44 protein-coding genes and 1 other RNA gene (2 of these 45 running past the window's edge) are annotated in these 57,671 nt (G+C 43.4%); 15 read left to right on the forward strand and 30 right to left on the reverse strand.

All coding sequences use genetic code 11. The annotated features are described in order from the left end of the window. A protein-coding gene (locus QGN29_RS00340; RefSeq protein ID WP_310798648.1) for a hypothetical protein crosses the window boundary here: on the forward strand, positions 1 to 107 show its 3' end. The gene continues 1,105 nt to the left of window position 1, outside the view; only the last 107 of its 1,212 coding nucleotides appear in the window; its start codon lies off the left edge, out of view; its stop codon occupies positions 105 to 107. 51 nt (positions 108 to 158) lie between these two features. On the opposite strand, the gene QGN29_RS00345 is transcribed toward QGN29_RS00340, so the two are convergent. Continuing rightward, a complete protein-coding gene (locus QGN29_RS00345) occupies positions 159 to 1,634 on the reverse strand; it encodes a S41 family peptidase (RefSeq protein ID WP_310798649.1) in 1,476 nt (491 codons plus the stop codon). A 146-nt stretch (positions 1,635 to 1,780) separates the two neighbouring features. Between QGN29_RS00345 and QGN29_RS00350 the strand changes: the two genes are divergently transcribed. Further along, positions 1,781 to 3,013, forward strand: coding sequence for a winged helix-turn-helix domain-containing protein (locus tag QGN29_RS00350; protein ID WP_310798650.1), 1,233 nt, complete (start codon positions 1,781 to 1,783; stop codon positions 3,011 to 3,013). A 112-nt stretch (positions 3,014 to 3,125) separates the two neighbouring features. On the opposite strand, the gene QGN29_RS00355 is transcribed toward QGN29_RS00350, so the two are convergent. The 5 genes from QGN29_RS00355 to QGN29_RS00375 all read right to left on the reverse strand — a co-directional run bounded on the left by QGN29_RS00355 (position 3,126) and on the right by QGN29_RS00375 (position 7,816). After that, on the reverse strand, positions 3,126 to 4,100 hold the full coding sequence (locus QGN29_RS00355; RefSeq protein ID WP_310798651.1) for a hypothetical protein: 975 nt from the start codon (positions 4,098 to 4,100) through the stop codon (positions 3,126 to 3,128). Between the two features lie 4 nt (positions 4,101 to 4,104). Beyond that, positions 4,105 to 4,977, reverse strand: a complete 873-nt coding sequence (locus QGN29_RS00360) for an ABC transporter ATP-binding protein (protein WP_310798652.1) — start codon at positions 4,975 to 4,977, stop codon at positions 4,105 to 4,107. Then, positions 4,977 to 5,345 carry a GntR family transcriptional regulator gene (locus QGN29_RS00365; RefSeq protein WP_310798653.1) on the reverse strand — a complete coding sequence of 123 codons (369 nt, stop codon included), beginning with the start codon at positions 5,343 to 5,345 and terminating at the stop codon, positions 4,977 to 4,979. The genes QGN29_RS00360 and QGN29_RS00365 overlap by 1 nt, the downstream gene beginning before the upstream one ends. Before the next feature lie 16 nt (positions 5,346 to 5,361). Beyond that, positions 5,362 to 5,484: a hypothetical protein gene (locus QGN29_RS00370; protein ID WP_310798654.1), complete on the reverse strand. Its 123-nt coding sequence runs from the start codon at positions 5,482 to 5,484 to the stop codon at positions 5,362 to 5,364. Between the two features lie 739 nt (positions 5,485 to 6,223). Next, on the reverse strand, positions 6,224 to 7,816 hold the full coding sequence (locus QGN29_RS00375) for a M20/M25/M40 family metallo-hydrolase (RefSeq protein WP_310798655.1): 1,593 nt from the start codon (positions 7,814 to 7,816) through the stop codon (positions 6,224 to 6,226). A gap of 202 nt (positions 7,817 to 8,018) precedes the next feature. On the opposite strand from QGN29_RS00375, the gene QGN29_RS00380 reads away from it, so the two are divergent. Beyond that, entirely contained in the window at positions 8,019 to 11,246 is a 3,228-nt protein-coding gene (locus QGN29_RS00380) for an amidohydrolase family protein (RefSeq protein ID WP_310798656.1), read from the forward strand. 37 nt (positions 11,247 to 11,283) lie between these two features. On the opposite strand, the gene QGN29_RS00385 is transcribed toward QGN29_RS00380, so the two are convergent. The 6 genes from QGN29_RS00385 to hflK form a co-directional block, all read right to left on the reverse strand. Beyond that, a complete protein-coding gene (locus tag QGN29_RS00385) occupies positions 11,284 to 12,360 on the reverse strand; it encodes a hypothetical protein (RefSeq protein ID WP_310798657.1) in 1,077 nt (358 codons plus the stop codon). 53 nt (positions 12,361 to 12,413) lie between these two features. Beyond that, positions 12,414 to 13,697 (reverse strand): DNA recombination protein RmuC, encoded by a 1,284-nt coding sequence (locus QGN29_RS00390; protein ID WP_310798658.1) that lies wholly within the window; start codon positions 13,695 to 13,697, stop codon positions 12,414 to 12,416. A gap of 122 nt (positions 13,698 to 13,819) precedes the next feature. Continuing rightward, positions 13,820 to 15,343 carry a Do family serine endopeptidase gene (locus QGN29_RS00395; protein ID WP_310798659.1) on the reverse strand — a complete coding sequence of 508 codons (1,524 nt, stop codon included), beginning with the start codon at positions 15,341 to 15,343 and terminating at the stop codon, positions 13,820 to 13,822. Between the two features lie 73 nt (positions 15,344 to 15,416). Continuing rightward, complete coding sequence (locus QGN29_RS14465) at positions 15,417 to 15,551, reverse strand: hypothetical protein (protein ID WP_375164721.1); 135 nt, start codon at positions 15,549 to 15,551, stop codon at positions 15,417 to 15,419. 66 nt (positions 15,552 to 15,617) lie between these two features. Beyond that, a complete protein-coding gene (gene hflC, locus QGN29_RS00400; RefSeq protein ID WP_310798660.1) occupies positions 15,618 to 16,490 on the reverse strand; it encodes a protease modulator HflC in 873 nt (290 codons plus the stop codon). A gap of 1 nt (position 16,491) precedes the next feature. After that, on the reverse strand, positions 16,492 to 17,574 hold the full coding sequence (hflK, locus tag QGN29_RS00405; protein ID WP_310798661.1) for an FtsH protease activity modulator HflK: 1,083 nt from the start codon (positions 17,572 to 17,574) through the stop codon (positions 16,492 to 16,494). A gap of 167 nt (positions 17,575 to 17,741) precedes the next feature. Between hflK and QGN29_RS00410 the strand changes: the two genes are divergently transcribed. Then, positions 17,742 to 18,848, forward strand: coding sequence for an Mrp/NBP35 family ATP-binding protein (locus QGN29_RS00410; RefSeq protein WP_310798662.1), 1,107 nt, complete (start codon positions 17,742 to 17,744; stop codon positions 18,846 to 18,848). A gap of 1 nt (position 18,849) precedes the next feature. Here QGN29_RS00410 and QGN29_RS00415 read toward each other — a convergent pair whose 3' ends face one another. From QGN29_RS00415 to QGN29_RS00425, 3 genes are read right to left on the reverse strand one after another with little or no spacing between them, the layout of a single operon-like run. Beyond that, on the reverse strand, positions 18,850 to 19,335 hold the full coding sequence (locus QGN29_RS00415; RefSeq protein WP_310798663.1) for a dihydrofolate reductase: 486 nt from the start codon (positions 19,333 to 19,335) through the stop codon (positions 18,850 to 18,852). A gap of 18 nt (positions 19,336 to 19,353) precedes the next feature. After that, positions 19,354 to 21,210, reverse strand: coding sequence for a sensor histidine kinase (locus tag QGN29_RS00420; protein WP_310798664.1), 1,857 nt, complete (start codon positions 21,208 to 21,210; stop codon positions 19,354 to 19,356). 53 nt (positions 21,211 to 21,263) lie between these two features. Further along, a complete protein-coding gene (locus tag QGN29_RS00425; protein WP_310798665.1) occupies positions 21,264 to 22,058 on the reverse strand; it encodes a thymidylate synthase in 795 nt (264 codons plus the stop codon). Between the two features lie 134 nt (positions 22,059 to 22,192). Here QGN29_RS00425 and ssrA point away from each other — a divergent pair. Further along, positions 22,193 to 22,557: a transfer-messenger RNA gene (ssrA, locus tag QGN29_RS00430) on the forward strand. A gap of 6 nt (positions 22,558 to 22,563) precedes the next feature. Here ssrA and QGN29_RS00435 read toward each other — a convergent pair. Next, positions 22,564 to 24,648 (reverse strand): hybrid sensor histidine kinase/response regulator, encoded by a 2,085-nt coding sequence (locus QGN29_RS00435; protein ID WP_310798666.1) that lies wholly within the window; start codon positions 24,646 to 24,648, stop codon positions 22,564 to 22,566. A gap of 141 nt (positions 24,649 to 24,789) precedes the next feature. Between QGN29_RS00435 and QGN29_RS00440 the strand changes: the two genes are divergently transcribed. Next, entirely contained in the window at positions 24,790 to 25,545 is a 756-nt protein-coding gene (locus QGN29_RS00440) for a transporter substrate-binding domain-containing protein (RefSeq protein ID WP_310798667.1), read from the forward strand. On the opposite strand, the gene QGN29_RS00445 is transcribed toward QGN29_RS00440, so the two are convergent. Continuing rightward, positions 25,528 to 26,313, reverse strand: coding sequence for a phytanoyl-CoA dioxygenase family protein (locus QGN29_RS00445; protein ID WP_375164617.1), 786 nt, complete (start codon positions 26,311 to 26,313; stop codon positions 25,528 to 25,530). The genes QGN29_RS00440 and QGN29_RS00445 overlap by 18 nt on opposite strands. A gap of 261 nt (positions 26,314 to 26,574) precedes the next feature. Between QGN29_RS00445 and QGN29_RS00450 the strand changes: the two genes are divergently transcribed. Together QGN29_RS00450 and QGN29_RS00455 are read left to right on the forward strand one after the other, a co-directional pair. Continuing rightward, the gene (locus QGN29_RS00450) at positions 26,575 to 27,096 is read left to right on the forward strand and encodes an SspB family protein (RefSeq protein WP_310798669.1); all 522 of its coding nucleotides are present in this window, start codon (positions 26,575 to 26,577) and stop codon (positions 27,094 to 27,096) included. Between the two features lie 76 nt (positions 27,097 to 27,172). Continuing rightward, a complete protein-coding gene (locus QGN29_RS00455; RefSeq protein ID WP_310798670.1) occupies positions 27,173 to 28,783 on the forward strand; it encodes a fumarate hydratase in 1,611 nt (536 codons plus the stop codon). 71 nt (positions 28,784 to 28,854) lie between these two features. On the opposite strand, the gene QGN29_RS00460 is transcribed toward QGN29_RS00455, so the two are convergent. Together QGN29_RS00460 and QGN29_RS00465 are read right to left on the reverse strand one after the other, a co-directional pair. Then, on the reverse strand, positions 28,855 to 32,499 hold the full coding sequence (locus QGN29_RS00460) for a M10 family metallopeptidase C-terminal domain-containing protein (RefSeq protein ID WP_310798671.1): 3,645 nt from the start codon (positions 32,497 to 32,499) through the stop codon (positions 28,855 to 28,857). A 55-nt stretch (positions 32,500 to 32,554) separates the two neighbouring features. Then, positions 32,555 to 33,457: an aldo/keto reductase gene (locus tag QGN29_RS00465; protein ID WP_310798672.1), complete on the reverse strand. Its 903-nt coding sequence runs from the start codon at positions 33,455 to 33,457 to the stop codon at positions 32,555 to 32,557. 189 nt (positions 33,458 to 33,646) lie between these two features. Between QGN29_RS00465 and QGN29_RS00470 the strand changes: the two genes are divergently transcribed. Beyond that, positions 33,647 to 33,844 carry a ribbon-helix-helix domain-containing protein gene (locus QGN29_RS00470; protein WP_310798673.1) on the forward strand — a complete coding sequence of 66 codons (198 nt, stop codon included), beginning with the start codon at positions 33,647 to 33,649 and terminating at the stop codon, positions 33,842 to 33,844. On the opposite strand, the gene QGN29_RS00475 is transcribed toward QGN29_RS00470, so the two are convergent. Then, complete coding sequence (locus tag QGN29_RS00475; RefSeq protein ID WP_310798674.1) at positions 33,841 to 37,269, reverse strand: AsmA family protein; 3,429 nt, start codon at positions 37,267 to 37,269, stop codon at positions 33,841 to 33,843. The two genes, QGN29_RS00470 and QGN29_RS00475, sit on opposite strands and share 4 nt — an antisense overlap. Positions 37,270 to 37,419: 150 nt before the next feature. On the opposite strand from QGN29_RS00475, the gene QGN29_RS00480 reads away from it, so the two are divergent. From QGN29_RS00480 to QGN29_RS00490, 3 genes are read left to right on the forward strand one after another with little or no spacing between them, the layout of a single operon-like run. Continuing rightward, a complete protein-coding gene (locus QGN29_RS00480) occupies positions 37,420 to 39,195 on the forward strand; it encodes a chloride channel protein (protein WP_310798675.1) in 1,776 nt (591 codons plus the stop codon). Positions 39,196 to 39,227: 32 nt separating this feature from the next. Beyond that, complete coding sequence (locus QGN29_RS00485) at positions 39,228 to 41,651, forward strand: ATP-dependent helicase (protein WP_310798676.1); 2,424 nt, start codon at positions 39,228 to 39,230, stop codon at positions 41,649 to 41,651. A gap of 18 nt (positions 41,652 to 41,669) precedes the next feature. Then, positions 41,670 to 42,590 carry a 50S ribosomal protein L11 methyltransferase gene (locus QGN29_RS00490; RefSeq protein ID WP_310798677.1) on the forward strand — a complete coding sequence of 307 codons (921 nt, stop codon included), beginning with the start codon at positions 41,670 to 41,672 and terminating at the stop codon, positions 42,588 to 42,590. Between the two features lie 76 nt (positions 42,591 to 42,666). On the opposite strand, the gene QGN29_RS00495 is transcribed toward QGN29_RS00490, so the two are convergent. From QGN29_RS00495 to QGN29_RS00510, 4 genes are all read right to left on the reverse strand, one after another. Continuing rightward, the gene (locus QGN29_RS00495) at positions 42,667 to 42,858 is read right to left on the reverse strand and encodes a hypothetical protein (protein WP_310798678.1); all 192 of its coding nucleotides are present in this window, start codon (positions 42,856 to 42,858) and stop codon (positions 42,667 to 42,669) included. A 234-nt stretch (positions 42,859 to 43,092) separates the two neighbouring features. After that, positions 43,093 to 45,198 (reverse strand): NAD-dependent DNA ligase LigA, encoded by a 2,106-nt coding sequence (gene ligA, locus QGN29_RS00500; protein WP_310798679.1) that lies wholly within the window; start codon positions 45,196 to 45,198, stop codon positions 43,093 to 43,095. Positions 45,199 to 45,217: 19 nt separating this feature from the next. Then, a complete protein-coding gene (recN, locus tag QGN29_RS00505; RefSeq protein WP_310798680.1) occupies positions 45,218 to 46,900 on the reverse strand; it encodes a DNA repair protein RecN in 1,683 nt (560 codons plus the stop codon). A gap of 30 nt (positions 46,901 to 46,930) precedes the next feature. Beyond that, positions 46,931 to 47,740 carry an outer membrane protein assembly factor BamD gene (locus QGN29_RS00510; protein WP_310798681.1) on the reverse strand — a complete coding sequence of 270 codons (810 nt, stop codon included), beginning with the start codon at positions 47,738 to 47,740 and terminating at the stop codon, positions 46,931 to 46,933. A 266-nt stretch (positions 47,741 to 48,006) separates the two neighbouring features. On the opposite strand from QGN29_RS00510, the gene QGN29_RS00515 reads away from it, so the two are divergent. Then, positions 48,007 to 48,393, forward strand: coding sequence for a helix-turn-helix domain-containing protein (locus QGN29_RS00515; RefSeq protein WP_310798682.1), 387 nt, complete (start codon positions 48,007 to 48,009; stop codon positions 48,391 to 48,393). A gap of 78 nt (positions 48,394 to 48,471) precedes the next feature. On the opposite strand, the gene QGN29_RS00520 is transcribed toward QGN29_RS00515, so the two are convergent. Further along, positions 48,472 to 49,344, reverse strand: a complete 873-nt coding sequence (locus tag QGN29_RS00520) for a branched-chain amino acid aminotransferase (protein ID WP_310798683.1) — start codon at positions 49,342 to 49,344, stop codon at positions 48,472 to 48,474. 172 nt (positions 49,345 to 49,516) lie between these two features. Here QGN29_RS00520 and QGN29_RS00525 point away from each other — a divergent pair, with 172 nt between their 5' ends. Both QGN29_RS00525 and QGN29_RS00530 read left to right on the forward strand, forming a co-directional pair. Continuing rightward, positions 49,517 to 50,011 (forward strand): MarR family winged helix-turn-helix transcriptional regulator, encoded by a 495-nt coding sequence (locus QGN29_RS00525; RefSeq protein WP_310798684.1) that lies wholly within the window; start codon positions 49,517 to 49,519, stop codon positions 50,009 to 50,011. Positions 50,012 to 50,069: 58 nt separating this feature from the next. Beyond that, the gene (locus tag QGN29_RS00530; protein WP_310798685.1) at positions 50,070 to 50,543 is read left to right on the forward strand and encodes a metal-independent carbonic anhydrase family protein; all 474 of its coding nucleotides are present in this window, start codon (positions 50,070 to 50,072) and stop codon (positions 50,541 to 50,543) included. Here the strand turns inward: QGN29_RS00530 and QGN29_RS00535 are convergent. From QGN29_RS00535 to putA, 5 genes are all read right to left on the reverse strand, one after another. After that, entirely contained in the window at positions 50,540 to 50,977 is a 438-nt protein-coding gene (locus QGN29_RS00535; protein WP_310798686.1) for a PaaI family thioesterase, read from the reverse strand. The genes QGN29_RS00530 and QGN29_RS00535 overlap by 4 nt on opposite strands. Positions 50,978 to 50,997: 20 nt before the next feature. Continuing rightward, positions 50,998 to 51,510 (reverse strand): DUF6702 family protein, encoded by a 513-nt coding sequence (locus tag QGN29_RS00540; protein ID WP_310798687.1) that lies wholly within the window; start codon positions 51,508 to 51,510, stop codon positions 50,998 to 51,000. A gap of 11 nt (positions 51,511 to 51,521) precedes the next feature. Then, complete coding sequence (locus QGN29_RS00545) at positions 51,522 to 53,942, reverse strand: M1 family metallopeptidase (RefSeq protein WP_310798688.1); 2,421 nt, start codon at positions 53,940 to 53,942, stop codon at positions 51,522 to 51,524. A 105-nt stretch (positions 53,943 to 54,047) separates the two neighbouring features. After that, complete coding sequence (locus QGN29_RS00550; RefSeq protein ID WP_310798689.1) at positions 54,048 to 54,476, reverse strand: DUF1801 domain-containing protein; 429 nt, start codon at positions 54,474 to 54,476, stop codon at positions 54,048 to 54,050. A gap of 42 nt (positions 54,477 to 54,518) precedes the next feature. Further along, on the reverse strand, positions 54,519 to 57,671 hold the 3' portion of the coding sequence (gene putA / locus QGN29_RS00555; protein WP_310798690.1) for a bifunctional proline dehydrogenase/L-glutamate gamma-semialdehyde dehydrogenase PutA. It continues 507 nt past the right edge of the window; only the last 3,153 of its 3,660 coding nucleotides appear in the window; its start codon lies off the right edge, out of view; the stop codon is at positions 54,519 to 54,521.

Raw genomic sequence — 57,671 nt, forward strand, 5'->3', positions numbered from 1 at the left:
ATATAAATTTTGCCGCAAAAAGATCTCTTCTGGCCACTGAACGCGCTTTATCCCCTCAGCCATGGACCTATGGGTTTACACTTCGGTATGAATTGAGACCTCGATGAAAAAAAACCACCGGCAAGCCGGTGGTTTTTATTTTTGGCACAATCTGCAGGCTAATTGTTGCTTTGTTTAGTTTTTTCAACAATCATCCCTAGTAATTTATTCAACACAACATCCTCTTGAGTTTGAACGATTGGAGATGTAATCGTCCAGTCAGGTTTAACACCGTCATTTTTTAGCTCACCTGATGGTCTGACAATATGTGCTTTCGGGAAGCCAACAGAAATTTTTGTTTCTGGAAGGGTAAAGGTTTCCATAGCCCCATATGTAGTAGCCATATCAGATGTCTTTTCCCCAACTATTATACCAAACTTATAATCTTGAACTATTGATGCAAACGTGACGGCATTCGAAAATGAGTGTCTATTGACTAAAACATATACTTCACCCTTGTATAAGTCCCCCTCTCTGGGTTTCACGTTCGAAAAATCTAGGTTAAAAAAATCTCCATAGGGCGTTTTATTATAATGCTTAGCGTATCGATAGGAGATGCTATTTTTATCAACAGGTCTACCATCAAGTCTCTTTTGATTTGCTATGTCGGCTTCATGACTTGATTTAACTTTAAACGAGGAGTTGAACTTGAAAGACCTATCTGCAAACCAAGCAATAATCGGATCGCTAAAAGAAACATCCCCACCAGGGTTTAAGCGTAAATCTATGATAAGTTTTTTAGCCTTTTTCGTGAAAGTATTTTCAAACGCTTTATCTAAAAACTCTATGAAGTATTTAGAATTCCAAAGTTGAGATGGGTTTTCTGCATTATAAAACGGTCCAGGTCGAAAATATCCAACGCTATCAGTCAGCATCTTCACGACACGGTCTGTCGGGCTTAAAGTGAAAAAGCTACGATTCTCTGGGGTATCTAATTTTGCTAAGCTTTTTATAGAGGCTTTATAAATGTGGCCTGTTTGTGATTTTAGTATTAAATCAAAGCTATTAATTTCACCGTATTCCAACCAAAGATATTTAGGAAAAGAGAATTCCAAAATAGAGTCGGCAATATATTGAGTATCCGCAGAAATGTGTTTTGATAACTTTGCTAAATAAGATGATATAGCTTTGCTGTTTACGGATAGAATTTCGTCACCAATTTTTATATATTTGTTTTCTGAATAATTTTCAGAAACATAAGTTTTACCTTCTATTATTCGGGGAAATATAGGAAATATTTTGCCTCCTGCTTGACGATATTCTTGATATTCCACTTCTGGAAAATCAATTCTCGCATGAGCAACTTTCCCAAAAGCTACAAATTTCTGAAACAACACCTTAGCCTCAAGCCTACTCATGGGCTTATTTAAATCAGACTTAATACTGCTAAAAAAATTGTCATATGCGGTTTTATTTGTGTGAGCATATAAATCGATATGGGCGTTTTTAAGCCTTTGATACAATGCATCAAAATCAGATTGTAACTGTGTAACTGTTAACATCTGATGAGAAGGATTCTCATCAGCATGAGTATGTTTTGTTGTAATTATAAATAGTATTATTAAGCATAGACATGTATTTTTTATAAATTGCATTTTGTTGTTCCTTCGCTGTATTTTAAGGCTATCCTTTAAACAATTTTATATTTTACAACCATGTTCTTAACTTCCTATATTCCTGACAAAATCCTGACAGGAATAAAGGCTTGTTATTGAATACCTTTTTTAGGTACCTTGTTTCTATGTCGGATAGTAAAACAGATATTTTTTATAATCATCATTCATTCGTACTGGGAAAATGGACCATTTTTCCAACCACAGGCCATATGCAATCACCAGAGAGCTCAGTAACTGTTGAACCCAAAGTTATGGGACTGTTACTGCTGTTAATTGAATCAGAAGGAGCTGTATTGTCGCGCACAGAAATAGAGCAAACTTTATGGCCTGATGTCATTGTAAATGAAGATACTGTAGCAAGAACAGTATCTCGTTTGCGCCGTGCCCTTGATGATGATGCTAAAAACCCTATCTATATCGAAACGTTGCCCAAAAGGGGTTATAGGATAATATCTTCTGTAGAGATACCAGTATCAGCTAAAAGTCCTTGGCTGAATAATTCTCTGAAACTGGCTATCGTAAGTTTCAGCATCGTCTTGGTTATCTCCATGATTTATATTTCAGGCGGCTCTGGTGAAGCCCCACTTGAAGACAAGACAGCGATACAAAGAATGGCTTTGAGGGCAGATGATTTGTATATGCGATTTACCCAGCAAGAGAATGAAGCAGCTATTGCTCTTTATGAAAAAATATTAGCGATGGATAGTGAACATATAATGGCCCGTGCAGGGCTTGCTAATGCTTTGGTTCAACGTGTCATAAGGTGGCCAAATGGTCTAAAAGGCGCCAACAGTGTTCAAGAATCCCTCGATCGTAATTTCTATCAAACTTCTGAGGCTATTGTCACTTTGAAACGAGCAGAAGCTCTAGCAAAGAGGGCTGTGCGCCTTGACCCCAATAATGCTGATGCCCTAAAATCACTAGGACTTACTTATTCAACAATGAATCGATTGGTAGAAGCTAAAAATATGTATGCTCGTGCAATAAAAATTGATGATAAAGCTTGGGAAGCAATGATAAACCTGAGCGAAATTCATGACATACAAGGTAATAATACTGCAAGCCTAGAGATGTTAGAGCGAGCATTTAAAACAATGGATGATGTGTATGATATCGAACCGCAACGAGTTGGGCCTTGGCAAGCTGCATTAGGAATTTTAATTGGTCATAAAAAAGAAAAGACTGGTGCTGTTCATGAAGCTGAGATTTGGTATCGACGTACGCTCCAAATTTCGCCCTTTGAACCAGAAGCGACAAAACGCCTAGCAGCTATTCTGAGAAATTCTGGGGATCGTGAGCAGGCTAATCAATTATGTACTGTTTTGAAGCAAAAAATTACAGGCATTACTGAGTGTTAGATATTAATAAAATCCCAATGTTGATAGAAAAAAACCACCGGCAAGCCGGTGGTTTTTTTTTGGTCCCATCATATTAGTCAGGGAGGAAAGACAGGACCGTCGTTATGGCTCTTTAAGCCGCGCGCTTTCTGAACTCAATTGCGCCGTAGATGAACCCGCCGGAGATCAAAAGACCGACCCAGAATTTCACCTGAGAGAAAGCATAAGCATACATATTTGATACTTTGAAGCTATCGATCGAGGCAAGCATTGCAGCTGCACTTTCTTCGTTATCAATATCCAAGTGGATGCTTCCATTTTCAGCATGCATAATCTGTGCTGTATACTCGACCCCTTCAGCAAACCCTACGGCGACATGCTGAGCGAAAGCTTCGATAAACTGTGTGCTTTCAAACATTGTCGCTTCAAGAATAGCAAGGACAACGATAGGCACGACTGCATACATGAAAGGCATCCGGTTGGAAAAAGATGATACAAAGATCAACCATCCAAAAATCGGCGCTGTCCACAAGAATACCAACAGTAGACTTGGGATTACCACAAACCAACTCTCAATGATCTGTCCCACAGGCCAGAATACTGAGATAGGAGCCCCTTGAATTCCAAAGAAGATTGTTAAAACAATTGCGGTAAACAACTGCAAGACAATTGCAGCGGCGAAAAAGATACCCATAGCCATCAACGTAGAGGTAAAGAACTTGACCAAAACTTCTGTGGCGTCTGAGACAGGCATCGACTTCCAGAATAAGATAGACTTATCACGACGATCTTCATACAGAGTCCCAAGAAGAGAGAAGAACATCACAAATGGAAGAGCAATCCAAAGGGCTGCAGAGGAAATAAGGAACATGAAAGAAAGGATATATCCTATTGCTTCCTTGCCATTCTCTCCAAGATTGTCCCACTTTTCACTGGCTTCACCCATGGTGAACTCATCAAATCTAATAGGTTCGTTCCCTAAAATAAGGGAGATAAGCGATGTGCCTGCAATGATGGCTATAATCACAAGAGGCGTATATAAATAGCCCCCTTTACCATCTAGGAATTCGCGCTTAATAAGGGCTGATATTTTTTGTGTTGTTGTCATTACCCTACTCCTTTCCAACTGTTTGACTGTCGCCAACTGTCGCGACAAAGATATCTGCAAGTCCCAGGCGGCGTGTTTCGCCTAATGCGTTGAGAGCTTCACGGTCTGCCCCTTTGTATATAAAGGTTTTCTTTCCGAATGTGGCACCGCGACTCACGGGCTTCATACTCTCAGCATCCGCTTCCTTGCCTTTATCAACCATCAACTCAATATAGCTACTAGAGAGTGTATCCATCTCTTCATTCAAAACGATTTGACCGTCTCTGATGAAAATTACATCTGAGAGAATATGCTCAATCTCTTCCACATTATGTGTTGTGATTAAAATTGTTCTTTCCTCGTCAAAATATTCTTCCAGAAGGTCACTATAAAAATTCTTTCTGAAGATGATATCAAGGCCAAGTGTGGGTTCATCTAAAACCAAGACTTTTGCATCAATGCTCATGACAACAGCCAAATGCACCTGGACAGTCATCCCTTTAGACAAAGCCTTTATCTTGCGGTCCATTGGCACTGTTGTGCGTTTCAGATAGTCTTCAGCTTTGGAGCGATCGAATTTAGGATGTACGCCTTCAACATATTCTAAGACTTCGCTCACTTTCATCCATTTCGGGAGTGTGGCAACGTCCGCTATGAAGCAAACATCCTGCATTAAGGCATCTCTATCTTTCTTTGGATCTAGGCCAAGAACTGACAATTCACCTTCACAAGCAGAGAGGCCCAAAATTGCATTCAGCAACGTTGTCTTACCAGCGCCATTAGCACCGATAACGCCGACAATGCGGCCCTCAGGCACATCAAAGCTTACCCCTTTTAAGGCATGGAAAGAACCAAAGCTTTTTGACAAATTTCTAGCTGTAATTACTGGTTGTGTCATTAGTGCCCCCTCTTCGCATTTGCACCATCAAGAAGAACTTTCACATCAAGGCCTAGACGTGAAATTGTCTCTACGATGCGCGGCCACTCTTCTTTAATAAATTTTTCTTGTTCGTTGACCAATAGTTTTTCACGAGCACCATCGACAACATACATGCCGAGACCGCGTTTCTTTTCAATAAGACCTTCCATAACCAACTCCTGATAAGCTTTCGATGCTGTAATTGGGTTAATCTGCATTTCTACTGCAATATTTCTAACTGAGGGTAGGTTTTCACCTTCACCGATAGCGCCTTCCACGATAGCAGCCGCGACTTTATCGCGGAGCTGTCGGTAGATGGGCTGATCATCTGTCCATTCCGGCTTCATGTGTTTCTCCCTTAGGTTATGATACTGTTACTAGGAAAGCAGACTGGTTCGCAGAAGAGCGCACTGCAGGGGTTCTTTCTGCTGCACGACGAGAGCGCCTAATCTCGCGGCGGATATGTCTGTATTTATTTCTGTACATTGTAGTGTCCTCGCTTATTTGGTTGTGGCTTATATCATTATTGTTTTGCCACTTTGTTATTATTGGGATCTGCCACTTTAGTGATCTTTTGATCCAGTTAAAAGAGGGAGCCAGATTTGCTTCTGTCGTACAAGCCTTGTGGCTCCCCTTTTTTAGTTCACATTCAGAAGAGATTTGATTTCTTCCTCATGCAGTCCGACCCTTTTGGGTTCTTTATATTGGGCGGTGTGGTTTTCCACTATCTCGCCAGTTTCGTCCTCGCTGTCGTCACTCGGGCCTTATGACCTCTCTTGTAACTTGGGGCTTCTTCACCCTCTTATTCATTGCCGCGTCGGTTTTTCTGAGAACCTGATTTATATCTGTTTTAGTGCTCTACCGCGTCGGTGTATTAGTTATGTAGTACACTACTTCGATAATGTCAACGCTCCTTTTAGAAAAAAATGCACTCCTGCGATCATAAAAACTATTAACTTTATGTTTTTATTGTATTATTTAAATTATATTGATTTAGTATTTTTATATAACAGGTGTCCTATTAGTGTATTACTGCGACTAATAAGGTGTATTACCTCGTCAATATCATGTCTATTTGTGCCGTGATTCGGCCCTAGCAATAGAAGAAAGACACAATACAGCCACCTTATCAGCTATTCAACTTGCAAGCCGCAACAGAAAAGAGGACTGACACTGACTGTCAATCCTCCATTGGTATTCAATACACACTTTTACCTAATCTAGATTATTGTCTCGCCTTAGGCATTGGCTTTCGAGGCATCCTCTCATCCCGCATGGCGGCATTATAAATAAAGGCTGCCATAATTACAGAGGCCTGCTTCAGATCTGCTTCCTCAACATGATCAATCACATCAATCTGCGTATGATGAAGACGTGAACCGTAATCCAAAGGATCTTGAATGAACTGATAGCCCGGTAACCCTATCATTTGAAAAGACAGATGATCAGTCCCTGAGGTTCTATTTAATGTCACTGTCTTCGCGTCCAAATCTTTAAATGGCGCTAACCATTGTTTAAAGATCGCCGCCGCAGCGCTGTTATGTTCCGCATAAATGCCGCGAATTTTACCCGATCCATTATCAAGATTATAATAGACGGAAAATTTCTCATGAGCCTTTTTCACGCTTGGAGCTGCCTTAAAGTCACGCTGGAAAGTCGGTGCCATTCTTTTACGGCTTTCCACATCAGCTTTAGGGAAATCAGCATAGTGTTTAAAGACATGCTCTAGCGACCCATAGAGGCCTTGCTCTTCTCCACTCCATAAACCTACTCTGATGGTCCGCTTTGGTTTGATATTCAAGGCTTTCAGAATACGGATGGCCTCCATCACAACTGCAACACCCGCGCCGTTATCTACGGCACCGTCTCCCATAAACCAACTATCTAAATGTGCACCAGCCATAACGATTTCAGATTTCTTTCGACCAGACCCTGGAATTTCTGCAATGGTGTTATATCCATTCGGGTCTGCATCGTAGAAGGTCGCCCCTACATTCATCTTAATCTTTACCGGTTCTCCGTTTTCAAGGCGGCGTAGAATTCGATTATAGCTTTCTGCGGACAACATCACTTGTGGGATTTCTGGGGTAAAGCCTTTCCTAAGATTATAAGCCGTTGCATTAATAAGAGCAGCATCTCGCCAACTGCCGTTCACAGAGGCCAAAGCCCCCTCCTTCTTAAGAAAAGCATCAATCTTTCCAGCCTTATTGATCATGCTTGCAAACATATCAATGGGGAATAATTCTTCCCCTACCTTATTAGGGACTTTAAAGGCTGTCATTTCATCTAGTCGATCTTCAGAGAGTCGTTCTTTCATTTTCTCACGAGGATCTCTGATTTTTTTCTTACTACTTATTGCAACAATCTTGCCTTTCAGCTTCCCCTCATATTTCTTCAGATTTGCTAAATTACTGGTGTTTATATGAATGACTTCAGCTTCAATTTCCCCCTGCGTTCCAGGATGCCAGCTCACAGGGATTCCTTGAAGACTGACAACTTTTGGCGCTGTCATGGCAATAGAAACATGCTCAAATGTCCAACCCCTTCCAAAATCAAACGGTTCAAGATGGGCATTTTTCAATCCCCACTCTTGAAGCTTAGCCAGAGTCCAATCGTTGGCTTCCCGCATGGCAGGGCTCCCTGTGAGGCGACTGCCAATCTTATCGGTAAGATGTGTTAACGTTTTCATGACTTGAGAGTTGACAAATCCTTCATGCCGAATGGCTGTCATCACTTCTAAATCAATTTTTTCCGCTGAATTAACTGTCCCTGTCACTGAAGCTGCGACCAGAGCAGTCAGCATAAATTTCTTAAACATAACCTCTCCCACTGATATATTTTCAATTCATAGAATACTCTAAATTCTTATCATAGAAAATCAATTCTATGAATAGGAAATTGGATATAACACTAGCCTCACCTTCCCGTCGTTGTTTTGGATGAAAAATCATCTAAACTTAACTTGATTGCGATACTGACCCGCCCTATCCTCTTTTTAGAAAATTCACGGGGAGATAAAGATGTATTCGAAAATCAAAAATGGTCTTATGACAAGTATTGCCCTCAGCATTGCGCTACCTGCTGTTGCACTGGAGGCCCCTAACAAGACTATTTCAACAACAGTCAAAAGCCCAACTAAAGATAAAAATTGGCAAGTGAAGAAACCAAATTTTTCTGTTAAAGCCACAAAAGCCACTCTTGATGTAACGGAAGGGACATGGATGAGTTTGGATGTGAGTCCTGACGGTAAAATGATCGCCTTTGATCTTTTGGGCGATATTTATCTGATGCCGATAGAAGGCGGGAAAGCTCGAAATATTTCTTCTGGGATGCAGTGGGATATGCAACCACGTTTTAGTCCAGATGGCAAAAGAATAGCCTTTACAAGTGATCGTGCAGGTGGGGACAATATATGGACAATGAATTTAGAGGGAAAAAACCTCTATCAAATTACCAAAGAGAAATTCACGCTCCTAAACAACCCTACTTGGTCTAAAGATGGCAACTACATCGCAGCGCGCAAACATTTTACAACCTCGCGGTCTCTAGGAACCGGCGAAATTTGGATGTATCATATAGAAGGTGGGAATGGATTGCCTGTTGTGAAACGACCAAACAAGGCCTATCAAAAAGAACTCGGTGAACCTATGTTTTCCGCCGATGGTGAAAAAATCTATTATACCCAGAACGTAACATCTGGAAACCGTTTCATCTACTCACAAGATACCAACAAGGAAATTTTCAACATCAAGGCTGTGGATCTTTCAACTGGAGATATCGAAACAGTTGCTGGAGGGGCTGGCGGTGCTGTCCGTGCGACACCAAGTCCTGATGGGAAATATCTTGCTTTTATCAGACGTGTCCGCGCTGATAGTCGCTTGTTTATAAGAGACCTTGAAACTGGAGAAGAGCGTATGATCCATGACACTATGGATCAGGACATGCAAGAAACATGGGCTGTTCAGGGCGTCTATCCCAATATGGATTGGACCCCGGATGGACAGTCTCTCATTTTTTGGGCAAAGGGAAAAATTCAACGAATTAATGTGGTCAGCGGTGTCGTAAAAACCATTCCTTTCCGCGTTAAGGACGAACGCACACTCTATCCAGCCCCGCAGTATAAAGTTGATGTGGCTCCGGAGAGCTTTAAGACAAAAATGGTCCGCTTTGCAACGCCGTCGCCTGATGGCCGATATGTCGTCTTCGAAAGCCTTGGCAAGTTATGGCTTCAAGGACCAGACGGCAAAACAAAAAGACTTACGAAAGATAAAGGCACTCATCACGAAATGCATCCCGTCTGGAGCAATGATGGGGCAGCTGTTTACTTCTCGACTTGGGATGACACAGACCTTGGGCAGATAAGAGGTATTAAAGCTCGGGGTGGGAAATCAAAAATTCTATCAAAGAAAGCGGGACGCTATGCAGACCTCTCTGTCTCAAAAGACGGAAAAACCCTTTATTTCAAAAAGCAAGGACGCTCTGCCCTCCTGACTGCCGCAGGGACACTTAACTCGGGCCTTTATTCTATGGCTGCAAAAGGCGGAGAAATGACAAAAATCATATCCTCGGGCAGTCATCCTCATGAGGGACCCAATGGTCGAGTTTATTTTACCAGTCGCGGGCACCTAAAATCTGTCACTAAAGGCGGGTTTGATATACGTACCCACGCTAGCGCACAATATGCTAACAGATTTATCCTCTCGCCTGATGGAACCCATGTAAGCTGGATTGCCAACTATCATACCTATGTGGCCCCTCTGCCCAAAACTGGTGCAAAAATTACTTTAGGGACACAGACAAGCGGTATCCCTATCGCAAGAATATCAAAGGACGGTGCACTCTATCAAGGATGGGACTCTTCTGGAAAAAAAATCCACTGGTCCATAGGCGCAACACTAAAATCTGCGAAGGTGGAGGAGGCCTTTAAAAAAGATTTCATTGCCCCTTCTGATGGGCGTGATCTCTCCATGCAAGTGACCACAGACAAACCTTCCACTTTATTGGCGATTAAAGGGGCTCGCTTAATAACCATGGATGCTACCAAGTCCGTCATCGAAGACGGCACTGTTCTTGTCCAGGGCAATCGAATTGTTGCGATTGGTGAAACCGGGTCCATTGAAATTCCAGCAGGCGCTAAAACCGTTGATGCACGCGGGAAAACAATCATTCCCGGAATTATTGATATTCACGCACACGGGCCCTACGGCACAGGCGATACCATTCCTCAACAAAACTGGGACGTTCAGGGTCATCTGGCTTTAGGTGTAACCACCGTCCATAATCCATCAAGTGTTGCAAAGCTTGCCTTTGCCGCAGCTGAATATCAAAAGGCTGGTCAAATTGTTGCCCCCCGCATTTATTCAACGGCCGAGATTATATATGGTGCCAAATCTAGTTATTGGGTTAATATTAATGGCATGGAAGATGCTCTTGCAGCAGTCAGGCGATTAAAAGCTCAAGGCGCCATTTCTGTCAAAAATTATAACCAGCCAAGGCGTAATCAGCGCCAGCAGGTTGTAGAAGCAGCACGCCGTGAAGGCATGATGGTTGTTGCTGAAGGGGGATCTCTCTATCATATGGATATGAATATGATTGCTGATGGCAACACAGGGATTGAACACAACATCCCTGTCCAAGATGCCTACGAAGATGTCTATCAATATTGGTCGCAGAGTAATGTGGGCTATACACCCACTGTGAACGTTGGTTTCGGTGCTATGCAGGGCGAAACCTATTTTTATCAACATAGTGATGTTTGGAAGCACCCAATTCTTTCTAACTTTGTTCCGCCTAAAATGCTTCAAGCAGCCTCTGTAAGACGCCTTGCCGGTCCCGATTCTGATTACGGTTTCTTTCAACAAGTCAAAGTCGCCAAGGAACTGATGAAACGGGGTGTGACAGTTAACATTGGTGCCCATGGTCAGAGAGAAGGTCTCGGCAGTCACTGGGATATGTGGCAATATAAATTAGGCGGGATGACCGAGATGGAAGTTCTGCAAACCGCGACTATTAATCCGGCACGCTATATGGGGATGGAAGATGACTTAGGGTCACTTGAAAAGGGAAAACTTGCTGATTTATTAATCTTAGACGCCAATCCCCTTGAGGATATTTTCAATACAGACAATATTCATCGAATTATGTTGAATGGGCGTCTTTATGATACGAACCTCAATGAAACCATCACAGGTAACCATAAACAGCGCCCTTTCTATTGGCAGGGCAAAGCTGAAAGCGAGATAAGATAAAATGATCAAAATAAAGGGGCGTGACAGCCCCTTTATTTTATTGAAAGGAAATCACAAATGTTTGGTTATAAATCCATCCCTTTTGGGGATCATTTTCGTCGAGATAATATAAAAACTTCTTCACTGCACGCCTGGCATTAATCTCTAATATCTTTACGCCTGGATCGGATTTTGTGGCAACGGTACAGGTGACAAGACCAGTCGGATCTATTACCATTGAAGTCGTGACAGAGCCGGGCTTATATTGATAGCGTTTCTTTTTGGGAATAAGGGCATCTTCCATATAGGCAGGCTTTAATGAGGCGCCAATTAAGGGATTATGGCCCCAATATTTTTTCGAGGCTAGCATACTATAGACAATACCTGAATAATTCTTAGATTGTAGCTCTTGCAAAAGCTGTGCATATCTAGGTTCAACAGGGCAGTTCTTTTCCTTATAAAAGCCTATGCCCTTTTCCAGTTGTTCACTGGCTTGCTTCAATCGCTTTTTCCGAATTAAGAGCTCTGCTTCAATATAAAGTGTATGCGGTTCAACTTTTGTGGCCTTGCTACGATGGACTTTCAAGCCCCATAGCGCATAGTCCGTTCGGCCTGTAAGATAGGCAGTTTGGTAAAAATATTCAAAGTAAGTTGGCCATACAGCCACAATAGGAGATTTCTTTTCAAGCAATCCCTTTAGTGTTGCAAAGGCGCTGTCATAGTCTCTATTCTTAATATCAATAACGGCCGTTATATAGACTAAAAAATCTTGGCTCAATCTATCCAGTTTTTTTATCCGATTATATTTTTCAACGAGCTTGTTTAGCTTGCCTGTCTGACGATCCTCAACCTTTTGAAGTCGCTTTGCTTCCTTCTGGATAAATTTTTGAATGTCCTGAGAATAGTCTTTGATAGCCAGTCGTCTCCCCTGCTGTCGTGCAAGATATCGCTCTTTTCTAAGTTGTGCTAAAGTTCGCTGCCTCTTGGTCGTGCGCGTTTTATAATAATGCGTTTGATTTGAGGCTTTCACATATTCTGATACTAACTTCTTAAATCGATCTTTACCTTTCAGGGTCCCTTGTGCAGGGATGGTAAAAATCAGTGCTAGGAAACTAATCCACAACAAAATTTTCATAAAATGATCCAATAAAAAAATTAATAATTTATCTTAAAAAATAAAATACGGCTCTATTCTTCCAGTAATTGGTCTGACCTTTGCTCTGAAACAGTCTCAACGGTCTTTAACGCACGCAGCATCACATTTTTCCGGGTATCTAATTTCGCTACATGATTCTGGGCTGCATCCAGGCTTTTTGAAATACTCTGAACTTGATCGCCGTATTTTTCAAACTCGCGCTTCACAGCACCAAGAACATCCCAAACATCATTGGCTCTATCCTGAAGCACCAACTGCCTAAAGCCCATACGGAAGGTTGACAGCATGACTTGTAAATTTGTTGGCCCTGCGATGGTGACATTGAATTCGCGTTGTAAGCGTTCAAATAATCCAGGACGGCGGAGTATTTCTGCGTACAGACCTTCAGTTGGGACAAAAAGAATAGCCCACTCAGTTGTAGAGGGCGGATTGATATATTTACTACTAATATCCTTAGCTGAACGGATTATAGCCCGCTCCAAATCCTCAGAAGCTTTTTTAAGTGCATTCGTATCCCCTGCTTCTGCAGCATCAAGCAAGCGATCATAATCTTCGCGGTGAAATTTAGCATCCACGGGCAAATAAACATCTTTTTCCATGCCGGGGACTTTAATGCCAAATTCTACCCGCTCACCGCCACTTGGTTTGCCGCAATCATAATTGGTCACGAATTGATCATTGCCAAGGAAATCTTCAATGAGCATGGATAATTGGACTTCGCCGTATCCGCCTCGGGACTTCACGTTGGTGAGGACGCGCTTCAAGCTACCCACATCTGAAGCGAGAACTTGCATTTCACCAAGCCCCTTGTGAACACTCTCAAGGCGTTCCGAAACAGTTTTAAAGCTCTCTGTTAAGCGCTTTTCTAACGCTGATTGCAGCTGCTCATCAACAGTTTTGCGCATGTCATCCAGCTTCTTACTATTTTCTTCACGAAGCTGTTTCATATTCTTATCTAGGCCATCTCTGAACTTAAGCTGCTGCTCCCCTTGATCGGCGCCTAATTTCCGAATGGTTTCAGCAAGCAAATTCAATCGTTCTTCTTGGCTTTTACCCAAAGCATCAAGGCGAGCATTCACTTCTGTGCGCTGTTCTTTATTGAGCTTTTGGTTTTCTTCTCGGAAGTCTTTATTGAGATATTGCAGTCCCTTCATCAGTTCTTCCATCCGCATCTCAAGCTTTATCAGGGATTGAACTTGAGAAGTATCGCCGGCTTTTGAGTGTGTCTCATTATGTTTTAATTTTAAGAGAATGAACGCTGCAAGAAGACATGCAAGGCCTGAAAGGCCGACACTGAAATATGATATGACATCCATAAAAAATCCCCTCTGGATAGATCGTAAAATACATAGCACACAAGAACAAAAAGGAAACGCATTATTTCCATAAAAAAAAGCCCGGCGAACCGGGCTTGATCATTTCTATTCTATGGAAACAACTACTGAAGCTTCAGAGGGACCATGACTTTGCTGCCCTCTCGGGTCTGCACGTAAAGGACAATACTTTTCTTATCATCTTCACGAAGTTCTTCAATGCGACTTTCCACCTCAGATGGAAGCTCGACATCTCTGAACTGCACCTTCAGGATTGTCATCCCTGCCGATAATCCTGCTTTGCGCGCCGCTGAACGGGGATCTACACGCAAGATTAAGACACCTTCTGCTCCTTCACCGAGACGGAAGCGACGTTTTAACTCACCATTTAATTTAGCAAGCTGCATGCCTTCAACACTTGTTGGCGTTTCCTCGTCTTCCTCACTGTCGCGCTGACCCACAATATCTACAGCTTCTTCTGATTTCAATTCACCTGTATTGACATCTAAAGTCATCTTTTTGAACTCTTCGCCTTCACGACGTAAGATTTCCATCTTCACCGTTTTCCCAACAGGGGTCGCTGCAACGAGGCGCGGAAGATTATCTTTCTCTGTAACTTTTCTTCCGTCCCAAGAAACAATGATGTCTTCTACTTTCACACCAGCTTTATCTGACGGTGCATCTTTAACAACTTCAGAAACCACTGCACCATTGACTGTGTCTAAACCCATGGCTTCAGCGAGATCTTTATCCAAAGCTCTGATAGAGACGCCCAACCATCCACGGCGCGTTTTACCATATTCTTTCAACTGCCCGATGACACGCTGGGCATCACTTGCAGGAATTGAAAAGCCAATGCCGATGTTGCCGCCTGTTGTGGAAATGATAACTGTGTTAACACCAACAACATCACCGTTCATATTAAAGAGAGGCCCACCACTGTTTCCTCTATTGATCGGAGCATCCGTTTGAAGGTAGTTATCATAGGTGCTTTCTCTTGTATTGGACAGACGACGCGCTTTACCAGAAATAATGCCTGCTGTTACAGTGCCGCCAAACCCATAAGGATTTCCAATAGCCAATGCCCAATCACCAACGCGAACACTGTCACTATCGCCCCATTTCACAAAAGGGAATTTTTCATCAGATTCTATTTTAAGTAGGGCCAGATCTACCTCTTCAGCACGGCCCCTGATCACAGCTTTATATTCTTTGCCATCGACCATTCGTATCGTTATTTCTGAAGCGTCTTTTACAACATGATTATTGGTGACCACATATCCGTCTGCGCTTATGATGAAACCAGATCCTAAAGAGCGAGATTCTCTTGGCTCAGAATCAAAATACCGATCCTTAAATCTTTCAAGCATTTCATTATCAAGCCAATCATTGCCTTTAGGCATACGCGGATTTCTTGTCTGCTTTCTTTTAATCACTGTCGAGATGTTAACCACAGCGGGTTGAAGTTTCTCGACCAGATCAGCAAAGCTGTCAGGAGCACCACGAACAGTCGCTTGCGCTTGCAAGGCCGCTGTTGCAATCAATGAAATGACCAACAGGAAACCCAATGATAATTTTACCATCCAATTCTGTTGTTTTTGAATTGTAATCGCTTTTGCTTTTGCATGTTGTTTATAACGATTATTCACTAATAACTCCTATTTTATTTTACTTCTTTGCAGTCGTTGCAAAGCCCCTCCCTTAGTGAAGGCCTAACCATAGTCACCTGGCTGCATAAATAAGCAGTACACCAATCCCTGCCAAGGTCAAGCCCAGGGCCCGCCTCTTTGCGTCAGAGTGTTCAAGAAGCGCGACAAGACGCTCTATCATACTGCGTGAGAGTAGAGAATAGGCCACGCCCTCAATAAAAAGAGCGAGGCCTAAGGCTGTTATCAAAAGATCCCAGTTCAAGGAAAGTCTCTATTATTTCTTCACTTTGCCACCGCTCATCAGCAGTTTAAAAAATTCACTATCCGGTGACAGGACAAGCGTTGTATCTGACTTTCCGAGTGCTTTTTTATAGGTCTGCATTGTGCGATAGAATTCAAAGAAATCCTCATCTTTACCGAAAGCTTCAGCGAAAACTCGCACAGCATAGGCATCCGCCTCACCTCGAGTGATCGATGCTGTTCTGCGCGCATCAGCACGAATCACCGCAGCTTCACGGTCCGCATTCGCGCGGATCGTCACCGCTTCAGATTGACCAAGAGCTCGCTGCTCACGGGCAATACGCTCCCGCTCAGTTTTCATCTGCTGGAAGATTTTTTCGCGGTTGTTTGTTGGTACTTCAACCTGTTTAAGTCGAACATCGATGATTTCAAGACCAACTTCTTTCGCATTTTCGTTAGTAACAACAGCAATACGGTCCATGATTTCTGCCCGCTTATTGGTGACAATATCAGGCATTGTATTCTCAGCAATCACCTTCTGCAAACTTGACATCAAGATCCGCTCAAGAAGAGCAGAACGTCCCTGGTCTGAACGCGCTGTTTGGTATGCTTTGAGTGGATCCACAATTTTGAACCGTGCAAAACTATCCACAATCAACCGGTTTTGATCCGCAGCAACAACTTCAGTTTCCGCTGCATCAAGATTAAGCATGCGTCGCTCTAGACGTACAACTTCTTCAACAAATGGCAGTTTAAAATGAAGCCCTGCATTCATCTCCAGCCTGTTCATCTGACCAAGACGGAGCACAATCGCTTGTTGTGTCTCATTTACCACAAATAAAGACGCCGACCCGACGAAGAGAAGAACCACAAGCAGAATTAGACTTATAATTGATTTGGTTTTCATCTTAATTCTCCTTCTTTTTCTTCAATTCATTCAACGGAAGATAAGGGACAACACCAGATCCATTCTTTCCGCCTTCAACGATGATTTTATCCATCCCTGCAAGAATTTCTTCCATCGTCTCAAGATAAATCCGTTTACGTGTGACATTTTTGGCTTTGACATATTCATTATAAACCGACAAGAAACGTGCCGCTTCACCATCTGCACGGGCTTTCACTTCCGCTTTGTAGGCTTCCGCTTGCTGAGTTAACTGTGACGCCTCACCATTCGCTTGAGGAATAATCTCATTCTTATAAGCATCCGCTAAGTTCACAGCTCTCTCCCGGTCAGCGGTCGCACGCTGAACATCGCGGAAAGCTTCGACAACTTCGTCAGGGGGGTTCGATGCAGAGATTTGAACCCGTCGGATTGAAATGCCAGAAGCATATCCATCAAGCGTTTCCTGCACTTTGGTTTGCACTTGGCGCTCGATACTATCCCGCAACCGCGTGATAATGTCTTCGATCTTGTTTTGGCCGACAACTTCACGCATGGCTGATTTAGACACATCCGCTACAGCTTGCTCTGGATTCTTCAGGTTAAACAAAAATTTATCTGCTTCACGTATATTCCAAACAACAGAAAATTTCACATCAACAATACTGTTATCGCCAGTCAACATCAAACTACTGTCCAACGAAGATCCACGTGAGTAGCGCTGATTTCGAGTTCCATTATTAGAATCACTTCCAATCTGGTTCGATCGCTCTTGGGTAACATTCACCTTGATGACAGATTCAACTGGATAAGGCAGATGCCAGTGAGGCCCTTCACCCGTTGTCTTTATATACTGACCAAAACGGAGAACTACGCCCTGCTCGTCCGGTTTCACGCTGTAATAGCCACTGGCTAACCACAGCCCTAAGATCACAAGCAGTATTAAACCGATACTGCCAAAGCCGCCCGGCAAGGCTTGCTTCAGCTGCTCTTGTCCTTTTTTGATTACTTCATCGATATTTGGTGGCTGGTTACCGCCCCCAGGACCACGGCCGCCGCCGTTGCCCCATGGGTTATTACCCCCACCATTATTTCCGTTCCAAGACATATATTCTCTCCGGTATTGTTTTCCCCGCTGCTTGCTTTATATGTTGACGCAAGCAATCACTACTGAAAATGATTTCAATAGCACTCAGTAATGATATATAAGGCCGAAGCCGCTATACATCAATCTTAACCACGCAAGTTTTTTGCATTTTTTGATAAAAAGTCCTCATGATAGAAAAACAAACCATTGAAACAGCCATCCTTGAGTTAAATATCCTGTCACATGCTGCCTTAAATGCCATCATTGTGGACGGCGGCTCAGTCGGCATTATTATCGATTTAGCCCAATATAATGGCCGCCAATCGCCAGAATCAGTGCGAGAGGCTATTGAAGAGCAGATTAGTAAATTTGACGGAGTGACCTCAGTATCGGTCGTTTTAACCCAAGAACGTCAAAGCCCGTCTAGCCACTCAAAGAGTGCAGGCCTAAAACCTGCGCCTGATTTTTCAACACCCAAGGCCAAACCTGCCCCAAAACCCTCTGCAGGTGGTCTCAAGGGCGTGCGCCATATTATTGCTGTTGCCAGTGGCAAAGGCGGTGTTGGAAAATCAACCACCGCCATAAATTTAGCCTTGGCTCTTTCTAACCTTGGCCATAATGTCGGTTTACTGGATGCCGATATTTTTGGACCCAGCTTACCGAAACTTTTGAATATTAATCCAGGCAGGCCGCCCATTATCGACGGTGTTATTCAGCCCATTGAAACTGAAAATATGAAAACCATGTCAATAGGATATATGGTCGGCGATGATCAGCCTATTGTCTGGCGCGGCCCAAAAGTAATGGGCGCAATCAATCAACTTTTTAAAGATGTTGACTGGTCTGGAACCGACATATTGATTTTGGATTTACCTCCCGGCACAGGAGATGTGCAACTCTCTATTGCTCAGCAAGTAAAACTATCTGGCTCAGTGATTGTTTCAACCCCTCAAGATTTAGCCCTTCTTGATGCTAGAAAAGGCATGAAGATGTTTGAAATGGTTGATATCCCTATCATAGGCCTCATTGAGAATATGAGTCATTTTGTTTGTCCAAAGTGCGGTCAAGAAAGCCATATTTTTGGTCACGGTGGTGCTGCAGAAACAGCGCGTGAATACGGCGCAGATCTGCTGGGACAAATTCCTTTGCATATGAGCCTTAGGACTGATGATATTAATGCTGATCGACAACCTCTGATTATGACAAGGGATGAATCAAGTTTATCTCGCGATGAAAAGAGTATTTTTGAAAGCTATATGGCCGTTGCCGCTGCCTTAGAACAAAAACTCAGCTAATCTAAGTGCGAACGTAATCAATAAAACTATAGGCCGGCGTTCCAGCGCTGGCTGCCACGTCAATACGTGTCACTTCTGACCAGTCACCTGCGTCAACTTCGGGAAACCATGTATCTGCATTATCCACGGAAAGATCAACTTTAGTTAAGTAGAGGCGATGAGCCTTTGTCAGGGCCTGCTTGTATATTTCGCCCCCTCCAATAATCATAATTTCATCTTGCTTGAAAAGATGAGCATAAGCAGCTTCTAGACTTGAGACAACTGTGACCCCCTTGTGCTGCCACTGGTTATTGCGTGTGATAACCACATTCTCACGCCCCGGTAAAGGCCGCCCAATTGACTCAAACGTTTTTCTGCCCATGACAATCGGCTTACCAAGTGTGATTGCCTTAAATCGTTTCAAGTCCTCAGAGATATGCCAAAGCAATTCATTATTTCCGCCAATTGCCCAATTGGAATCAGCTGCTACGATCACTGAAATTTTCATTTTCGGTCCTAAAATATATTAGAGTAAATCAGAATTATCATCTTCATCTTGAGCTTCGCTCAGCGGTAAGGTTACCATGAAAGTAGTGCCAATATTGACTTCACTTTCTACTGTAATACGCCCTTTCATCCGAGTCACAAGTTCTTGGCAGATGGCAAGGCCCAGACCTGTCCCCCCAAATTCACGGGCAACACCGTGGTCAACCTGAGAAAAGCGTTGGAAGAGAGCATCGATACTTTCTGCCGGAATGCCAATGCCTGTATCTTGAACTTTAATTTGCCAGTAAGGTTGCTTCATATAATCATCAAGTAAGATAGCTTCCACAACAATCTTACCTGCTGGCGTAAATTTTACTGCATTGGAAAGAAGATTGATCAATATCTGTCTAATCCGATTGTCATCGGCAAAAATATCGCGTGGCAGATTAGGATCAAGTGACAAAGAAAGCTCTAAATTTTTCTCATCAGCAAGCGGTTGAATAAGGGCGACCACCTTTTTAAACATGATATCAAGCATAACATTTGTCGGTGAAATGGTAAGCTTTCCAGCCTCCAACTTGGCTAAATCAAGAATGTCGTTAATCATAGCTAACAAGTGACTGCCACTTTGATGAATATTATCCGCATAATCAATATAGCGGGGTTCGGTTATAGACCCTAAACTTTCTGACTTAATAATCTCAGCAAAGCCTAATACAGAGTTGAGCGGTGTTCGCAATTCATGAGACATTGTGGCTAAAAATTCCGATTTCGCCTTGTTCGACTCTTCAGCATTATACTTTGCAAGTGCCAATTCATTATTTAAGTGCTGGAGCTTAGAGTTTCTACTTTCCAATTCTTCATGGGCTAAACGGAGCGCTTCCGTTCGCCGGCTAATCATTCCTTGAATTCGCGCCGTCCTTCTATTTTGCATAATCAGAATTGTGAGAAAGAGGGCTACCAGTACGATCGACATGGTCGCCGTGGTCATGACACTGTTATAATCCGACTGGTATGCTGATGCTTTCGGCTTAACGACTAAACGCCAATGTTGCTCGCCAACCTGCATAGAACCAACATATTCCAAAGCTGATTCGGGTAAATCTGTTGCAGTTAAGAAATCTGTTTTATTGTCATTGGCCCCCAGATATAGATCATCAATTTCCAAAATGAGATCGCTAAAAGCTTCTATAGAAAAAAGTGAATTCAATATATCTTCAAGAAAAACTAAATTTCCTACAAACGCTACATCACCATTTTTAGATCTGGCGGGTACAAGCACAATATATGCATGTTTCTTGAACTCAAACCCTCCAAAGGAGTTTAAAATAGGTAAAACTTTTGCACTATTATTCACTTCTAAGGCAACCAAATAGGGGCGTAATTCCTCAATCGACCCCATATCAAAATTGACCAAATTTCCCCACTTTAAGTTGTTAGCGATTTGGGATTCCACAAGAAAATATTCTTTTGATTCACTAAAAGCTGTATCTTGGACCAAAGCATTCCCTTGAAGAACTTTAACAAAATTCTTAGCATCTGGACTATCTTGCCTGTCTAAGAATGCTTCAACTGCAGCCCCTGACAACCGACGCCCTTTTACAAGCAAACTTCGCTTCAAAGAGGCCCCCGTATTGCTTGGCATCATGAATTCGGCATATTTCTTTTGATCTATGGTGTTGAGAGATTGGCTTATTATGCCCAGCCTGACGGTATTATTTATAACATCCTGGAAACGGAGTTGAACACGATCGATGAGCAAGCTGGCATCATGCTCAAAAACATCTTGAACCTTTTCTTTTTCATTCTGAATCGATGCAGAAATCATGTACCAACAAAAACCAAACCCCAGAAGGCAAATGATTGTCGCTCTATATATTCCTGCATAATTTCTCATGTAATCCGTCTATTTCTGAAAGTCTTTACCTGTCACCTAAATCCATGTCTCGATCAGACTGCAACAGGTGCTTTAATATGCGGATGACTTTCATACCCCTCTATTCGGATATCATCATATGTAAAATCAAACAAATCATCAACCTCTGGATTGAGATGCAAGGTTGGCAGCGCAAAGGGGTCTCGCGTTAACTGTAGATCTGCTTGCTCAATATGATTGCTGTAGAGGTGGGCATCTCCTAATGTGTGAACGAAATCACCCACTTGAAGGCCACAAGCTTGTGCCATCATATGGGTCAAGAGGGCATAGCTTGCAATATTGAAGGGCACCCCCAAAAAGACATCCGCACTTCTCTGATAGAGCTGACAACTCAGTTTACCATCAGCTACATAAAACTGAAAAAGACAATGACAAGGAGGCAAAGCCATACTGTCTACGTCTGCCACATTCCATGCAGAAATAATGAGTCGTCGACTATCTGGAGTATTTTTAATTTGATCAATAAGGTTAGCCAGTTGATCGATGGTGGTGCCATCTCCAGCAGGCCAGCTGCGCCACTGATAGCCATAGACAGGACCTAAGTCGCCTTTTTCATCCGCCCAGTCATCCCAGATACTCACGCCATTATCTTTTAAATATTTTATATTTGTATCCCCTGCCATAAACCAAAGCAATTCATGAATGATCGAACGCAAGTGTAATTTTTTAGTAGTAACGAGAGGGAAACCTTGGTTTAAATCAAAGCGCATCTGATGACCAAACACAGAGTATGTGCCTGTACCTGTACGGTCGCTTTTAAAGGTTCCCTCTTCCCGAATGCGGCGCAAAAGGTCAAGATATTGCTGCATGACGAACTCCTAAGTCTCTACTGAATTTAACAGGCATAAAAACAGAATAGGCCCCCACTGGCCAGCCTTTTTTGAGACTCTTTAAAAATTTTAATATTCCCGAGCTTACTCTTCTTGAAACTTAAATTGACAAAAGACTTTAAAATATTCCTCATCGGGCTTATATAGAGGCTGTCAGCTTGCTGACTATGGCGATAAAGGACGCAGTGAGTAACTATTGCGGACCCGGGGGCGGTACCCGGCGCCTCCACCAATAAGCGCTCTCTAAATAGAGTGTTTATTATTGGGGGCGAAATAGGATCGACGTGTAACGAAAAGTGTTAGTCTTTCGCTCAGGATGGTACCGCTGTAATGGACCAATTTTACATAAATGCTAACGACAATGACGTCGAGTTTGCAGTAGCTGCGTAATGCGGTGAATGTGAACAACATTTATTAAATTCCTGACCCTCGACAGGTCAGGTGGGGGCTGGTCCACCTAGCAACAGAACGGACCATATTTTAACTACAATTTGTCGAGCAACGACTCCATTGCCGCCACAGAGTCACCTTCTTTAGGGGGTGTTTTCTTCTGAGCAGCCTCCATATTTGAGGCTTCTCCATGAGAAGTTTTAGGACTCCCATGAGGGGACTCAAGAGTCTTTTTAGCGATTAAATGCTTATCTAATACTTTATACAATTCTTCATTATTAATGGGCTTAGAAATGAAGTCACTCATGCCTTTTTGAAGGAAAGATTCCCGTGCGCCTTTAATTGTATTTGCCGTGATAGCAATGATTGGTAAACTTTCAAACTCATGAGAAAGTTCTCGAATTTTCCCTTGCGCTTCATCACCGTTCATGCCTGGCATATTAATATCCATTAGGATTAGATCCACAGGCTTTTCTTTGCCCTTAAGAACTTCCTCCATATAATCGAGTGCAAGCAAACCTGTTTCAAGTTCAAAATAATCTGATACTCTCTGACCAACTAATTTGCCCATGAGGAGCCGATTAATCTTATTATCATCCACAATCATCACTGTCGCATGATAATGATCTTGAGTGGCCTGTAACGATTTTGTCTGCGCTGTAATGGACGTAACATTCTCGGCATGACCGAGGGGTAAACGCATAGAAAGGTCGAATGTGGTCCCCTCGCCCACTTCGCTCTCGACATTCACATGGATTTTCATCAGGCGACTAATTTCTTTGACAATGGCGAGGCCAAGGCCAGTTCCCGCATGAGAGGCGTCTCGCTGAGCCTCATCAATTTGCTCATATCGCCTAAACAAGCGACTGATTTGATCATCCGGTATGCCAATACCTGTGTCTTTGATCTTAACATTCAAACTAACTGTTTCATTTCCCTGGGGCACAACAATGGCCTGAATAGTAATCCCGCCTGACTTGGTAAACTTAATTGCATTATTTATTAAATTCATCAAAATTTGAGAGAATAACTTCCGATCAAATTTCAAAATCGTCTCTTTATCTCCTACAAAATCGAGATGGATATAGAGTTCCTTTTGATTGGCAATCGCTTTGTGAGCATTTAGGACATCATTTAAAAAGGCGTAACAGTTATAATCTGATATCTCTAACGTTGTCTTATTGTTTTCAAGGCGGGATAAATCTAAAATCTCATTAACCAAGGTTAAAAGAGATTCAGCCGACTGAAGAGAAATACCTAAATAGTTTTCATCGTCAGAGTGACCAAATTTATCTCTGGCAAGTTCCAAAAACCCAATTAGACCTGTCAGAGGCGTCCGAATTTCATGACTCATCGTACTTAAAAAATTGGATTTATTCTCACTAACCTGCTCCGCTTGATACCGCATAGCCTGCAAGTGCCCCTCCCGCAAAGCAAGCATGGAGGCCATATGCTCCAGTTCTTTACTAATCAGAGCCAATTCATCACTGCCAGAAACAGACCGATTCCCCGTATGGGTAGACTTGCCGATTTCACGAGCCATAGATAAAAGTGTGTGCACGCGTTCATGGATTTTATAGTGCATGAGGACCATATATAGCAGCCCAAAGAAAACAAGGCTTGCAAACACAATCATCAGTGTAGAAAAAGTCACTGCTAAGCTCTGCTCTGCAGAAGCCTCTGTATTTAATAACAAAATTATTGTATTCGTATGAGGCCCTTCTGAATTGAAATATTTCAGCCCTGCATATCCCACTAAGTTCGAAGTTCCTGGCTCTCTTTCAAAATAAACAAGCCCCGTATTTCTAGCGCGTAAATTTTGCCTCTCATCAACTTGGAACGGTAATTCATTAATCCCAAGTCCCACGAGGAAAGTCTCAGATGAATATTTCACAACGTTATTAGCGTCGACAATCAAGATGTTTTTAATAGATTCAAAGTCATCTTGAGCCGCCATAACCAAGTCTTGATTGACAGCGCCCACATTGTCAGTACTCAAGAGATTAATATAGCGTCCCTGAACCGTTGTTAATTTTCTTGAGAAACTCACTTCTGCATTACGGATGGCTTCTTCATATCCAATCGGAAGAGCCACAAAATAGTAACTAGCCAAGACAATGACAGCGACAAGGATAAAGCCAAAGGGCAAAAAAATCCGCAGTGAGATATTATTTAACAACGTTTATCCTAACATTAAGGGTACTTACCGCATACTATAAGTTCAATCCATTGGCTTTCAATCAAAAAAACGCCTGATCAAATATCTCATAGTCAAAAAGTAGTAAAAAGCGTATAGTCAAATGAAAGATGGAGATCTATCGTGTTCAAACCTATTTGTAGCCTTATTGCTCTTACGCTTGTTACCTCTTCTCTGGAGGCGCAAGATATAAGAATTGCCGTCCCCATCATGGGAGATCATTTTGAAGAAGATAAGAAAGGTCGTAGTGATCTTATCTTGGAAGCTATATTTAAGGCCTGTTCTCTCTCTTATTCAACAACTCAATTTTCGTGGCCGCAGCACTGGCAAGAATATGAAAACTCAGACGATTATGACGCTGCAGCCATCGTATGGGATAATGCTGGGCTAGCTGGTTTTACAACACAACCCTATATCCACTCTCAAAACGGCGTAATCTCGCTCACGTCAAAAGACATGGACATTGCTACATTTGATGATTTGAAGAACAAGCGTGTCATGGCCTTCACAGGAGCGTCAAACATGTTTCCACGTCTGGCTATGAATTATGCGCACTTTAAGAAATATCTTGAGATCACCACGAGCAACATGGCTTATAAAAGTTTGGTGATGAATGATGCGGACGTTTATGTTACCGACCCGTTGATCTTCATAAAAGAATACTCAAAACAGATCAATCGATCCAAAGGCACATATGGATCTGAAACTTGGCCTGAAATGCGCTTTCATAATATTTTGCCGGTTTACGGAGATGTTATGATTTTCAAAAAGAAAGCCATGCGCGATAAATTTAACGAATGTTATACTCTTGCTCGAGAGACGAAGGTACTTGAGCACGCACATGACTTAATGAATAAGCCGCTAGAGCTCTTTCGCTAAAGAGAAGCCCGTTGCAGGATCTTGAGCGGATCTCTGCAGCCAGTTTTCTTGAGCATATTCAGTACAAGCATCCACATAATGAATGGCATAAGCATGGCGTGAGCGATTTGATCTATTCGCGCCAGAGAGATGCGGAAACTGTCCATGCAACACAACCACAGACCCAGCCTTGACCGCGAGCGGCACTTTTTTGTCTTCAGGCCAGTCTCTATCATCCAGCACATCAAAGTGTGTCTGCCCTGCTTTGACCCAATAACGTGAGCGAGGCAGAGTCTCCGTATGGACTGCAGGTATCCCCCAAAGACATCCATTTTCTAAAGTGGCATCTTCAAGGGCCACCCAGATTCCTATTACAGACTGGGGCGTGGTCCACAAAAAGGGCGCATCTTGGTGGCATGTTACTTCTCCTCCAATATTTGGCTGCTTGCAAATATACATGCTCTGCATCAGAACAGGAGCCCTCATGCCCAATCCAGAGAGAAGACTTTCTAGCTTCCCTTGTCGAGAGAAGGTGGAAAAAACTTGATCTTTATCGTGAAGAGCATGGCCAACTTTGTTAACAGCTTTATTAAGAGGCACCACAAGATTTCCTTTTTCATCAACGGCCTCTTCTTCCAAGAAGAGTGAAATTTTATCTGCGGACTGCAACAAATATTGATCACTCACTTGATTCCGGTCTATGGTTGAAAAAATAGAATCAATAGAAGCCGGATCTGTCTCTTCAATAATGCTCTCCATTCTATCCATTAAATTTTTACATTCTCCCACACTAAAAAAATCCTCTAACACTAAAACGCCATTTTTTTTGTATGCCTCCTCCATCTCTTGAGAGGGTGATTGAAATTCGGATGCTTTAAATCTGAAAGATTGCTTCATGGATAACACGCCTATCTACTTTTAATTTTTTCAAATTGTGGCCCTGACAGACCAAAATCAAAAAAAATGATAATTCTCTTCAACTTTCCAGAAATGCATATTATACCTTCCATAGGAAATGATAAATTCGGCACTGTAGGAAGCACTAATATTATGCATATTGACTATGATGGCAAGGTCCAAACCGCCCTGCGCGATGTGGTAAAGAGCGTAATGAGCGACGTGGTTAAAGACGGCCTTGATGGAGATCATCATTTTTACATCACCTTCAAGACGCAACAAGAAGGCGTTGAAATTCCTGACCATCTTACTACGGAATATCCAGAAGAGATGACAATCGTCATTCAGCATAAATTCTGGGGACTAAAAGTGACTGACGAACGACTAGAAGTCGGCTTATATTTTAATCGTGCGCCCGAAATGCTTTATATTCCATTTGTTGCCATCACAGCTTTCATGGATCCGAGTGTTCAATTTGCCCTGCAATTTCATGATAATCTAGAGGATGAGGACCATGACGGATTGATGGATGCTGAAACCCTCGAAGAAGCAGAAGCAATCATTGCCGCTGAAGAGGCTAAGGTTCAGGCATCCGCTGCAGACGATAATTCACCCGCCGGTGAAGACAAAGGCGGTGATAATGTTGTGACTTTAGATTTCAGTCGCAAAAAATAGAATTTATCTCAGACAAACTCACTCATTTCAAGAGTGAACTATCTTTATCATTTAGGATAACAAGGGGTTTAATCCGATGAGTGACTTTACATATAGTAAACTTTTTCAATTAGGTGAAGATAAGACAGAATATCGTAAGATTACGTCTGACTATGTCTCCACGATCGAAGTAGACGGCAAAAAGATCCTAAAAGTTGAAAATGAAGGACTGCGCCTTCTATCAAAAGTTGCCATGGGCGATATTGCTCACCTTCTCAGAGCGTCTCACTTAGAGCAGTTGGCGAGCATTCTTGAAGACCCCGAAGCATCTGATAACGACCGCTTTGTTGCAAAAGAACTATTAAAAAACGCAAATATTGCTGCTGGTCGTGTCTTACCAAGTTGTCAAGATACGGGCACTGCAATTGTTGTCGGAAAAAAGGGCCAATATGTGTGGACTGACGGGGATGATGGTTCACCTCTTTCGCAAGGGGTGGTAGATACCTATACAGGTACCAACCTTAGATATTCTCAACTGGCTCCCTTATCCATGTTTGAAGAAGTGAATACGCGGAACAACGCCCCTGTACAGCTTGACCTTTATACAGACAAAGGAAATGAATATAATTTCTTATTCATGGCAAAGGGAGGCGGTTCTGCTAATAAAACCTTCCTCTACCAACTCACTCCTGCAATGCTTAGAGAAGATAAGCTTCTTGAATTTTTAGACGAAAAAATTCAATCACTAGGGACTGCGGCCTGCCCCCCCTATCATTTAGCAGTTGTGATTGGTGGATTGTCTGCTGAGCTTAATTTAGCGACAGCCAAGAAGGCCTCGGCTAGAGACCTAGACGCCCTTCCAACCCAAGGTGATCGATCAGGGCGAGCCTTCCGTGATATAGAAATGGAAGAGAAAATCCATAAAATGACTCAAGGTATGGGGCTTGGCGCTCAGTTTGGCGGGAAATATTTTTGCCACGATGTGCGCGTAGTCCGCCTACCCAGACATGGAGCATCCTTGCCTGTGGGTATCGCAGTTTCTTGCTCAGCAGATCGTCAGGCAAAAGCCAAAATCACCGAGGAAGGAATATTCATAGAAGCCCTTGAAACAGACCCCGCAACCTACATGCCTGAGATTGAAGAAGACGCTCTGTCGACAGAAGTTGTGAAGGTTGATCTCAATCGTTCAATGGATGAGATTAGAGCACAATTGACAGAGTATCCTATTAAAACGCGCCTGAGTTTAAGTGGCACCATCATTGTTGCACGAGATTTAGCCCATGCTAAAATTCAAAAGATGATTGAAGACGGCGCTGAGATGCCAGAATATTTCAAAAATCATATTATTTACTATGCTGGACCAGCAAAGACACCTGATGGGTATGCCTCAGGATCCTTTGGACCTACAACAGCAGGCCGCATGGATAGTTATGTGGGCCCATTCCAAAAACTTGGCGGCAGCATGATTTCCCTTGCCAAGGGTAATAGAAGCAAACAAGTGACCGACGCCTGCAACGAATATGGTGGATTCTATCTGGGATCTATAGGTGGGCCTGCAGCCATTCTTGCTCAAAACAATATTAAGAAGGTTGAAGTTCACGACTTCGAAGATTTCGGAATGGAAGCTGTCTGGAAAATCGATGTGGAAGATTTCCCCGCTTTTATCGTCGTTGATGACAAAGGCAATGACTTTTTTAAAGCCTTGTAAGATAACTTTTACACAAATAGTTAGACTAAAAAAGGAGGCATGCCCTCCTTTTTTTTTGTTTTTCACGAGAGTTAGTTTTCATACCAGTCTGTTTGAAGCACAACAAAATCATTACTATCGAGCTGGCTAGAGTCGACATCATCTAAGATAAATAAAATCTGTCCATTATCATCTTTAATAAGAGTATCGCCGTCGTCAGACTCGAGGGTAAGATCCTCATAGGTTAAATCAATCAACCCAATTAAATCTTCACCGTCGGTGAAATCAAAAACTAAATCAGCATCCCCTTTCTCACTGACACCCTCACCCAAAGCTGTAATGAAGGTATCGCCGCCTGTCCCTCCTGTGAGGCTATCTTGACCAGCCCCCCCAGCAAGCATATCTGCACCGCCCTGACCCTCTAGAACATTATCTTGATCACCACCTTTAATACGGTCATCCTCATCTGTACCGATCACATTTTCGATATCAACTTCTTCAGGGATAAAAAGGGTAGCGGTTTTATTTCCAACAAAATCACCAAACTGATAATAGTTAACAGTTGTATTCACGTCGGACCACTGGCTTCCAGAAAGATCAATATTAACGCCGCTCAGTTGATTCACGAAATCAATGGTATCCACACCACCAGTATCCCATAAAGTCATATAATACTGCTCGGTGCCATCAAAGGTATACGTGGTATTCTCGGGATTAACCTCTGATTCACCATAAATATATTGAAGCGCAAGAATATCATAATACATAAGCGTCGTAGGATATAAATCTGCGACTGCTCGCGAACCAAATTCAACGGAATCTGTGTAGGACATCACTGTATATTCAACACTGTCGAAATTTGGATCAATAGCGATCCCAGCGCCTTCCTCTTCGAAGGAGTGTTTCAAGCCCAATGCATGTCCAAGTTCGTGCAACATTACAAAGCCTAAATACGGTCTCTCTGGATCAGAACTCAGGTTTTCCGAGAAGAGCCAGATATCCCCGTCATAAAGCCACCCATTAGGTAAATAGGCCCATGCTGCGGCATCTGTTCCTGTTTTACCAGACCAGCCAATTCGAATATCCCCAGCAGAACCTGGACTTGTTTCTGTAGAAGCGATATCTGCCACTTGAACAAAATCAATATTAGTATAATTTTCAACCATATCAATTATATCAAGGAAGATCGCTTTTTGTGCCGTTGTTAATTCTGAAAAATTAACATCGGGCTCATCCCCTCCTTCATCAGGGGAGTCACTGCCACTGTAGCCACCAGAGCGCCTTGAAAAATTGCCTTCAGAGCTGAAAGACCATGTTAAAGTTGTTTGTGTTCCATCTTGGTCTTGTTGATAGCGTGTCCCGTATAACAAACTATCAACCCGATCATCTCCTGATCGCCCGATGGAATCCACATAAGGAATAGACTCTTTATTCGTAGGCCCTAAAGGTAGGTCTGTGTCAAAGTCATTCGACACATCATCCACCGAGAGAGAATATGTGCCAGAGGCCCAGCCCCCTGCGGAAATATAATAAATGCCGCTCTCTGTCGGTTGGAAGAGAAAACTCACCTCATAATCTCCACTGGAACCATCAGGGCTAAATCCGCCGTCATCATTATAGACTGTGGGCAGAGCATTGCCGTCAGAATCATAGACTGCTCGCACATAGGGGTCTACAAGACTGCCCCCGCCGCTTGCTTCGCCTGTCATATCAACCTGATAAATTGATCCTGCTTCTAGAAAAACACCGTACCAATCCTCATCAGCAGATGAGGCGATAGTCCCAGTCACAGTTTCTCCCACTGCTATTGAACCCGTTGTGTCTACTGATTCAGGAAGGTCAAGAGCTCCTTCTGAAGCGGACTGAAGAGATGTCACAGTCCCGATGGAAATTGTATAGTCACCAACTGCTGTCTCTGTTCCCACTGTTCTGAGATAATAGGTCCCGGCTGACTCGACGGTTGCATTAATGGAAAGGAGACCGTTTGCACTCAAATCCCCCGATGAAATTTCATTTCCATCTGCGTCCGATAAAAAGAGCAGAATGTCGCCTTTAGTTGCGGCATCAACAAGGTCGCCTGACAGTTTAATAGAGTATTGTCCTGCGCTTAAATCTACTTTGAACCAATCTTCATCCCCTGCTACAGAGATCACACTGGCAATATCTTCGGATGCTGACACGACAGTCGCAGCAAGTCGAGAATCTGAAACATCAAGACTTGAGCTATCATCATCAAGGACCACTACGCCTCCAGCGTCAGAAGAAACAGGGATTGTTGACTGTTCAGTCAAGGTAATTTCAAAAGCGAAACTTGCTTCTACCTCTGAATCGTCAAGCCAATTAAAGGTGAGCGACTTTTCATATTCATTGGGGGCAAAAGTAACAGAGCCTTCGGTGCCATCACTGAGGCGGTAAGCGACTGTAGCCGTTTCTGAGTAGCGGGCAGAGAGACTAATCACCACAGAAGATGTCTCAGCCGATTCCTGAACAACAACTGAAGAGACACTCGCTATTGGAAGCTCATCACTGCCTGCAGGAATTGTCATGATCACATCAACGCCTGCTATAGTAGGGTCAATTGAATTTCCATTCTCATCCACAAAGGTCATATCAGGGTCAACGATTAACCCTGCAAGGCTTTCTGGGTCAGCTAATTGGGTTGAAGTGAAAACCAGCTGCCCCGCTCCGTTAATGATAAATTCTTGATCTAAGTTTTCTGTCGTAATACCCGAAAGGTCTAAGACTGCTTCCTCAGACAGCGTAATCACATCCAAGTCATCAATACGAGTGATGATGGTCTCTAATGCCATTGTTCCCTGCCCGATAGAGATTGAAATACCTCCTTCGCTGGAGATAGAGCTAATGCCTGATACATCACTATCATCGGTCAAATTCAGCGTCACTGCCTCTGAAAAGCTCAGGCTTTCTACATCGGTGATTGTCTTCTCAGAAAGGTCAAACGTTCCGCCTGTCTGTGTCATCACTACAAGGGAAGAGGTACCATCACCCGCCAGTCTAGAAAACCCTTCGAACTGACTATCAGTAAGAGTGACCGCTGAGTTCAGCCAAAGTGTTTCAAGGCTTTCCAAGGCGATGGATGTTATATCCACCTCTCCGTAAATGACGAGAGTGTCAGTACCGCTTTCTCCGCTTATAGCCTCACCGGAAACAGCATCAGATGTTGCCTGATCGTTTAAGTCACTCAAGTCAAGTAAGCTTGAAAGGTCTGTCGATTGCCCACTTGGGGACGTGATAGACTCCTGACCGTACTGGTCCGCAGATGTTACCCCTATAAGAACAATCACATCATTGCCAGATCCAGCATTAACAGTATCAGCGCCAGACCCAGGCAAGATAAGATCTGAGCCAGCTCCGGACGTGATCACATCATCTCCGCCTTCACCGCGAATGATATCCGAAGCTGATCCTGTGGTAATTTGATCCGCCCCTTCTCTTCCCAATACCGTCAAGACAGTTGTGCTAGATTCTTGAGAGAGTACGAGACCGTCACTGCTGTCTCTTGCAGTAAACGTACCGACGGGATCTTCAGTAAAATCTGGTTCAACTGGTGGCGGGGCTGGATCAACACCTGTGTCAGTATTGACAGGTGTCGACCCACTTCCACTACCACATGCTGCTAGAAACGTTGCTGGCAAAAGAGAAAGTAAGTTTTTCTTAGACGACTTTTTGACTTTAAACTGGTGAAAATAAGAATGTATAGATCTATTGATTGACATTAAGACTTCCTAGAGTTGGGACCATGATTGATGTGAAAGCTCTCTGTATATTTCCTTAAGGCATGGCTTCGCCCGACCATGCTTCTACTATTTCATACCATTCTACCCGATTTATATGTACCGAAACTGAACGAACTGACTCTCTTATGCGTTTTGGAGATTGGGTTCCCAAAATTGGAATCATCTTAGATCCATGCATCATGAGAAATTTCAGAGCCACATGCCAAGCCTCAACATTTTCACGCTCAGCTATCGATTGTAAGATCTTAAAAACGCGCACTGCTTTTTCACCTGATTCTTCTGCAGCATCAGCAGAGGTAAGCGCACCGCCCCCTAAAGGAGACCAAGCTAATACTGCGGCATCAATTTCTTGAGCAAAATCTGTTACCCCATTAAAGAAGGCATCCATATTAGCAGGAGACACTTCTGGCTGCACGGAAACTAAAGGAATTTTTAACCATGATTTTAGAGCGCGCATCTGGTCGGCACTATAATTGGACACACCCGCTGCTTTAATCTTACCTTGCTCATATAGGGTGTTTAATGCCTCTGCAACGTCTTGCCATGGGGTCTGTAAATCGGGCCGATGAATTTGATAAAGGTCAATCACATCAACGCCTAAACGTGTCAGGGATCTTTCACATGCCTCGATCAGATAGCCTTTTTCGCTTCGATAAGGTCCCGGAAGATAGACACCCCCTTTTGTTGCTACAATCATCTGGTCGCGTAGTGCAGGGCTCCCTCTTAGAACATCGCCTTGTAATGTTTCAGCATCACCAAATCCTTGGGTACCATCGTAGCCATAGACGTCTGCATTATCCATTAGGGTGATACCCACATCTAAAGCAGTTTCTATTTTTTCTTGAGCTATTTTTACAGTTGATCCTGCGAAACGCCAAAACCCAAAAGCTAAGGGCCCTGCACCGAGTTCTATACCCGGCAAATATACTTGGCTCATGCCTATTCCTCTTCATACTACTCTTAAAGAGCGCTCCCCCGAGCATTCTCAAAACGCAATTACTTTAGCATTTTGATTTAAAATACAAGATACTGAAAAACATGCACGAGAAATGTTTGAATTTTACGTATTTTTTTACATACTAAACTCATGCTTGATCTAAAAAAAACCAAACTAGAGAAACATTCCGTGACCATTTCTGGTCATAGAACAAGTATTTCTTTGGAAAGTGGGTTTTGGGCCCAGTTTCGCAGGATCGCAGAAACAGAAGAGATTTCTCTCAATGAACTCATTAGACAGCTGGACGAGGCCCGAACAGGAAGCTTGTCAGGTGCCATGCGCGTCTATGTCTTAGAACAATTAGAAAAAGAAATATCCGGCGACTAATGGTCGCTCCCAACGACAGGGTCCGCGCTACCCTCTTCTGAGACCGCACTATCCTCTTTTGATACAGGGGCGTCTCTTAGTTGCTGTTTCATTGCTTCTAAATAGATCTTCTGTTTTTGCCTTAGGGAGGGCAAGATTGCTTGGAAAACCATCATCACGGGAGAAAGACCTTTAGTCTGTGAGAGGACCTCACGAATTTTACTTCGACGGTCCTGTTGAACCCGATCCAAAACAAAAGCGTCAAGAATTTGACTGTTCACCCTGACTACAGGCCTTGCAAGAGATCCTGACGCGCTGCCTTCTAAGGTGACGGTTTCGGGCAACGCCCCAAATTTAACTTTACCTGCCATAGTTGTTGTTAATGCAGCTAAGTTGACTTGACCACTCCCGCTAAGAGTTCCCCACCCCCCCGTTATTGACGCCTCTTCAAGAAGAGCCACCCCGCCGTCGACGATCATGGACGTTTTCAACCGCTCAAAATCAGTATTTCCTAACATATGCCATTGTTTAGACTTTGAAAGATACTGTGCATACTCTGCCTCTGTTCTCGCTGCCCAACTTAAAGCACCCAAATCAAAGCCAGACACTTCCCCTTGTGTCGCTGCAAAGTTTATAGACCCTTTAAGGCTTGAAACTAAAGCATGAGGAGAAGATCCACTGCCTTTTAAAGACACATTCAAGTCAAGGGTTGTCCCGATAAATGGTGAGGCATTTTGAAAACTAGAGACAGTCTCAAATGTTGGATCTTTGACTGTGACGTCAAACGCTCTTTCCTTTTTGTTTATTTGATAGAGGAACGTCGCTTCAACATAATCATCCAACCCAACTCTTTCTGCTTTAAAATCAACAATCGCAAGCTCTGCCTTCGTCAGGTTATGCTGAACAGACTGTTCGACCTTGAAAGAAAGAGTATCAAATCTCTGCCCAAAGAGCCTCACATTTTTAGCAGTAACTGCTGCATACCCTTTTAAAAATGGCAAGGTGATTTCTGTGAAAGGTTTAGCAGAAAATTCTCCCCCATCCTCAGCGCTAAACCCGACAGGATAGACGTCCAATCGATCGAAGTTCAATGTCAAATTATACTGAGCCTGTCCTGACTGCGGAACCATCACATCGCCTTCACCAGATAGCTCATAAGAGGCAGCCGCTGCTTTTAAATTCATAATGGATAGTGTATTGTTCTGGTATAGAAAATCAGTAGAAAGGGATGAGACACTGGCCTCTATGAAAGGTAAAGCCTCTCCCCATTTACGGCCAAAGAATTGAGTCGGTTTAAAGGCCCCTATGTTTAATTGCCCTGAGAGCTGATCTGCTTCTTTAGAATAGGTGATATCAACAGGAACATCAGAAATATGACCAACCGCAGCGCCGGAAACCACGGCTCCCTTTTTGTTCAAATTTAGGCTTAAATTTGCTGCGACCCCTGCATGCAATCCTTGAAGACGCAGCCCTGATAATTGCTGTCTTATATCAGTCTGCTTCCACTTCCCTTCGAGGGAATAATCAAGAAAGGAAGTGCCCCCGATCACGTCCCCTGTCAAGGTAAGGTCGCCTTCTGTGGATGATATATTGAGTGCTAGTGAAGCTTTATCATAATCACCGGTCAACGAGGCAGAAAAGGATAAATTTTCCCCGGTGTAATCGGCTCCTGGAATGAAGATCTGTCCAAATAACGGCGCAAGAGGCATATATGTTTTTACGAAGGATGGTTTGAGGTTGCTGGATTGAAAGTGCACGTCCACAGGCGCTTTCTTCTCTCCGGAGATATCGATTAATCCTGCAAGGCTTACCTGACCCTCGCCCTCTATATCCATAGATAACCGGTCGATTTTAATCTGAGATTGTTGACGCTCAGCAATAACCTTCACCTTTTCATACTTGCGCCCTTCAAAATATAATCTGTCTGTTTTAAAATTGAATGAATGAGGTAAAAGACCGAGTCTTTTTTCCAGCCCAATCTTTTCCGTAAAAAGGGTCGTCATGTAAGGGTCAAAATTAAGCGAGTCTAAGCTGATATCAAGATGCTGAAGTGTTTTTTCTTGTCTATCTCCTGAAGCGTGCCCCTTAAATTTTGTTGCATCAAGTAAACCGTTAACATCCGAGAGCTGCCAAGAATTTTTAGCAACTTCAAGAGCTGTGTTATAGATTTCAAAGGTGGCTAATCGCCCTGCTTCAACTTGCTCTATACCTTCGACACCAATCCATCCAAAAAATGATTTGGCATCAGCCGACTGCAGCGAGAGATTCCCTTTGAAATTTTCATCTACGAGATGATAATGACCATCTAAAGATAAATCTGTAACTCCTGGCAATAAAGCTTTAAAGGCAGTGATCTCAATCTGGTCACCCGAAAGAACAAGTTGCATCGAAAGCTGTTTCAATGTTTCTTCTTCTCCTTGAAGGCCTTGCACAAGGACATCAAGAGACACTGATTTAAGCGCGTGATTTAGCTGCTCTTCAACTGAAAGTGAAAACCCACTGAGCATGGGGAGATCTATGACACCAAACTTTACCTGTCCAGACAATCCCTTGTTCGCAGAATACTCAAAAGAAGCTGATCCAGGCGTATCAATAAGGGAGAAAGCAAAGCTTTTCGCGCGAAATATATCTGCTTCTTGTTCAACCCTTAAATCAAAATCAAATGGGACAGATGCCCCGGCTAAAGTGGCACTTTGTGCTGTGACATCCAAAAGATTATTCACTGCCGTATCAAGCCGGTCTCCTTTAAAGGATATGCGCCCTAATAAGGGGTGAAATTGATTGTTAACTCGACCAGAAAAAAGCAGCCGCCCGCCAGGAAGCCCGGCTTCAAGACGCGCAGACATATTGCCCATTGTACCTACAGGCTGAAACTTCGCTGCCAGCGTTATGGGAACATCGTTTGTTAAAATGAGAGCTGTGATCGTTTTACTATTGGTGTCTTCTCTCTCTTCAAACGTAAGAGACCTGATTGCAATTTGCTGAACATAATTTGAGAGCGTAACAAAGCTAATGGTGCTGTTTGAGATTTTCAAGCGTCCAAGTGCTGGACTAATAAAAGATTGTTCCCCAACAGTTTCTTCAACATCGCCGAGCGTCCATTTCCCGTTTTCCTGTTCTTGCACAGATACTTTTGCACCGGTTAACGTCATATCAACTGGAATAATGTCACCCTGTAATAAGGGGACAGGCGCAAGAAGCATATCAATAGCCTTCACATTCCCAACCACCTCAACTTTAACATCATTGGCCGTTATTCTTGGATAAGGCAATAAAGTCGCTTGAATATCCCCAGATAATGTAACCCGGCTACCAAGCTGTTCTTGCATAAGATTTTCAATAACGTCTCGGTAACTATTCCAATTGATTAGGCTCGGCAGCAATAAAGCCCCTGCTATTGCGAGTACAATGGTCATACCAATGATATGTCTAATTCTAACTTTCAAATCATGCCCCGCTCTATTTTATCCTGTCATACAATCGTATTTATATGGCTTTTTCAAGTCAGATAGATCATTGTCTCAAAATTATATTTTGCAGCCTTTAGTTATTTCAGTAAAGTGCTCTTATTGAAATAAGGATGAGAAGCCGCCTCTATGGTTAACGTCTACAAAAAATTAAGCCGCCGTATCAGAGCAAACCTCTATGGAAAAGGGCAATCTGAACAATGGCTCCTCATGGGTCTTGCCACTTTTATAGGAATAGTCGCTGGATACGGGGCAATTGGCTTTTATCTTGGTATTGATCATCTCATTCACTTTGTTTTTGGCGGCAGTGAAAAAAACCTAGCAACGATCGCTCGTGAGTTGCCCTGGTGGCATATCATTGGGGCCCTGGTCTTAGGGGGGTTAATCATTGGCCAGCTTTTACGTTTTCTTCCAGAAAAGCGCAGCAGCGGCGTTCCTCATGTCATTGAAGCTGTAGCACTGAAAAATGGCCATATCCCATTCAGGCAAGGCCTGCTTTCTGCAGGCATAACAATTACAAGCCTTGGTTTCGGTGCTTCTGCGGGACGTGAAGGACCTGTCGTTCATTTAGGGGCAACGCTTTCGAGCGGGTTAGTGCGCTGGTTAAATCTTTCACCTGCCCTTATGAGAACTTTACTTGGGTGTGGTGTTGCCGCAGCCGTTGCCGCGAGCTTTAATGCCCCCATCGCTGGCGTCTTCTTTGCCCTAGAAGTGATCATTGGTCACTATGCTTTGCATGTCTTCACCCCCATAGTCATCTCTGCAATCATTGGCACCATCATTAGTCGGATTCATCTAGGCGACTTCCCAGCCTTCAGTCTGCCCGATTATACAATATCTAGTTTTGCTGAAATTCCTGCCTTCTTTATTCTTGGAATCGTATGCAGTGTCATAGCAATTTGTTTTATGATGGCAATGGATAAAGCGGATAAGTTAAGGCAGCGTCAAGACACCATAATACCCTATTGGATTCAACCTGCCATTGGCGGCCTTCTGGTCGGGTCCATTGCCCTTTTATATCCTGAAGTTCTCAGCGTAGGATATGAGGCCACATCGAATGCTCTAATGGGAAGCTACGATCTCAAATTCCTAGTTGCTCTCTTAGCGGCAAAAATCATTGCGACAGTTATCACACTCGCAACTCGATTCGGCGGCGGAATTTTTTCTCCTTCTCTCTTCATAGGAGCGATGACCGGCGGTGCATTTGGTCTGATTGCTGCTAGTCTTTCTCCAGTGGCTGCCAGCGATCCCGGTGTATACGCCATTGTCGGCATGGGCGCTGTTGCTTCTTCGGTCTTGGGGGCTCCCATTTCTACGATGTTGATTGTCTTTGAAATTACCGGAGACTACAGCGTGACCATTGCTGTAATGATCGCGTCGAGTGTTGCAAGCATGTTTACAGGCATGTTTTATAATAAGAGTTTCTTCTTCATGCAGTTGGCAAATAAAGGTGTCCATCTAGAGTCCGGTCGTGCCAGTTATGTGCTGAAATCCCAAAAAGTGAAAGATCATTATAGCCGTGATTTTTTCACAATCCGTCACACAGATAGCCTTGAGAATGCTCGGGACCTTTTGATTGCTCAGGAAGGTGGAAAATTGATCGTTACAGGGCAGGATGGTTTGCTCAAAGGATTGGTTTCTTTTAATCAAATTCCCTTGTCTTCATCGGAAATTGAAGAAGCAAAAGACAAAACTATAGGGGATGTTTGTGATGATGATCCAGTCGTTGTCTATGGAGATGATCCTCTGGAATTGGCCCTCCAATTAATGGAGGGCAGCCAAGAGAATATTTTGCCCGTTCTTGAAACGATTGAGACGCCTGTTCTTATCGGTATTATCCACCAAAGTGATGTTATACAGGAATATAATAAAGCCTTGCTGGAAAGCCAAGGACAGGATAGATAAACAATAGTCTTAACCCCCTCAAGGAAATATGAATGCCTACAGATCCTTTCGATTTGGATGATTTGAGCCCCGTTGGAACTTCTTCTCAGGCCTCAGAGAGCAGCCAAGAACCTCTTTATCTTACCGAGCTGAATGAGGCGCAGAAAGAAGCTGTGTTAACTCTTGAAGGTCCAGTTTTGATGTTAGCAGGTGCAGGAACCGGCAAAACGAAAGCCTTGACTTCACGGCTAGCTCATATCGTTCATACAAGAACAGCAGCCCCCTGGAATATTTTATCTGTTACATTCACAAATAAGGCTGCACGAGAGATGCAGGACCGCGTTGCTGTGGCTCTCGGTCAGTCCGTTGAAGGACTTTGGTTTGGAACATTTCATTCAATCTGTAATAAAATTCTAAGGCGACATGCAGAACTTGTAGGTCTGCAACCCAACTTCACAATCTTAGACACAGATGACCAAATCCGTCTTCTCAAGCAATTGATCAAAGCGGAAGGCATCGATGACAAAAAATGGCCTGCTCGTCAAATGGCTGGATTAATTGATCGCTGGAAGAATAAAGCGATCATGGCTGACAAATTACCAAGCAGTGAAGGCTCTGCTTTTGCAAATGGACTTGGTGGTAAGATTTACAGTCTTTATCAAGAACGCCTCAAAATTCTAAATGCTGTTGATTTCGGTGATTTAATTTTATTAAACATTCACCTCTTTCAAACCCATCCGGATATCCTCTCTCGCTATCATAGTCAATTTCGCTATCTTCTTGTCGATGAGTATCAAGATACAAATGTTGCTCAATATCTTTGGTTAAGACTGTTAGCTCAGAAAAGCAAAAACATCTGCTGTGTGGGTGATGATGATCAATCCATTTATGGGTGGCGAGGTGCAGAAGTAGGAAATATTTTAAGGTTTTCTGAAGATTTTCCAGGAGCAAAGGTTGTTAGACTTGAACAAAACTATCGATCTACAGGCCATATTCTAGCTGCCGCAAGTAAATTAATTGCTGGCAATGAAAACCGTTTAGGCAAGACTTTATGGACCGCAGGCGGGGACGGCGATCCTATCAAAGTGCGCGGTGTCTGGGATGCTCCAGAAGAAGCACGCACAATCGGCGATGAGGTAGAGTCTCTTCAGCGGAAACATGTGGCCCTAAACGAGATCGCCATTCTGGTCAGAGCAGGCTTTCAAACTCGTGAATTTGAGGAACGTATGCTGACCTTAGGCCTCCCATATCGAATAATTGGAGGACCGAGATTTTATGAGCGTGCCGAGATTAGAGATGCCTTAGCTTATCTTCGTGTAGTTGCACAGCCTGATGATGACTTAGCCTTTGAGAGGATTGTTAACACTCCGAAACGAGGCATTGGTCAAACAAGTGTTCAAAAAGTTCATGAGATGGCCCGTGAACTTGGGACCAGTGTAAGCTATGCCGTCCGTCATGCCGTGTCAAAGGACCGTATCCGAGGCAAAGCGAAAACAAACCTCGTTAGGCTTATGGATGATTTTGATCGATGGCGCGGTCTCTCGCGAACCCTGTCTCATACTGACTTAGCCGAGACAATTTTAGATGAGAGTGGCTACACTGAAATGTGGCAAAATGACAAGGCCCCTGATGCGCCTGGTCGCTTAGAGAATTTAAAAGAACTCATCAATGCTATGGGGGAATTTGATAGTCTCGCCGGCTTCCTTGAGCATATTGGCCTTGTGATGGAAAATGATGAGCGGGCAGGAGAAGATAAAGTAACCATCATGACATTGCACGCTTCCAAAGGCCTAGAGTTTGAACATGTTTTTCTGCCTGGATGGGAAGAAGGTGTCTTCCCTAGTCAGCGGTCTTTGGATGAGACAGGCTTAAAAGGATTAGAAGAAGAGAGACGCCTTGCCTATGTTGGGATCACACGTGCCCGCGAGCAAGCTTATGTTTTCTATGCTGCAAATCGTCAAATCTTTGGGCAATGGACCAATTGTGTTCCAAGTCGCTTCATTGAAGAGCTACCAGAAGAACATATTGAACTGGATGCTGCACAAGGCCTCTATGGATCTAAGCAATCAAGCGGGTACGAGGCCTATTCTCAGCGGAACAGCTGGCAAGAGGATGACTGGCAAAGCTCGGGGGCGACAAATAGATCAGGAGAAACGACTCCTTATGTTTGGGGGCAAACAAAATCAAAGGACAATCGCTCGGATTACGGGGATAAATTTGGTCCTGGATGGAAGCGCGCTCAAAAACTCAATGAGGGTAAAAAATTCTTAGACTTAACACCCGCCAGTCAAATCAGAGCAAAAAAGAAACAAACGTCCCAGAAAAAAACCGTCAGCCGTTATGCAATTGGAGAACGTGTTTTCCATGATAAATTCGGAGGGGGAATTATTGAGGATATTGAAGGCGACAAACTCCTTGTAAACTTTGATCATGCAGGCGAAAAACGCATCATTGATCGGTTTGTAAAACCTGCATAAAAGAGAAAGGCCCGTGGCATGACCGCACCACACCCAGAACAGACTCTTGTTTTTACAGCCAGTTCTATCGTGACGCTAGAACAAGCTGGCGCGCTTGAGACAGCCTTGGAACTGTTGAGCGAAGAGCAAGGGTTTTTACCACCCCTTCTCACCTATTACGAAATAAACAACGGCAAAGCATGGCAACTTGATATTTATTTTGAACAGGTAGTCGATCACCTATTACTGGATTCTTTGAAAGAGAGAGCACGCTTTTCTGAAATCATCTTTACGATCTCTGAGGTAGAAGATAAGGATTGGGTCAGTGAAACTCAAAAAGGCCTTGCGCCAGTGATTGCAGGACAATTTTTCGTCTACGGCAGTCACGATTCGGACAAAATACCCGATAATAAAATCCCTCTCCTTGTGGATGCCTCTCAAGCATTTGGAACGGGGCATCATGAAACTACATGCGGTTGCTTAGAGTTGATTAATCACTTGGCCTCTGATCAAGCACCTGAGCATATTTTAGACGTCGGGACAGGAACTGGATTACTGGCCCTTGCGGCTCAACGTCTTTGGCCTCAAGCAAAAACACTAGCCAGCGACATTGACCCGATCGCGATTGAAGTGACTGAGCGTACATTGGCTGATAATAATACTGTCTCAACTCCTTTGAACACTGCCGGTATATCAACACTTGTCGCAATAGGCTTAGACCATCCTTCTTTCGAAAAGGCAGGCCCCTTTAATCTCGTTATTGCTAATATTCTCGCTGCGCCCTTAATTGATTTAGCCGCTGATATTGCCGCAGTAACCGCACAGGAAGGATATGTTATTTTATCCGGCCTCCTGATTGAACAACAAAAAAATGTCCTCGCGGCATATAGCGCGCAAGGACTTAGGGAAGTGTGCAGAAAAGAGAAGGCCGATTGGGTTGCACTTTTACTTAAAAAGTAAAGGGGAGGGAGAAAGCAACCCTGCCTTCAAAAATCCTAAGTCATATTCCATAAGGAATACTCCCTAGGAAATACCGTTATGCTGCAGCTACAGCACCGCCTAGGTTTGCTGGGCGTGAAATCTTAATCTTGCTAAAGAATGCTTGAACGTCGGCGTCAAATTCGTCTTTAGGAAGCGGTTTCATTTGACCTGCAGATTCCATCAGTTCGAAGAAAGTGAAACCTTTTTTGCTTGATAGGTCTTTGATGTTTTGTGTTTGGTTATTCATGTCTAGCTCCTCGCCAGTTGTAAATTAATCGATCAGTTTCTTTTGAACTTGATCTGCTGTCCGTTGCGTTGAAGACTATATGGCGTGAAAAAAGAAAAAAGAGTAGAGATAAAAATGCAAAGTAGCTATGCATAAAATGCATATCAAAATACTTCACGCTTGCATGGCAGGAATATTACAGCAAACTCTCTAACAAACAGAAAAATGCCGCTGGTGAAATATAATTCCAAAATTCTAGGATTTTATATAATCAAGCCATTCTTGCTCAGACATCGTTGTGACATCGAGAGCTTGAGCTTTTTTTAATTTCGATCCTGCCCCAGGTCCCGCTACTAAAATATCTGTCTTTTTAGAGACAGAGCCCGAAACCTTTGCGCCCAGTGATTCTGCTTTTGCTTTTGCTTCACTTCGACTCATTTCAGTTAATGTTCCTGTAAAGACAACAATTTTTCCTGATACAGCGCTACCTTCGGCAACAGCTTCGACAGGCTTAATCGTCAAAGATGTTAGCAAGTCATTATAAGCCTCTAGATTATGATCTTCTCTAAAGAACTGAATAAGTGTTTCGGCAACTTTTGTTCCGATGCCATCAATAGCAAGTAACTCTGAAAGGGCTTTCTCATCTGCTGTTCCACACGCCGTCATATGGTCTCTGAAATTTTCAGCTGTCTCATAATTGCGCGCTAGTAATTTTGCATTCTGTTGGCCCACATGGCGTATGCCCAGTCCAAAAAGAAAGCGATGAAAGTCAATTTCTCGCCTTTCTTCAATCGCTGCAAAAAGGTTACCAACAGATTGTTCTCCCCAGCCTTCCCAGTGGGCAAGTGTTGAACCTTTATCCTCATCAGTTTGCGCGAGGCGGAAAATATCAGCCGGTGTTTTAATCCACCCTTTGGCAAAAAACTGTTCAACTTGTTTATCGCCCATGCCATCAATATCAAAAGCAGTTCGCGAGACAAAATGCTTTAATCGCTCAATGGTCTGTGCTGGACAGACTAACCCCCCAGTACAGCGAATAACCACATCATCGCCTTCAGCTGAGGCCAAAGAGTCGCATTCGGGGCATTTATCAGGAAAAACAAAGCTGTCATAGTCTTGGTCTAAAGACTTTACTTCAACAATTTGAGGAATCACATCTCCTGCCCGTTGAATTACAACTGTATCACCCACTCTAACACCGAGGCGCTCTATCTCATCCTTATTATGAAGCGTGGCATTTGAGACCATCACACCTCCAACGTTAACGGGTTCAAGCTTTGCAACAGGGGTTAAAGCCCCTGTCCTGCCAACTTGAATATCAATGGCGTTGACGATGGTTACAGCTTGCTCGGCAGGAAATTTATGTGCGATAGCCCAGCGCGGAGCCCGCGCAATCATACCGAGACGCGCTTGCCAATCCAATCGGTTAACCTTGTAAACAACGCCATCAATATCATAATCAAGTCCAGAGCGCGCCTCTGCAATTTCATGATAATGCGCGAGGACCTCTTCCACACTATCACACGCTTTAAATAAGGGGTTTGTCGAAAATCCCCAGGCTTTAAATTGATCAATTGCTTGCTGCTGTGTCTGTGCAATGGGTGCACTCAGATCCCCCCATGCATAGGCGAAAAACTTTAAAGGCCTTGATTTTGTTATAGACACATCCAGCTGTCTCAAAGACCCTGCCGCTGCATTACGTGGATTAGCAAAAACTTTCTTATCGGACAATTCTTGACTTTTGTTCAACGCAAAGAATTCTTCCTTGCCCATATAGACTTCCCCTCGTACCTCAAGGACCTCAGGCCAGTTCCCTCCTGAGAGTTCACTGGGAATATCAGCTATCGTCAGAGCATTTTGAGTAACATTCTCACCGATGGCCCCATCCCCTCGAGTAACAGCTTGCACCAACCGTCCTTGCTCATATCTGACTGCAAGAGACAGTCCATCAATTTTAGGCTCAGCCGTTAGGACAACTGGAGCGCCAGCAAGAAGATCTTTATCCTTGGCAAGGAATCGTTTGATACGGTCGACAAAATCCTGAACATCTTCGCCATTAAATGCATTCTCTAAGGAAAGCATTGGGACTTTATGTTCAGCCTTTTCAAATTTACTTTGTACAGACGCCCCTACTCGTTTACTTGGACTATCAGATCGAACAAGCTCAGGAAACCGCTGTTCTAACTCACTATTGCGTTTTCGAAGAGCATCATACTCGGCATCACTGACTGTCGGTGCATCATTTTGATGATAAGCAACATCATGAATTTTCACCTCTTGAGCTAAGCGCGCCAATTCTAATCGTGCCTCTGAACGTGTTAAATGAGAAACAGGAATAGAGGAATTATCAAAAAGAGACATAACATCTTCCTATGTGGGATTACCCAGTCATTGCCAGGAGTTTATCTGCTGCCGCACGTGCTTCAGGCGTTATTTCAGCCCCTGCCAACATGCGAGCTATTTCGTCTGTGCGTTCTGACTCCGGTAACTTGTAAACCGAGGTTCTCGTCTGTTCTTCTCCCTCAATGACGGAGACAGCTTTGCTAATCTTCATATGACTATGACCCCGAGCCGCGACCTGCGGAGAATGCGTCACGACTAAGACTTGGGCCTCGCCAGCTAGTCTGCGCAACCTTTCGCCAACGGCATCAGCCGTCGCGCCCCCTATACCACGGTCAACTTCATCGAAAATCATAACTGGCGCGCTGCCAGAACGGGCAAGAACAACTTTTAAGGCCAAGATCACTCTTGCCATTTCACCGCCAGACGCAACTTTCACCAGTGGACCAAAATCTGCCCCAGGATTGGCCGACATTTCAAACCACACCCGATCTCCCCCATGGGCAGACCATTCCTCCTGAGGCAGAGAGTGAACTGCCACTCGAAAGCGAGCCTTTTCAAGCTTCATCGGAGGCAACTCTGCCATGACTGAATCTGACAATTTAGTTGCGACCTGATGACGTGCTTCATGCAGAGATTTAACTGCTGTTGCGAAGGCACCCAGAGCTTGATCTAAGGTGGCCTCTGCGTCTTTTACCAATTGATCTCCACTATCAACAGCTTTAAGGCGATGATGCAACCGCTCAGACAGAACAGCCAAATCATCAACTTGACAATTATGCTTGCGAGCCAGAGCTCTCAAATCAAATAAGCGCTCTTCCGTTTCTTCTAATTGAAGTGGATCATAGTCCATACTACTCTGAATGCGATCCAGATCTTGGGCCCCAGCACTCAATTCAATTGAAGCCCTCTCTAGCGATGATATGACTGTTTCTAAAAGCGCTTGCGCTTCAGCATCCATGCGACCCATTTTCCGAAGAATACCATTCAAATGATCCTCTACGCCTTTATTGCCTGAAAGAATGGAAACCATATCCTTTAATTCACCAGACAATCGTTCCCCTTGCATCATTATAGCACGTTTATCAGCAAGATCTCTTTCTTCACCAGCTTGGGGTTGAATTTTATCTATCTCACTGACAGCATGACGCAACCATTCTTCATCATCTCGTGCATTAGAATAATCTTCCTTGGCTTGTCTCAGAGCATCTTTTGCTTGCTCGTAGGCGAGATGAGATGCCTTTACAGAATCCAAGAGAGGCTGATGCTGGCCGTATAAATCGAGCAAATCCCTATGAGCCGCAGCATGCAATAAGCCTCGATCATCATGTTGACCATGAATTTCCACTAGAAGCTCACCGATATGTTTAAGGAGTTGTTGTGTAACAGGCTGATCATTTATCCAAGCTCTAGACTTTCCGTCTTTAGATAGATGTCTTTTCAGGATGATTTCACCCTCAGGATTTTCAAATCCATTCTCAATCAATAGCTGGCACGCAGTATGTGATGACTTTATGTCGAAGGCTGCTGTCACAGCCCCATCCTGACATCCAGATCGTACAAGAGCTCTATCAGCGCGCATTCCTAGAGCAAGACCAAGAGAGTCTAACAGGATGGATTTACCGGCACCTGTTTCACCAGTTAAAACATTTAAACCCGTAGACAAGGACAGGTTTAAACGATCGATTAAGACTATATCACGAATGCTGAGGCTTGCCAGCATCGCACTCCCCCTTCAATCAAAGTCACCAAATTAAAATGGCCACAGTTTTGACAACCAGGATCCAGAACTCATTTCTGGGCTTAATTTCTTATTCTTCAATAGAGCATAGCTATAGCGATACCATTTTGATCCGTTATAGTTGTATCCAAGGACAGCGGCAGCACTTTGAGCCTCTGGCTGAATACCCAAAGCTAAATTAACTTCTACAAGACGATGTAAGGCCTCAGGTGTGTGTGAGGACTTCTGATATTTTTCTATAACATTTCTAAATCGAATTGCTGCCGATAGATATTCTTTGCTACGCATATAATAGCGGCCAACTTCCATTTCTTTACCTGCTAAGTGATCGTCTGTAAGCTCAAGTTTCTGTTTTGCATCATAGGCATATTCACTATCAGGATAACGACGGATCAATTCAACGAAGGCATTACGCGCACGCATTGTATAATCTTGATCTCGGCCTACATCAGCAATTTGCTCATAAAAGCAAAGCGCTTTGATATAGTAAGCATAAGGGGCTGAGCTATTTCCTGGGTGGAGTTGTAAAAAGCGATCAATAGCATTGATAGCATCATCATATCGCTTGGCTTGATAGTAAGCAGCGGCAGCCATCACCTGTGCACGCCGTGCCCAAACGCTATATGGATGCTGTCTCTCTACTTCATCAAAAGCGGCTGCAGCAAACATGTAACGGCCTTTTTCATAGTATTCTTTACCTAGATTATACAGCACATTTACGTCACGGGCGACATATGTATCATCCACTTCAGAGTTACTACACGCAGCCAGCGTTAACACGAACAAAGCTACGATTCCTGATTTAACCGATTTAACACTCATTTGAGCGAACTCTCCCAAAAGCTTAATTAAAGTCTTTCAATATTCGTTTTAGTTGTTATACTCGCATATGTTGCAACCATACAAATATTAATTTTATCCAACTATTCATATTTGTCTTGGTCTAGCACATCGTTTACTGCTCTGCTAGCACGTAAAACAGAAAAACGAGAATTCAGGCTTTTTCTGTAAATATTCATCACAAGCAGGGCGCTCAAACTACTGTTATTTGGCAACTTGGGCAGAATAAGGGCAGCAAAGGGGTGGACATGATAGATAAGATAGAAAAGCGCAAGGCAGAGGCCGTTGATTTCCATGTGGGGGAACGAATCAAAATACGCCGTCGTTTCATCGGTCTCAGTCAAAAAGATATTGCGGCCAAACTAGATGTTTCATATCAGCAATTTCAGAAGTATGAACGTGGACTCAATAGACTTTCTGCGGGTAAACTTTATAAGATTGCTGGTCTGATGCGAGTCCCAATCAACTGGTTTTTTGAAGGCCTTCCTGATCCGAGTGAAATATATGGCCAAAAGATTACACTAGACGATCAATTTCCGCGACTGCAAGATATCCACAACAAGGAAGTACAAAATAGTATTCGTGAATTGATTGACGCCATTGCGACTTCGAAGGAAAGCAATTCAATCTCATAAAAAAAGGCAGGGAACCCTGCCTTATTTTTTTCTCTATGGAACCTCTGTCAATTCTATCTTTAAGAGAGTGACATATGGCTACACATCGCGAACCAGAGCCTCATAATCATTCATCAGATTCTGAACTTCTTGACCAACCACAAAATCATAGCCTGCCACATGGGACAGAGGGGTGACTTCTGCGGCAGTCCCTGTGAGGAATGCTTGTTCGAAGTCCGCCATTTCTTCAGGCTTAATATTGCGCTCAACAACCGTGAGGCCTCTTTTTTGCGCAAGTCCCATCACTGTTCTCCGTGTTATACCGTCTAAAACACATTTCAGAGAAGGAGTATGGATTTCTGATCCCTTAATAAAGAATATGTTCGCGCCAGTAGCCTCGCCAACATAACCTTCCCAATCAAGAAGCAGCGCATCATCATAGCCTTTCAATTCAGCAGCTTCTTTAGAGAGGCATGAAATAGGATAATTCGCTGCCGACTTCGCAAGAATAGGAGCTGTTTCAGGATTAGGGCGTCGATAATTTGACATACAGAGACGCAACCCCTTCAGCTTGGCTTCTGGGGCAAAATATGACGGCCATTCCCAGCTGGCAATAGCAACATGAACTTTCGTCAATTTCGTATTGATACCCATTTGTTCAGAGCCACGCCAAACCACAGGTCTTTGGTATGCATCCACAAGACCATTCTTAATGAGATTATCTTTACAAGCCTGATTGATGACTTCACGACTATAAGGAATATCCATGCCAATAATATCTGCCGATTTAAATAACCGATTTGTATGGGCTTCCAATTCAAAAATTTGACCACTATAGGCCCTTTGTCCTTCAAAAACTGATGTGGCATAATGAAGGGCGTGGGTTAAGATATGCACATTAGCTTCACGCCATTGTACCATTTCCCCGTCCATCCATATCCAACCATCGCGATCATCAAAAGAAGCTGACATTTTTTCTCTCCACTTGGTGCCCTCGAAACAAGACCTAGCACCTATTGCACCCTTAACTCCGTGTATTTCATAGTTTCTATTACCGAGTCAAAAACTTCTTGAAAGGGGTAGCAATTTAGGGATAATATGTCAACATTACTGTCCTATTTGTGGCGAATGAGAGGAATATTTCATGAGTGAATGGAAGGCAAGTTTAGCCCAACCAAGTCTTTTCTTAAGGGAAGAAGAAGTCAGACGGGGAATCGAGTTGCTTTATTTTGCTTATCGTGACTTTACGGAAGGCGCTGATGAGATTTTGGCCGACATGAGCATGGGACGCGCGCATCATCGAGTCCTTTATTTTGTGGGCCGCAATCCTGGCACGAATGTCTCAGGATTACTGGACTTGCTTAGGATTACAAAACAAAGCCTCTCACGGGTACTAAACCAATTGATCGAAGAGGGGTATATTGAGCAAATCCAAGGGGTCAAAGATCGCAGGCAGCGCCTCTTATATCTTACCGAGAAAGGCATTGGGTTTGAGCAAAATCTATTCAAAGCCCAGAAAGACCGTATTGCTCAAGCTTACCGAGCCGCAGGTGTTGAAGCAGTTTCAGGCTATTGGGATGTCCTTCTCAATATTGTTCGAGAAGAAAATCGCGAGAAAGTCTTGAAACGCATAAAATAAATTCTAGACATACACCCATATGCACTGAATATATCCGTAACAACGAAGGAAAATTATCATGTCGATCACAGAGACTGATTTAGAACAGGCGCGAGTAGCATGGGGAAATGCTCTTGTTGCAATTTCAAAGGCCTATGAAGCTGATGGCATTGATGCTGCACGCACGACAGCAAGCGATGTACTTGATGCAGCCTATGGGTATACCATGGGTCCCGTTCTCTTTAAGCCAACTCTAGCTAGCGGTGCACAAACTTTTCGCCCGACACGGGAAGGAGCGCTCTCCTATTTCGTAGGTCACAATAAGATGTTTCCTCTTGATAGCGGATTTGGCATTAAAGGATGGCGGAGTTGCATAAGTGAAACGTCAGCCAGTTTCATTGACGGGGATGTGGCCATGTGGATGGGATGGATTTCTCTCACTGATAAAGAGGGCCAAATCACAAAGGTTGATAAAAGCTGGGGATACAAAAAAGATTCTGACGGAACGCTCAGAATTGTATTGCATCATTCTTCTCTGCCTTACCAGCCTTAAGGTTTATAGGATTCAACATCAGACAATTTATGAGGGCTTGGCAAAAACAGGCCCTCTCCTTTTGCGACGACCTCGCCTAAATCATCCGTCATAACCGATGAAGCCCAAATTTTCTTGCCCTCAATTTTGTCTATCTTGCCCTGTGCTTTTACAAAACCACTCAATACTGGCTTTGTTATTGTCGTTGTAAACTTAACAGTGAAAACAAAAACATTAGGCTCAATAGAATTCGCTGCAAAAAAAGCGCTATCATCTAACAATTTGAAATAAACCGAACCGTGTAAAGAGTTTGCTGCATGGAAATAATCTTGCCTAACAGCCAATCCTACCTCAGAGCAGCCTTTAGAGATTGTAACGGAAGGCGGGAAAAATTCATTAATTGGAGCTGCATGATACATGTTCGCTAATGACTTATAATGACTTTCCAGATCCATAGGGTGCCTTTATCTGTCTCCTAAAGAGAGAAGTCGACAGTTTCTACTTGATTTTTTTTACCAAAGCTGGCTGCCTTTTCAAGGTCGCCCCGCTTACCAATAACTTTATTATATTGTGTCGAAAAATCTTTCCTAAAAATGTCAGACTTTACAGTAAAGCGATGCCCGGTTATGGGTTTATCGCTCTCAAGATAAATATAAAGATAATCGCCATCGACCTCACCGCCGAGAGGCGTGAATGTAACTTTTAAATCAGCAACTGTGACCTCAAAGTCTTCATTCATATAGAGCGCCATCCGCGCGATACCTAGCTCTGTAAAGAGGGTTTCTGATTTATTTTCTGCCATGCGAGCAAGCACTCGCTGCGCATCATGAAAGTGAACTTTATGTGTCACCTGCATCACGCCATCTTGCTCCCAGACCAATGTCGTAACGCAGGTCTTCAATCGATGGGCGTGGGCTGCGCCGAAGGAAAGAGAGGCCGCGGTAAGAACCGCGACCAATCCATTTATAAAGACTTTAAACGATGTCACGTTATCATCTCTTAGTTTGTCTGAGTGAGAGGGACTTGCTTAGTTTCTTCAGCAGCAGCCTTCTCTTTTTTCAATTTTTCCAAAGCATCTTTCATCAAATTTTTACGTGAACGCTTATACTTATAGAGTTCAAGACGTGATTTAGAAATCGCTTGAGGGAAGCTATTGTTTTTATAGTCCACATCTGCTGTCTGATGCTTATCGTCGAGCGTGACTTTTGCCAAAGCTTTATTAAAGATAAACATCTTAGAGACTTTGTCAGAATCATAGCGCCATATTTCAGCAGGAATCATCATTTCAGATGTTGTTCCATCCACATAGTGGAACGTAACCGGCAACGGTGAAGGAATCCCTCCCTTGTTGGCAAAATCAACAAAGTAGATATATGGGTTTTCCTTAAGTGCCCGCTCATAAGTCGCCTTATCACGCCCTTTGAGTTTCTCAAGGAATGAATTATATTTATTGCGATCTTTATTGGTCACTAAGAACTGATCATTCTTATTATAAAAGTCAAGAAGCTCAGGTTTATCTTGAATATAAAGCTTTCCGACATCCTGACGGTTTCTTGATTGCTGGACAGGTTCCGGACGCTGTGCATTCCACTCTTTGCGTTTAAAATCAAATTCAACTTCAGGGTTTTGAGTGGAGATGCGATATTCGCGAACATCATTGATCGCCACATCGACATGATCTGTTGTGAAGAACCAGCCTCTCCAGAACCAATCAAGATCTACGCCTGATGCATCTTCCATAGTACGAAAGAAATCAGCTGGTGTTGGGCGCTTAAACTTCCAGCGATTAGAATATTCTCTAAAGGCATGGTCAAAAAGCTCACGGCCCATGACAGTTTCGCGGAGTACGATAAGCGCAGAGGCAGGTTTTGAGTATGCATTTGGTCCAAAAGCAATCACACTGTCAGATTGTGTCATAATCGGCACCTGGTAATCAGATTTCATATAGGTATCGATATAATCGAGTATATTCACTTCGTTTCCAAAAGCAGGGTAATTCTCTTCCCACTCTATCTCAGTGATATACTCAAGGAATGTGTTCAAACCTTCATCCATCCACGTCCAGCGTCGCTCGTCAGAATTGACAACCATCGGGAAGTAAATGTGGCCAATTTCATGGATAATCACACCAATAAGGCCGTATTTTGCCCGACGAGTATATGTGCGATCTTCAAGCTTTTCCTCGTCCGTTGGGCGATACCCATTGAAAGTTATCATCGGATATTCCATACCGCCGCCGGCCCATGTATTCACAGATTGAGCGGTTGGATAAGGGTAAGGAAATGACATTTTTGAATAAACATCCATTGTATGAGCCACAGCATGCGACGAATACATATTCCATATAGGCATTGCTTCCTGTGGGTAGAAAGACATAACATGTACATCAGGATATTCAGCATCCGTTTGCTGTTGTTTGTGATTCATCGCATCCCAAACATACTTCCGCGAAGAGGACCAAGCAAAATCACGAACATTCTTGGCCGAGATCTTCCACGTAACTGACTTGTCAGTGCCTTCCTTTTCATTCTCTAGTGCTTCTTCTGGAGTTACAATATACATTGGCTTTGTCGCCTTTTTAGACTCCTCAAAGCGCTGATATTGTTCTTTTGTTAGAACATTTTTTGCATTCGTCAGCACGCCTGTCGATGACACTACATGGTCTGCTGGAACGGTAATCTCGACGTCATAATCACCAAATTCAAGAGCAAACTCACCGCGCCCTAGAAATTGCTTATTTTGCCAACCGGTATAGTCCGTAAAGGCTGAAAGGCGTGGGAACCACTGAGCCATGAAATAGATATAAGTGTCATTTTTCTCAAAGTGTTCGAAACCGTTACGCCCGCCCACAACCGCTTCTTGAATGATGTTATAATCCCAATCAATTGAGAAGCTGATAGTCTGACCTTTTTTGAGCGCCTTTGGCAGGTCAATCCGCATCTGTGTATCATTAATTACGTAAGGAAGATCTTTCCCTCCGGACTTGACCGCTCGGATTTTCTGACCAAAATCGATATCGTTCTTCATATAATGTGCGTCTAGGGCGCCATAAGACAAACGATCTCTTGATGAGGTTGATGTTCTGTTTTGAATACTATCTTTATTAAAACGATTCTGATCAAGCTGTATCCAAATATATCGTAAATTCAACGGTGAATTATTTGTATATTTAATTGTCTCAGATCCAATGATGCGACGATTTTTCTCGTCCAATGTGACCTTAATTTTGTAGTCCGCACGCTGTTGCCAATACATCGGCCCTGGTGCGCCACTTGCATCACGGTAAACGTTCGGCGAAGGAAGGTCTTTTGTTAATTGTTTAAAACGTTTTGCACCGCTTCCAGTGTCAGCCACAGCTGAGAGAGTAAGTGAAACTCCTACAACCACTGTAAGCAATGCTTTAGCAACTATATTGTGCATTAGATAGCCCCATCAATTCTTGTTGATTTTGAAAGGCCAAAGCATAGTGTCATGCAGTCATAATGCAAGGGAAAAGGCAGATTTTCCTAGGGGATAAACTAAAGATTATTCACTGGCATATTTAGATCGCATATAAGCAGTAGAGTCCGCTATCATCTCTTCGATCACTTCAAGATCAACATCCTCTAATTTATTAATATATAAGCAGGATTTGGAATGTTTATGCTTTCCTAAGTGAGATAGCTGATCTTTATAATCAGAAAAACCATTCATAATATATAGAGTGGTATTTGCTTTACGCGGTGAAAATCCAGTCAGACACCAATCCCCTTCCCGGCCTGATGCATATTTATAATGATAGGACCCAAAGCCAACAATACTATCTCCCCACATGGTAGCTGGCTGTCCGGTAATCCTCTCAAAGAGCGGCAACAGTTTCAGAGAATCTTCTCTGCGCCTCTTATTTTCAAGCCCTTCAATAAAGGTCAGCACATCCGCATCATTCTTTTGGGTTTGATTGTCATTCTTGCTCATTAGCTCTCCCCTTCAGTTGAAGAAGAGAGCATAGCATGAATTCTATTCGCCTGCTAGAAGCACAGCGTCGCCGCCAGATGCGGTAGTATCAACACAGCAGTGTCTTTCTCTTGAGAAATTATAGAAAGAACGCCAATCTGTGATCAACGGTACAAGTTTACCAGGTCGATTTGCCAAGGCTTTTCGATAGTCTTGTAGTTTTGAGCGATCCTGACAAACACAGGCGACCGCATCAATCCCCTCAACTTTAGAAAGTAAGGATATATCTGTCTTTGCCTTTATAATTTCTAAGGCAAACTGATCGGCCAACCCAATAAGGCGGCCATATACTGCATCGCTTGGATTAATAAGTACAACTCTGTTTCCGAGATAGAGCGCAGTAATCATTTGTTGAATTTGAGCTGTTGTTTCTAGCCCTAAACACAAAATTGTACCACGGTCCACACGCCTAAGGTCATTGGTCTCACCTACTGGAGAGGTCATGACATGCGCATCAACAACCTGACTCTTAAGCGCAGAAAGAGCATAATCAGCTGAATTTTGCCAATCCGTCAATTCTTTGCTGGTAACCTCGGCCAGAGTTGAGCGTATATCTGCGAGAGAGCCGATCGATTTTTGGGCAACTGAAGTCAAGGCGAACTCTAACTGTTCCCTAGTTACGTAGGCCGCATCGCGCCCTTTTTCAGGCAGGCCAACATCACTCCAATATTTCTGGAATACATCAAGATATTCCGGCCCTCCTGCTTTAGGCCCTGTACCAGAAAGGCCTTCACCGCCAAAGGGCTGAGATCCTACAATCGCACCAATTTGGTTTCTATTAATATAGAGGTTGCCGACAGTGGCCTTCATTTGAACTTCCGATATTCGATCATCAATCCGCGTATGAAGCCCCAGTGTCAGTCCATAGCCACAGGCATTGATAGAGGATAAGACAGTATAAAAATCTTGAGCTTTGAAAGTAGCAACATGAAGGACAGGGCCAAAAATCTCTTTCTCCAATTCCTCAATTCCAGATACTTTAACCACTGTTGGAGGAATAAAATAACCATCTTTTGGGGCTTGAAGTTGCTTTACAACTTGTCCCTTCTTTGTCCGCATAGCCAAATATGATTGAATGCCTTCATATGCTGTCTGATCAATCACAGGGCCAACATCTGTTGTTATCTCCCACGGATTCCCCATAGACAATTCCTCCATAGCACCATAGAGCATCGAGAAAAATCTATCCGCTACATCTTCTTGTACATAAAGCATACGAAGCGCAGAACACCGCTGCCCTGCACTTTGAAAACTGCTGGCAATAATATCACGCACTGCTTGTTCCGGCAGGGCCGTGCTATCAACAATCATCGCATTCAATCCGCCAGTTTCAGCAACAAGCGGTGCAGAGGGTTCACATGAATCAGCCATCACACTATTGATCAGTTGGGCTGTAGCTGTAGAGCCTGTAAAGCAAACGCCTGAGATTTTCTCATTTCCTGTGATAGCCGCCCCTATGGTGCGACCATACCCTGGTAGCAACTGAAGAACATCCCGAGGTATCCCTGCTTGATGTAACAATTTTACGGCAAGATACGCTACAGTTGTTGTTTGTTCTGCAGGTTTCGCAATCACCGTATTCCCAGTCACTAGCGCCGCAGCAATTTGCCCTGTAAAGATTGCCAAGGGAAAATTCCAAGGAGAGATGCATGTAATAACGCCCCTTGGTAACTTTTGTGGATTAGAGGCTTGCCTCATTTCGACAGCATAATATCTCAAGAAGTCGACAGCTTCGCGAAGTTCTGCCACACCATCAACAAGCGACTTACCTGCTTCGCGTGTCAGAATGGCGAAAATTTCACTGGCATGGTCTTCATATAGATCTGCAGCCTTCAGTAAGGCCGTGACACGGCTTTCAATCGAACTACGTGACCAATCTGGAAATGCCTCTGTCGCTGCCTTAAGAGCGGCTTGGACTTGTGTTTCAGATGTATGAGCAACTGTTGCGACAGTATCGTTAGGAATTCCGGGATTCACGATGGTGACTTCAGCCCCATTCTCCAGACTGGTATCCTGTATAAGAGGGGCCACCTGCCACACTTTTTCTAAGTAAGCACCACGCCCTTCTTCCATAGATTGAAGCTGGAGCACGTCCGTGTGATCAAACCCTTTAGAATTCAATCGTTCGTTACCAAACAAGTCTTTAGGCATTGCAATGACACGAGAAGCAGGATTTTGCGCTTTTATTAATGGATCCTGTGCCACTTCTGTGGGATGGATTGCGTGATCAACAATCTGATTCACAAAACTACTATTCGCGCCGTTTTCAAGCAATCGTCTTACAAGATACGCCAATAAATCACGGTGCACACCCACAGGGGCATAAATACGACACCGTGTTTGTTGATTATGCATTAAGACACCATGCAAACTCTCGCCCATACCGTGTAGGCGTTGGAATTCGAACGAGTCTTTGTTCAAATTTTTTGCGAACTCCATCACAGCAGAAACTGTATGGGCATTATGGCTCGCAAATTGAGGATAAATCCTATCTGTCATCGACAAAAGTTTTTTAGCACAGGCCATGTAGGAGATATCTGTATTTTCCTTGCGGGTGTATACTGGAAACCCTTCAAGACCAAAGACCTGAGCTCGCTTAACTTCTGCATCCCAGTAAGCCCCTTTAACAAGACGCACCATAATTTTGCAATCAAGTTTGCTGGCTAGTTGATAGAGATATTCAAGAACGAATGGGGCTCTCTTACTATATGCCTGAACGACAATGCCAAAGCCATCCCAACCTCTCAAGGACTCGCTTTTTAAAACATGTGTAATCAAATCAAGTGAAATATCTAGCCGGTCCACCTCTTCTGCATCAATGTTAAAGCCCATATTATGGGATTTAGCTAACTCGGCAAGCTCTAGAATTTTGGGCGTTAATTCCTTGACCACTCGCGTTTTATTAATTTGCTCATAGCGAGGATGCAGTGCTGAGATTTTGATAGATATCCCCGGATTTTCCCTAACTCCTTGCTTGCAAGCAGATGCGATTTTCTCTATCGCCTCTTTATACGACTGAAAATATTTCTTTGCATCTGCAGCCGTATGCGCGGCTTCTCCCAACATATCATAGCTGTAGGTAAAACCCTTTTTCTCATAATGAGCGGCTTCTTTCATCGCAGCTTTAATATCTTGCCCCAGAACAAATTGACGTCC

Source organism: Temperatibacter marinus (assembly GCF_031598375.1).
Classification (GTDB): Bacteria; Pseudomonadota; Alphaproteobacteria; order Sphingomonadales; family Kordiimonadaceae; genus Temperatibacter; species Temperatibacter marinus.

Coding starts and splice junctions, on each gene's coding strand:
- QGN29_RS00345 (WP_310798649.1), bottom strand. CDS start 1,634: ATGCAATTTATAAAAAATACATGTCTATGCTTAATAATACTATTTATA.
- QGN29_RS00350 (WP_310798650.1), top strand. CDS start 1,781: ATGTCGGATAGTAAAACAGATATTTTTTATAATCATCATTCATTCGTA.
- QGN29_RS00355 (WP_310798651.1), bottom strand. CDS start 4,100: ATGACAACAACACAAAAAATATCAGCCCTTATTAAGCGCGAATTCCTA.
- QGN29_RS00360 (WP_310798652.1), bottom strand. CDS start 4,977: ATGACACAACCAGTAATTACAGCTAGAAATTTGTCAAAAAGCTTTGGT.
- QGN29_RS00365 (WP_310798653.1), bottom strand. CDS start 5,345: ATGAAGCCGGAATGGACAGATGATCAGCCCATCTACCGACAGCTCCGC.
- QGN29_RS00370 (WP_310798654.1), bottom strand. CDS start 5,484: ATGTACAGAAATAAATACAGACATATCCGCCGCGAGATTAGGCGCTCT.
- QGN29_RS00375 (WP_310798655.1), bottom strand. CDS start 7,816: ATGTTTAAGAAATTTATGCTGACTGCTCTGGTCGCAGCTTCAGTGACA.
- QGN29_RS00380 (WP_310798656.1), top strand. CDS start 8,019: ATGTATTCGAAAATCAAAAATGGTCTTATGACAAGTATTGCCCTCAGC.
- QGN29_RS00385 (WP_310798657.1), bottom strand. CDS start 12,360: ATGAAAATTTTGTTGTGGATTAGTTTCCTAGCACTGATTTTTACCATC.
- QGN29_RS00390 (WP_310798658.1), bottom strand. CDS start 13,697: ATGGATGTCATATCATATTTCAGTGTCGGCCTTTCAGGCCTTGCATGT.
- hflC (WP_310798660.1), bottom strand. CDS start 16,490: ATGAAAACCAAATCAATTATAAGTCTAATTCTGCTTGTGGTTCTTCTC.
- hflK (WP_310798661.1), bottom strand. CDS start 17,574: ATGTCTTGGAACGGAAATAATGGTGGGGGTAATAACCCATGGGGCAAC.
- QGN29_RS00410 (WP_310798662.1), top strand. CDS start 17,742: ATGATAGAAAAACAAACCATTGAAACAGCCATCCTTGAGTTAAATATC.
- QGN29_RS00415 (WP_310798663.1), bottom strand. CDS start 19,335: ATGAAAATTTCAGTGATCGTAGCAGCTGATTCCAATTGGGCAATTGGC.
- QGN29_RS00420 (WP_310798664.1), bottom strand. CDS start 21,210: ATGAGAAATTATGCAGGAATATATAGAGCGACAATCATTTGCCTTCTG.
- QGN29_RS00425 (WP_310798665.1), bottom strand. CDS start 22,058: ATGCAGCAATATCTTGACCTTTTGCGCCGCATTCGGGAAGAGGGAACC.
- QGN29_RS00450 (WP_310798669.1), top strand. CDS start 26,575: ATGCATATTGACTATGATGGCAAGGTCCAAACCGCCCTGCGCGATGTG.
- QGN29_RS00455 (WP_310798670.1), top strand. CDS start 27,173: ATGAGTGACTTTACATATAGTAAACTTTTTCAATTAGGTGAAGATAAG.
- QGN29_RS00460 (WP_310798671.1), bottom strand. CDS start 32,499: ATGTCAATCAATAGATCTATACATTCTTATTTTCACCAGTTTAAAGTC.
- QGN29_RS00465 (WP_310798672.1), bottom strand. CDS start 33,457: ATGAGCCAAGTATATTTGCCGGGTATAGAACTCGGTGCAGGGCCCTTA.
- QGN29_RS00480 (WP_310798675.1), top strand. CDS start 37,420: ATGGTTAACGTCTACAAAAAATTAAGCCGCCGTATCAGAGCAAACCTC.
- QGN29_RS00485 (WP_310798676.1), top strand. CDS start 39,228: ATGCCTACAGATCCTTTCGATTTGGATGATTTGAGCCCCGTTGGAACT.
- QGN29_RS00490 (WP_310798677.1), top strand. CDS start 41,670: ATGACCGCACCACACCCAGAACAGACTCTTGTTTTTACAGCCAGTTCT.
- QGN29_RS00495 (WP_310798678.1), bottom strand. CDS start 42,858: ATGAATAACCAAACACAAAACATCAAAGACCTATCAAGCAAAAAAGGT.
- ligA (WP_310798679.1), bottom strand. CDS start 45,198: ATGTCTCTTTTTGATAATTCCTCTATTCCTGTTTCTCATTTAACACGT.
- recN (WP_310798680.1), bottom strand. CDS start 46,900: ATGCTGGCAAGCCTCAGCATTCGTGATATAGTCTTAATCGATCGTTTA.
- QGN29_RS00510 (WP_310798681.1), bottom strand. CDS start 47,740: ATGAGTGTTAAATCGGTTAAATCAGGAATCGTAGCTTTGTTCGTGTTA.
- QGN29_RS00515 (WP_310798682.1), top strand. CDS start 48,007: ATGATAGATAAGATAGAAAAGCGCAAGGCAGAGGCCGTTGATTTCCAT.
- QGN29_RS00520 (WP_310798683.1), bottom strand. CDS start 49,344: ATGTCAGCTTCTTTTGATGATCGCGATGGTTGGATATGGATGGACGGG.
- QGN29_RS00525 (WP_310798684.1), top strand. CDS start 49,517: ATGAGTGAATGGAAGGCAAGTTTAGCCCAACCAAGTCTTTTCTTAAGG.
- QGN29_RS00530 (WP_310798685.1), top strand. CDS start 50,070: ATGTCGATCACAGAGACTGATTTAGAACAGGCGCGAGTAGCATGGGGA.
- QGN29_RS00535 (WP_310798686.1), bottom strand. CDS start 50,977: ATGGATCTGGAAAGTCATTATAAGTCATTAGCGAACATGTATCATGCA.
- QGN29_RS00545 (WP_310798688.1), bottom strand. CDS start 53,942: ATGCACAATATAGTTGCTAAAGCATTGCTTACAGTGGTTGTAGGAGTT.
- QGN29_RS00550 (WP_310798689.1), bottom strand. CDS start 54,476: ATGAGCAAGAATGACAATCAAACCCAAAAGAATGATGCGGATGTGCTG.